Origin of the sequence: Pseudomonas lurida (assembly GCF_013522705.1) — a bacterium.
Lineage (GTDB): Bacteria > Pseudomonadota > Gammaproteobacteria > Pseudomonadales > Pseudomonadaceae > Aquipseudomonas > Aquipseudomonas quebecensis.
Window position 1 is genome coordinate 1 of the sequence record NZ_JAAMRE010000011.1, and the last position, 56,853, is coordinate 56,853.

The window sequence follows — 56,853 nt, forward strand, 5'->3', positions numbered from 1 at the left end:
GCGTTGGGCTGCGAAGCAGCCCCAAAACATAGTCCCGGAGCTGCCTCGCATACTGCGACGCTCCTATTGGGGCTGCTGCGCAGCCCAACGCGGGGCAAGCCCGCTCACCACAGTTACAGTGTTCCTCCTTAACTGACTGGCATTGCCCTGACCCGGTGGGTTTTTTTACGCCTCGCGATGGGGAAAAGGCTGTAGGTATTTGTTACCCAAGTATTTTTTTAAGTGAATACTCTAAAAAAATCCCACGCGCTGCGAGATTGTTTCTACGCTTACGGTAAGCCTGATTTCTGGCCCGGGAAGTCAGTCGGCTTGCCGTCGGGGCGTTGCGCTTCACGGGACGCAGGTGATGGGCGCAAGGAGTAGTTGTTCGATATCAGGAGAAGCAGTCCATGGCCAAGTCCTATGGTGTAGCGGGTGTGGTGACGTCATTTCTGACGCGCAGGGTGTCTTTGCGGGGGCGAAGGTTGAGTTCGGACGAAGTGGAACTGCTGGCGCAGTATCGCGCATTGACGGAGGACGATCAGGTGGCCATGCGCTATTTGATTGGCGCGATGAAAAGCGTGTCGCGGTTCTGATCCGCCCTCCAGTCAGGGGGGAGCGGGTGCTCCCCCCTTGTTATCACGTGTACTTGCGCTGCTCCGGTGCCGGCGGAAAGTACTGGTACAGCCAGGTTTCGCTCAAGGTGCGGTCCTGGGTGCGAATGAACAGGCGCAATTCCACCGGCTCCACGCTGTCGCTGGTCGGGTACCAGTCAAACAGAATGCGGTAGCCCTTGATGTTGTCGAGCACCAGCACGCTGAAATCCTTTACCTCGCCGTGGGAGCAGGTGACCACCGGTTCGATCCCGGTGCCGGCCGGCAGGCGGTCCAGGCCGCCGCCTTTGAAGTCCACGGCAAAACGCCGTGCCCATACCTCCGGATAATGCTCGCCCGGTGCCCAGCCCTCGGTAAAACCGCCCATGCCGGAGCGGGTGGCATCCACCTGCGCCAGCGGCGTGCTTACCGGCGGCAGGGCGCTCCAGTACAGTTTGTAGCCGTAGTTGAGCGAATCGCCGGCGGCCACCGGTTTTTTCGGGGTCCAGAAGGCCACGATGTTGTCCAGGGTTTCGCCGGTGGTGGGAATTTCCAGCAAGTCGATCGAGCCTTCACCCCAGGCTGTCGTGGGTTCTACCCACAGGCTTGGGCGTTTGCTATACCAGTCCACGGTGTCCTGGTAGCTGGCGAACTCATGGTCGGTCTGCACCAGGCCGAAGCCTTTCGGGTCGGTGTCGGCGAATGCGTTGAATTGCAACTTGGCCGGGTTGTTCAACGGACGGCAGACCCACTCGCCGTTGCCGCGCCACATGGCCAGGCGGTCCGAATCGTGGATCTGCGGGTGGATGGTGTCGCACATGCGGCGCTCGTGGGTGCCGCAACTGAACATGCTGGTCATCGCCGCGATGCCCAGTTGCTCGATTGCGGTGCGCGCATTGATATGCGCGTCGATGGCCATCACGACCTGGTTGGCCTGGCAGTCGATATCGAAGCGATAGGCACCCGTGGCGCTCGGCGAATCGAGCAGGGCGTAGACCACAAAGCGGGTGGCGTTCTTGTCCGGGGTCTCGAACCAGAACTGCGTGAAATCGGGAAACTCTTCACGCTTTTTCGCGTAGGTGTCGATCGCCAGACCGCGGGCGGATAACCCGTACTGACCGGTGGAATCGACCGCGCGGAAGTAACTGGCGCCGAGAAACGACAGCACGTCATGACGGTCCAGCTCCGGCGCCTTGAACAGTTTGAAGCCGGAGAAACCCAGGTCGCCGGTCAGCTGTTTGGTGTCGACCGTGGTTTTTTCATAGTTGAACAGTGAAGGGCGGAAATGCACCTCACGCGCTTCACGCGTCTTGGGGTCGACGCTGTGCATGCGCACCGGCGTCTTGAAACCCATGCCGACGTGGAAGAATTGCACGTCGAGCTGGCCATTGAGTTCTTTCCACAGCGAATGGTTGCCGTCGTAGCCGATCGCGTTGAAGTTCTGCGGAGTCATGGTCGCCAGCGTCGGCGGCAGTACTTGTTTGGTGTCTTTGTAGGCGGTTGCGGCCAGTTGTTTGGCCTGGGCCTTGAGCGTTTCGAAGTCGAACGCCACGGCTTTGCCATCGGCGGCGCGGTTCCCGGCCCAGGCCTGGGCAGCGAGCAGGCCACTGGCCGACAGACCGGTATAAGCCGCAATGGCCATGGACGCTTTGAGCAAATTCCTGCGATGCATAGAGACAACCTGTCGTGAGCAAATCCCGCGCCGTTCCTGGCACGTGCTGGATCAGAAAATACGGTTCGGACATGCCTTCGGCCAAACGCTACGGACATTAAACAGACGCCGGATAGCTTAAGCGGTTCGGTGGAGGAGGAAAATTGATTGATGGCGGGGTGATGGCATTGCAAATGCGACAAGACATTTCCGGGGCTGTGGACGAACACATTACTCAAGAATTATGAAAATCCAATGTGGGAGCAGGCTTGCCCCCCGATAGCGGTGTATCAGCCAACTATTTCAGTGCTGACCCACTGCTATCGGGGGCAAGCCCCCTCCCACAAAGAGTTTTGTATTGTCGGTCAGAGGTGTGTTTCAGGCCACTTCGCCCACGGCTCGGTACGCCTCGTCGATCGCCGCATGGGCGTACGCACTCCACGCCGCGTCCGAGTTGGCGATGCTCACATGCCCCAGGGGTTTGCGCGCCAGGTTCATCAGCGCTTCGCTTTCGTCGGCGTCATCGAACAGGCTGTTGGAAAAATACGCATAGCCGTGGGACCAGCGATTCACTGTGATCGCCAGAATATCCGTCTCATGATTGAACCCGCCCGGGCCGAGCATGCGTTGCAGTTGGTCACGCAACTGCGCTTCCAGTTGCTCGAATGTCTGCCCATACAAGCGGCCACGTCCGGCGCGGGCCTGATCGCGGGCGTTCATGCCGCTGTTGGGGCTGGTGGGCACGTAGACCATGTGCAGGCCGATCGGTTGCGTGGGGTCGCGCGGGTGGTCGTAACCGCCCATGCTCACCGGGTAGTCCAGTTTGATGCGGCTGTACGGCTGGGTGGCCGCGTAGATTTCATGCACCCCCAGCTTCTGAAACGCTTGCCAATTTCGGATCACTACCTTGGTGTACACCAGCGGGAATTTCACGTTCTGGCTCAAGGCGTGGGCCTGAGGCGCGGGCAGGCCTTTGAGCAGGTAAGGAATCATCATGTTGTAGCAGGCCAGGATGCAGCGTTTGCCGCGCACCTGTGCGAGTTGTCCGCCTCGGCTGTAGCCGATATGCACGCCATCGCCGACATTGCGCACGCTCACCACCGTGCTGTTCAAACGCAGGCGCACCGGTGCCTTGGGTTGATCGAGCCTGGCGTAGTCGAAGGCCGCCAGCACGATATCGTCCATGCTGTGCCCTGGCGCCACCCCGGGAATCAGGCTGCGCACCAGGAGGCGTGCGAGCGACGCATTGCCGTCCGGGAAATGATAGATGTAGGGCTCTTCCATTTCTGCGGCGGCTTCTTCGCTGATAGGCGCCAGATTCATTCCGCCAAAACCTGGGAAACCCACATTGTAGGCATCGGAAGCAGCCACGGCATCGATGCTCAAGGCCATGAAGTCGTTGGTACGGCTCTGAAAATACTTCACCGCGCCTTCCGACAATCCCACGTTCTTGAGCAGGAAATCCCGGTAGCTGGTGGCTGCCAGGTAGTCAGCCTTTTCCTTGGCGTTCTTGCCGGGCAGGTAGTCCCTGGGGGCGGTGTGCAGCTCGATCAGCGCCTGGCGGTCGGCGGTCGGCAGTGGGAAGTCATTGATGAAGTCACCGAGGGCACGCGCATGCAACTGGTCCGGGGCGATGTCGTCAGCCACCATCGGCGTCGGGTCGCCGGTCACCAGTTTGTCTTCGCCGAAATTCTCCTTGTCGAAGAACACCCCGCGCGACAGCCCCAGGTTTGGGTAGAACTGGCGGTCGAAGGCCGTTTCGAAGCGCTTGATAGTCACCCCGAGTTTTTTCAGCAGGCCGTTCACCGGTTTGCTGAACAGGTGGTTGGGCGACTGGAAGGCCTCACTGCCGCCGTAGCCGATGATCATGCGGCCGCCGGCCTGGAACTCATTGCGCTTGGCGTGGCCGCCGAAGTCGTCGTGGTTCTCCAGGATCAGGATTTTCGCATTCGGATGTTTCTCGCGGTAGAACCACGCCGCCGACAAGCCGCTCAGGCCACCGCCGACCACCACCAGGTCATAGTGCTCGGTGATGGGCAATTTATCGGTGTCGAAGACTTTCTTTTCCCAACCCATCTGGTGCGCCACTTCGAAGGCGCCGACATGGCTGCCGCGCAGGCCGGTGAGGGCGGGTGGGTAATAGCGACCGTCGGGCGCGGCCCGAAGGATCTGCAGCGGCGTCATGCCGGCAGCGACGGTGATGGCGACGCCGTTGAGGAAGTCGCGGCGGGTGATGTCCATGGGCATTCCTGAAAATTATTGTTATGAGCCCCCTGCAAGCGCCTGCGTGCAGGGGGTGGCGGCGAATCAGTGCTTGAACATCACATGCCGGACCGTGGTGTAGTCCTCCAGGCCATACATGGACATGTCCTTGCCATACCCCGACAGTTTCTGACCGCCGTGAGGCATTTCGCTGACGAGCATAAAGTGGGTATTTACCCAGGTGCAGCCGTACTGCAGGCGCGCGGCCAGGCGATGGGCGCGGCCTACGTCGGCTGTCCATACCGACGAGGCGAGGCCGTAGTCCGAATCGTTGGCCCAACCCAGCACCTGGGCTTCGTCGTTGAACTTGGTCACTGACACCACTGGCCCGAACACCTCGCGGCGCACGATTTCGTCGTCCTGCTGGGCGTCGGCCAGCACGGTCGGTTCAAAGAAGAACCCATTGCCTTCCACGGCCTTGCCGCCGGTGATCAAACGGATATGCGGTTGTGCCACGGCACGTTCGACAAACCCGGCCACGCGGTCGCGGTGTTGCGCGGTGATCAATGGCCCCAGCTCGGTGCTCGGGTCATCCTGCAAACCGTACTTGATGCTGGCGACCGCCGCGCCGAGCTTCTCGACAAACGCGTCGTAAATGTCCGCCTGGGCATAGATGCGGCACGCCGCCGTGCAGTCCTGGCCGGCGTTGTAGAAGCCGAAGGTGCGGATGCCTTCAACGGCGGCGTCGATGTCCGCATCGTTGAAGATAATCACCGGTGCCTTGCCGCCCAGCTCCATGTGCATGCGTTTCACGCTGTCGGCAGTGTTGGCGATGATGTTCGCGCCGGTGGCGATGGAACCGGTCAGTGACACCATGCGTACTTTCGGGTGCTGCACCAGTGGGCTGCCCACGGTCGGGCCACGGCCGAACACCAGATTGAGCACGCCGGCCGGGAAGATCTCCGACGCCAGTTCCACCATGCGCAACGCCGTCAGTGGGGTTTGCTCCGACGGTTTGAGCACCACGGTATTACCGGCGGCCAGGGCCGGGGCGATTTTCCACGCGACCATCATCAGCGGGTAGTTCCACGGCGCGATGGACGCGATCACGCCTACCGGATCGCGGCGGATCATCGAGGTATGGCCGGGCAAGTATTCGCCGCTGGCCGAACCGCTCATGCAGCGGCTGGCGCCGGCAAAAAAGCGGAACACGTCGGCAATCGCCGGGATCTCGTCGTTGAGCGCGGCGCTGTAGGGTTTGCCGCAATTGTCCGACTCCAGCTTGGCCAGTTCTTCACCGTGGGCTTCGATGGCGTCGGCCAATTTGAGCAACAGCAGCGAGCGGTCCTTGGGCGCGGTCTGCGACCAGTTCTCAAACGCGGCATCGGCGGCCCGCACGGCGGCGTCGACCTGGGCTTCGCTGGCTTCGTTGATTTCCACCAGCACACGGCCCAGGGCCGGGTTGAACACCGCTTGTGCCGGGCCTTCGCCTTGTACCAGTTGGCCGTTGATCAGCAGTTTGGTTTGCATGATTGAGTCCTCCAAAAAACGCGTGTTATTTCCCTGAAGAAACCGGATTTAAATGTGGGAGGGGGCTTGCCCCCGATGCCAGTGGTTCAGTGACAGCTGTGTTGGCTGTCACACCGCTATCGGGGGTAAGCCCCCTCCCACATTTGAACCGCGTTCCTTCAGTGGCCAAGTTATTTACCGCCACTCCCCGCCACGCTTTCACCGCCGCGGGTCAAGTAATAAGCGCCCAGGATCGGGAACATCGTCACCAGCATCACCAGCATCGCCACCACGTTGGTCACCGGCACATCCCGTGGCCGGCTCAACTGGTTGAGCAACCACAGCGGCAAGGTGCGTTCATGCCCGGCGGTGAAGGTGGTGACGATGATTTCGTCGAACGACAGCGCAAACGCGAGCATGCCGCCGGCCAGCAACGCCGAGCCCAGGTTGGGCATGATGATGTAGCGGAACGTCTGCCAGCCGTCGGCGCCCAGGTCCATCGACGCCTCGATCAGGCTGTGGGAGGTGCGGCGCAGGCGCGCGATGACGTTGTTGTAGACAATCACCACGCAAAAGGTCGCGTGGCCGACGATGATGGTGAACATCCCCGGCTCGATGCCCAGGGTCTTGAACGTCGCCAGCAGAGCGATACCGGTGATGATCCCCGGCAGCGCAATCGGCAGGATCAGCATCAGCGACACGCCCTGTTTGCCGAAGAACTCCCGTCGATACAAGGCCGCCGAGGCCAGCGTGCCGAGCACCATGGCGATCAGGGTGGCGATGGCAGCGATCTGCAGCGACAACTTGATCGCTTCCAGCACGTCGGGCCGTGCGAACGCCACGCTGAACCACTTCAGGGTAAAGCCCTGGGGCGGAAAGCTGAACGCGGCTTCTTCGGTGTTGAAGGCGTAGAGGAAGATGATCAGGATCGGAAAGTGCAGGAACAACAGGCCGCCCCAGGCGGCCATGCGCAAACCGAGAGTGGCTTTTTCAGAGTGCATCGAAGGCCCCCAGGCGTTTGACGATGGACAGGTAAATCGCGATCAGCACGATCGGCACCAGGGTGAACGCCGCCGCCATGGGCATATTGCCGATGGCACCTTGCTGCGCGTACACCATGCCGCCGACGAAGTAGCCCGGCGGGCCCACCAGTTGCGGCACGATAAAGTCGCCCAGGGTCAGCGAGAACGTGAAGATCGACCCGGCGGCGATCCCCGGCACCGACAGCGGCAGAATCACCTGCATAAAGGTCTGGCGCGGCTTGGCCCCCAGGTCGGCCGAGGCTTGCAGCAACGACGGCGGCAAACGCTCCAGGGACGCCTGAATCGGCAGAATCATGAACGGCAGCCAGATATAGACGAACACCATGAACCGTCCCAGGTGCGAGGTGCTCAAGGTGCTGCCGCCCACGCCGGGGATGCCCAGCACGAAATGCAGCAGCGGCTCCAGCCCCAGGTGCTGCACAAACCACTGCGCCACGCCGCCCTTGGCCAGCAGCAGGGTCCAGGCGTAGGCCTTGACGATGTAACTGGCCCACATCGGCATCATCACGGCGATGTAGAAAAACGCCTTGGTCTTGCCGGTGGTGTAGCGCGCCATGTAGTACGCAATCGGGAAGGCGACAATGGCGCTGGCGATCGACACCACGATCGCCATGCTCAGGGTGCGCAGGATGATGTCGAAGTTCGACGGCTGGAACAGCGCGGCGAAGTTGGCCAAGGTGAGGTCTGGAGTGACCGCCATGGTGAAGTCATCGAAGGTGTAGAAGCCTTGCCACAGCAGGGTCAGCAACGACCCCAGGTAGATCGCGCCGAACCAGATCAGCGGCGGCACCAGCAGCATTGCCAGGTACAGGTTGGGCTTGCGGTACAGCAGGTTGGAAAACCTGCGCATCGGCGCGTGTTGGGGAAGGGCCAGGCTCATGTCACACCTCGCCTGCGCTGTCAGTCAGCGGCGTCATGGCTTCCCGCGCCCAACGCGCGGTGAGGGGCTGGCCGACCTGATGGGCGCCGCTGGTGTCCAGCCACTGGTTGTTGGCCTGGCTGATGTTCAGGGTCTGGCCGTTGTCCAATTTCAGCTCAAAGCGGGTGGCGCTGCCCTGGTACTGGATGTCATGCAGCACGCCGCTGATCTCCACATCACCGGCGCCCAGCGGGCCTTCGGCAAACCGCACGTGCTCCGGGCGGATCGAAAACGGCTGGGCGCTGCCGCCCAGGCGCCGGGCCAGTTCGCCGCGGATCACGTTGGAGGTACCGACGAATTCGGCGACGAACGCCGTGGCCGGTTTCATGTACAGGTTGCGTGGAGTATCGACCTGTTCGATACGGCCCTTGTTGAACACCGCCACGCGGTCGGACATCGACAGCGCTTCGGTCTGGTCGTGGGTCACGAAGATAAAAGTGATGCCGAGCTGGCGTTGCAGCTTTTTCAGCTCGCTTTGCATTTGTTCGCGCAGCTTGAGGTCGAGGGCGCCCAATGGCTCGTCGAGCAACAGCACGCGCGGACGATTGACCAGCGCCCGGGCCAGGGCTACCCGTTGGCGTTGGCCGCCGGAGAGCTGCACGGGTTTGCGCTCACCGTAGCCGCCCAGCGCCACCATGCCCAAGGCTTCCTCGGCGCGGTTGAGGCGTTCGGCCTTGCCTACGCCCTTTACCTTCATACCGTAGGCCACGTTGTCGCGCACATTCATATGGGGGAACAGTGCGTAATCCTGAAACACGGTGTTTACGTCGCGCTGATACGGCGGCAGGCCGGCGGCTTCCTCGCCATGAATGCGGATCGAGCCGGCGCTCGGTTGCTCGAAACCGGCAATCAGGCGCAGGCAAGTGGTCTTGCCCGAGCCGGAGGGGCCGAGCATGGAAAAGAACTCGCCGTCCTGGATATCGATGGACACCCGGTCAACGGCCTTCACTTCGCCGAATTGACGGGAAACGTGGGTGAATTGGACTGCAAGCGTCATGGTGCGGTGCTCCAAAAAGGCGCGGGTCGTCGCAGCGGCCCGGCCTGGACTTCTGAAAAAACAAAACATCTGTGAGTGCGGTCAATGTGGGAGGGGGCTTGCCCCCTCCCACAGGAGACCTTCAAATAACCTGAAGGTCGTTACCGGCCGCCCATGATCGCGATGTAATCCTGGGTCCAGCGGCTATACGGCACGAACTTGCCACCCTCGGCCTGCGGGGTTTTCCAGAAGGCGATTTTGTCGAATTGGTCGAAGCCATTGGTCTTGCAACCCTCGGCGCCGAGCAGTTCGCTCTCCTTGCACGCGGCCGGCACCGCCGGCAGCGAGCCGAACCATGCGGCGACATCGCCCTGGACCTTCGGCTGCAGCGACCAGTCCATCCACTTGTAGGCGCAGTTGGGGTGTTTGGCCTCGCTGTGCAGCATGGTGGTGTCGGCCCAGCCGGTGGCGCCTTCCTTGGGAATAGTCGAGGCGATCGGTTGTTTCTCGTTGACCAGCCCGTTGACCTGATATGGCCAGGCGCTGGAGGCCACCACGCCCTCGTTCTTGAAGTCACTCATCTGCACGGTGGTGTCGTGCCAATAGCGGTGAATCAACGGTTGCTGGGCACGCAGCAGGTCAAGCACGGCCTTGTACTGGGCTTCGGTCAGTTCGTAGGGGCTCTGGATGCCCAGCTCCGGCTGGGTGGCCTTGAGGTACAGCGCCGCATCGGCAATGTAGATCGGGCCGTCATACGCCTGCACGCGGCCCTTGTTCGGCTTGCCGTCCGGCAGGTTCTGCGGGGCGAACAGCACGCTCCAACTGGTGGGTGCGGTCTTGAACACGGTGGTGTTGTACATCAGCACATTCGGCCCCCACTGGTACGGGGTGCCGTAGGTCTGCTGGCCGACCACGTACCACGGCGCATCCTTGAGACGCGGGTCGATGTTTTTCCAGTTGGGAATCAGCGCCGTATTGATCGGCTGCACACGCTTGCCGACGATCAACCGCAGCGACGCATCGCCGGAGGCGGTCACCAGGTCATAGCCGCCTTTGGCCATCAGGCTGACCATTTCGTCAGAGGTGGCGGCGGTTTTCACATTGACCTTGCAGCCGGTTTCCTTCTCGAAACCGCTGACCCAATCGTAGGCTTTGTCGCTTTCGCCACGTTCGATATAGCCGGGCCAGGCGACGATATCCAATTGGCCTTCGCCGGCGCCGAGTGCTTTGAGCGGTTCGGCGGCCTGCAGGCTGGCGCTGGCCAGCAGCGCGGTGGTCAAGGCACTGAGCAGTGCGGTCTTGTGCGCGGACATGGGGGTTCCCTCTTCTTTAATTATGGTCGGGGCAGTGTGTGAAGCCGTGACGCATGAGCTTAGTTGTTGTTTTTTAAAGGTGCTGACCGTGACGCGCCATGATGTGGCGCACCACGCTGTAGTCTTGTAGTGAGTCGCTCGACAGATCTTTCCCATACCCCGAACGCTTCAAACCGCCATGGGGCATTTCGCTGACCAGCATGAAATGGCTGTTGATCCAGGTGCAGCCGTATTGCAGGCGCGCGGCCACTTGCATGGCTTTGTCCAGGTTCTGGGTCCACACCGACGAAGCCAGGCCGTATTCGGAGTCGTTGGCCCAGTCCACCGCTTGCTCCAATTCATCGAAGCGGGTCACGGTGACCACCGGGCCGAACACTTCGCGCTGGACGATTTCATCGCCCTGCTTGCAACCGGCCAGCAGCGTGGGTTGGTAGTAGAAACCGGCACCGGAATGCACCGCGGCGCCGGTGACCCGTTCGATATGGGGCTGGCCGAGGGCGCGCTCGACGAAACTGGCGACGCGGTCGCGCTGGCGTGTGCTGATCAGCGGGCCGAGTTCGTTATCGGCATCGCGTTTGCCGGCAAAGCGCAGGCTGCTGACAGCGGCGCCCAGTTCGGCGACCAATTTGTCGTGAATCCCGGCCTGGGCGTAGATGCGGCACGCGGCAGTGCAGTCCTGCCCGGCGTTGTAATAGCCATAGGCGCGCACACCCTCGACCACGGCCTGCAGGTCGGCGTCGTTGCACACGATCACCGGTGCCTTGCCGCCCAGTTCCAGGTGCGTGCGTTTCAGGGTCTTGGACGCGGCTTGCAGAATCTTCTGGCCAGTGACGATATCGCCGGTCAGCGACACCATGCGCACCTTGGGGTGGCTGACCAGATGGCTGCCAACGCCTTCGCCGCCGCCGCACAGAATGTTGATCACCCCGCGTGGCAACAGCGCTTTAAGCACGGGCGCCAGGGCCAGGATCGACAACGGCGTGTGTTCCGACGGCTTGAACACCAGGGTATTGCCGGCGGCCAGGGCCGGGGCGATCTTCCACGCGGCCATCATCAGCGGGTAGTTCCACGGCGCAATCGAGGCCACCACGCCAATCGGGTCGCGCCGCACCATGCTGGTGTAGCCCGGCAGGTATTCGCCGCTCAGTTGGCCGGTCTGGCAACGCACCGCGCCGGCGAAGAAACGGAACACGTCCACCGTCGCGCTCAAATCATCCTGGCGCGCCAGATGCAACGGCTTGCCGCAGTTCAGCGATTCCAGGCGGGCCAGGTAGTCGGCTTGTTTTTCGATGGCATCGGCGATGCCCAGCAGCAGGTTGGAGCGTTGCTGCGGCGTGGTGCGCGACCAACCGGCAAATGCACGATGGGCGGCGAGGATGGCGCTTTCGACTTGCTCGGTGCTGGCTTCGGCGATGTGAGTCAGCACGTCACCGGTGGCCGGGTTGAGGATCGGCTCGACAAATCCTTGGCCCTGAACCAATTCGCCGTCGATCAGCAACGCAGTGAGCAGCGGGGTGGGCGCGCCGGACATTTTTCGCGATCTCTTTTCTTGTGTGGCCATGGGCGTTCTCTTACAAGGCGCCCGGCTTTCTCTTATGGATGAGCCGAGAGTAGAGCGCGGGCGCGAGGTCAACAAATACTAAATACTGAATGCAGCATTCGATTAAATAGATGGCTTGCGTGGGTGTGGCTGTTCGCGCGCCACGGTGAGGAACGGGTCCACCAGGGTTGGCCGTGCGGTGCCACGGCGCCAGGCCAGGCCCACGTCGAGGGTCTGGCTGAGGTCGGCAATCGACCGCGCTTCGATGATGTCGCCTTCCAGCGACCATGGGCGGTAGGTCATGTCCGGCTGGATCGACACCCCCAGGCCCGCCGCCACCAGGCTGCGCACCGCTTCGGTGGAGGCCGTGCGCAGGGTCACGCGCGGTTGCAGGCCGGCGCCGGCCCACAGGCGCTGGGCGTTATGGTCCATTTCGTCGACGTTCAGTTGAATCAACGGTTCGCGCGCCACGTCGGCGAGGTTGATGCTGTCGTGTTCCAGCAATGGATGCTGCGCCGGCAGCCACAGGCGATGGGGTGAATGGGTCAGGACTTCGGTCTGCAGGGCGTGACGATCTTCAAGGTTGGAGAGGATCAGGACACCCACGTCGATTTCGCCGCTGACCAGTAAGTGCTCGATATACGGCCGCTCGTCTTCCATCACGCGGATTTCCACATTGGGGTAGGCGCGTTGGAAGCGGGTCAGCAGGTCGGCCAGATAATAGCCGGCCACCAGGCTGGTCACGCCGATGATCAATTGCCCGGCTACCTGGTCGGTGCTCTGTTGCAGGCTGCGCTTGGCGTTGTCGACGGTGGCGAGAATCAGGTGCGCCTGACGCAGGAACTGATGGCCCTGGTGAGTCAGGGTCATGCCCTTGGCGTGGCGATTGAACAGGTTGACGCCAATCTCCTGCTCCAGTTGCTGGATCGCCAGGGTCAGAGTCGACTGGGAAATGAACGCAGTCTGCGCTGCGGCGGAGATCGAGCCGGTCTCGGCCACCGCAATGAAGTGGCGAATTTGACGCAAGGTCATCATGCGGGAATTACCAGAAGGCTGTTTTTATAGATGTGCGCGAGTGTATATCGGTTTTAGCGAAGGGCAGCTGCGTTACATCTGGAAGCACTCTAGATCCAGGCTTTTTGGCACTTAGTTTTACGCTGGCGGCCTATTGGTCCTATGAACTCAAGTATCTGGAGGCTGTTATGAACACCCGTGGATTGCTCGATCAGTTGCTCAAGTCCGGCCAGGACATGTTGCAGAACAAGGCCGGCGGCCAGCGCAAACAGGAAGACAAGGGCGCCTTGGGCGGTCTGCTCGGCGGTGGCGGCCTGGGCAGTCTGCTCGGTGGCTCCGGTGGCGGGGCCCTGGCTGCCGGTGCCATGGGGCTGTTGCTGGGCAACAAGAAAGCCCGCAAATTCGGCGGCAAGGCGCTGACCTACGGCGGGCTGGCCGCCTTGGGCGTCATCGCCTACAAAGCCTACGGTAACTGGCAGGCGCAACAGGCCAGCGCGCCCCAGGGCGAGCCGCAGACCATCGACCGTCTGCCACCGGCCCAGGCCGAGCAGCACAGTCAGGGCATCCTCAAGGCATTGGTCGCGGCCGCCAAGGCCGACGGGCATGTGGATGAGCGCGAGCGCGCACTGATCGAAGGCGAATTCACCAAGCTGGACAACGACCGCGAATTGCAGCATTGGCTGCACGCCGAACTGAACAAGCCCCTGGACCCTGCCGATGTCGCCCGCGCCGCCGGCACCCCGGAAATGGCCGCCGAGATGTACATCGCCAGTGTGATGCTGGTGGATGAGGAAAATTTTATGGAAAAGGCCTATCTGGATGAATTGGCGCGCCAGCTCAAACTGGAGCCGGGCTTGAAGCTGGAACTGGAAAAGCAGGTACGCCTTAACCCATAACCACCGGTTTCAAACAAAGTATGGGAGGGGCTTGCCCCTCCCACCGACGTTTTAGTGTTTATGTCGGTACCCCACCAAAACCCATTCATAAATGAGCGCTGCTGCTCAGCTATACTCCCCCCCATTTGAATGGGCCTTCGAGGAATTACTGTGAAGAACTGGACCTTGCGCCAACGGATCCTGGCAAGTTTTGCGGTCGTTATCGCCATCATGCTGTTAATGGTCGTGGTCTCTTATTCACGGTTAATGAAAATCGAAGCCGGGCAAGAGGCCGTGCGCGATGACGCGGTGCCGGGGGTGTATCTCAGTTCCATGATCCGCAGCGCGTGGGTCGACAGTTATCTGCTGACCCTCGATATCATCGGCATGCGTGAAGACAAGACCCTCACCAGCGCCGACAAGAGCGATTATCAGAGTTTTGAAAAGCGCATCGAACAGCAGATGGCCAACTACGAGAAAACCATCGGCAACCAGGCCGACCGCATGGAGTTCGATAACTTCAAGGCTGCGCACATCAATTACAACAAGGTTCTGGCTCAGGTGATCGAGCGCATCCAGGCCAATGATTTACCGGCCGCGCACGACCTGCTCGAAGAGCAACTGACGCCTGTCTGGACCGAAGGCCGTATGAAGCTCAATGACATCATCACCGAAAACAAAGGCGTGTCCGACAACGCCACCTCCGCTATCGATGAAGCCGTAGCTGCCGCCAAAGTCAGCATGTTCGTGTCCCTGGCCGTGGCGATCCTCGCCGCCGGCCTGTGCGGCCTGCTGCTGATGCGCGCGATCATGTCGCCGATGCAGCGTATCGTCGAAATCCTCGAAACCATGCGCACCGGCGATCTGAGCAAACGCCTGAACCTGTCGCGCAAGGACGAATTCAACGCGGTGGAAACCGGCTTCAACGACATGATGACCGAGCTGACCGCCCTGGTGTCCCAGGCCCAGCGCTCGTCTGTGCAGGTGACCACTTCGGTTACCGAGATCGCCGCCACCTCCAAGCAGCAACAGGCCACCGCCACCGAAACCGCCGCGACCACCACCGAGATCGGCGCCACGTCCCGCGAAATCGCCGCCACCTCCAAGGACCTGGTGCGCACCATGACCGAAGTCTCCACCGCCGCCGACCAGGCATCGGTGGCCGCAGGTTCCGGCCAGCAGGGCCTGGCGCGCATGGAAGAAACCATGCACTCGGTGATGGGCGCCGCCGACCTGGTCAACGCCAAGTTGGCGATCCTCAACGAGAAGGCCGGCAACATCAACCAGGTGGTGGTCACCATCGTCAAGGTCGCCGACCAGACCAACCTGCTGTCGCTCAATGCCGCCATCGAAGCCGAGAAGGCCGGTGAGTACGGGCGCGGCTTTGCCGTGGTGGCCACCGAGGTGCGGCGCCTGGCCGACCAGACCGCCGTGGCGACTTACGATATCGAGCAGATGGTGCGTGAGATCCAGTCGGCGGTGTCGGCCGGGGTGATGGGCATGGACAAATTCTCCGAGGAAGTGCGTCGAGGCATGTTCGAAGTGCAGCAGGTGGGCGAGCAGCTGTCGCAGATCATTCATCAGGTCCAGGCGCTGGCGCCGCGGGTGCTGATGGTCAACGAAGGCATGCAGGCCCAGGCCACCGGTGCCGAGCAGATCAACCATGCGCTGGTGCAACTGGGCGACGCCAGCAGCCAGACCGTGGAGTCTCTGCGTCAGGCCAGCTTCGCCATCGATGAACTGAGCCAGGTTGCGGTGGGTCTGCGCAGCGGCGTGTCGCGTTTCAAAGTCTGATGAGCGACCTCGCGGCTAAACGCGGCGCCGTCCCGGCAGCGAAAAAAGCGTTGTTCCTGGTATTTCATATCGGCAGCGAACGCTATGCCCTGCGGGCCACCGAAGTGGCCGAAGTGCTGCCGCGCCTGCCGCTCAAGCCCATCGCTCACGCGCCTGCGTGGGTGGCGGGGATTTTTGCCCATCGGGGCGCGCTGGTGCCGGTGATCGACCTCAGCGCCCTGGCTTTCGGCACACCGGCCCAGGCCCGCACCAGCACGCGGCTGGTACTGGTGCACTACCAGCCGCAGCCCTGGGTTGCGGCGCGCCGGCTGGGGCTGATTCTGGAGCAGGCCACCGACACCCTGCGTTGCGGCCTTGAAGAGTTCCAAGCGTATGGCCTGGACAACCGCGAGGCGCCGTACCTGGGGCTGGTGCGTGAGGATGCACAGGGCTTGATGCAGTGGATCGGCGTCAACGATCTGCTCACCGACGACGTGCGTGCCCTGTTGTTCGCCGACGAGCAAAGCCTATGATTAACGACCCGCGCTTTTTCGCTTTTCTCAAGGAGCGCATAGGCCTGGACGTGGCGTCGGTGGGCGAGGCCATCATCGAGCGCGCGGTGCGCCAGCGCAGCAAAGCTGTCGAGGCGCGCACGCCGGATGATTACTGGCAGCACCTGCAGCGCTCCCACGACGAGCAGCAGGCGCTGATCGAAGCGGTGATCGTCCCTGAAACCTGGTTTTTCCGTTACCCCGAATCCTTTGCAACCCTGGCGCGCCTGGCCTGCACGCGCCTGGCCGAGATCAACCAGATGCGTGCGCTGCGCATCCTGAGCCTGCCGTGTTCCACCGGCGAAGAACCTTACTCGATCGCCATGGCCTTGCTTGATGCCGGCCTGGCGCCGCATCAGTTCAAGGTGCAGGGCGTCGACGTCAGCCCACTGTCGGTGGAGCGCGCCCGGCGCGGCGTGTACGGCAAAAATTCGTTTCGCGGCGGCGACCTGGCGTTTCGCGAACGCCACTTCACCGAGCATGGCGACGGTTACCACATCGCCGAGCGCGTGCGTGAGCAGGTGCGCCTGCAAGTGGGCAACCTGCTCGACCCGGCGCTGCTGGCCAGTGAGGCCAGTTATGACTTCGTGTTCTGCCGCAACCTGTTGATCTACTTCGACCAACCGACCCAACAGCAAGTGTTCGACGTGCTCAAGCGCTTGACCCACGTTGACGGCGTGCTGTTCATCGGCCCGGCCGAGGGCAGTCTGCTTGGGCGTCATGGCATGCGTTCGATTGGCGTGCCGCAGTCCTTTGCCTTCAGCCGACATGTCGAGCCGACCAAGCCGGCGCCGACCTTTGTACCGACGCCTAGGCCGCAACGCAGCGCGGCACCGATTCCCGCCAAGCCTCGGCCGTTCAGCACGGTGAGTGCCCAGGTGATGCCGATCCAGGTGCCGCCGTCCGAGGCGGGCACCTTGCTCAGCCGTATCGCGACCCTGGCCAACGAAGGCAAAAGTGCCGAAGCGCGTGCTGCGTGCGAACAATATTTGAGCAACCACCCGCCGGCCGCCCAGGTGTTCTATTGGCTGGGGCTGCTCAGCGATGTGGAAGGTAGCGCCCTGCAGGCGCAGGGGTATTATCGAAAAGCCTTGTACCTGGAACCCCAGCATCCGCAGGCCCTGATGCAGTTGGCCGCGTTGCTGGAGTCCCAGGGCGACCGTGCGGGGGCGCGTCGTTTGCAGGCGCGGGCCGTGCGCAGCGAGCGAGCTGACAGTGAGTCCAAACCATGAGTAGTGACGCGCTCGACACCACCGGCCTGGACCTGACCCTGGCCGACACCCAAGCCATCGACGATTGCTGGAATCGCATCGGCATCCATGGCGACAAATCCTGCCCGCTGCTGGTGGAGCATATCCACTGCCGGAACTGCTCGGTGTATTCCGCCGCCGCCACGCGCCTGCTGGACCGCTATGCGTTGCAGCAGGGCGATCATCGCGCCCACGTCGCCGAGACAGTCGACGAGGACGTGGTCACCCGTTCACTGCTCATGTTCCGCCTTGGCGAGGAGTGGCTCGGTATCGCTACCCGTTGCCTGGTGGAAGTGGCACCGCTGCAACCGATTCACTCCTTGCCCCACCAGCGCTCACGCGCCCTGCTCGGCGTGGCCAATGTGCGCGGTGCGCTGGTGGCGTGCCTCTCGCTGGTGGAACTGCTTGGCCTGGACGCCGCCGGCGCTGGCCCCGTTGGCGGGCGCAGCATGCCGCGCATGTTGATCATTTCCGCCCAGGATGGCCCGGTGGTGGTGCCGGTGGATGAAGTGGACGGTATCCACGCCATCGACGAGCGCATGCTGAGCGCGGCGTCGGTGTCCGGCACCCAGGCCAGCGCGCGCTACACCCAGGGCGTGCTGCAGTGGAAAGGCCGCAGTCTGCGTTGGCTGGACGAGGCACAATTGCTGTCTGCCGTGACCCGGAGCCTTACATGACCCCCGACCAGATGCGCGATGCCTCGCTGCTGGAGCTGTTCAGCCTGGAAGCCGATGCGCAGACCCAGGTGCTGAGCGCGGGGCTGCTGGCGCTGGAGCGTAACCCGACCCAGGCCGACCAGCTTGAGGCCTGCATGCGCGCGGCCCACTCCCTCAAGGGCGCGGCGCGCATCGTGGGGGTGGATGCCGGGGTCAGCGTGGCCCACGTCATGGAGGACTGCCTGGTCAGCGCCCAGGAAAGCCGTCTGTACCTGCAACCTGAACATATCGATGCGTTGCTGCAAGGCACCGACCTGCTGATGCGCATCGCCACGCCTGGTAATAACGTAGGGCCGGCGGATATCGAGGCATACGTGGCGTCGATGGAGCGCTTGCTGGACCCCGCGCAACCGAGCGCCGCAATCGCGCCGCCGACGGTACCCGAGCCGGCGCCCGAAGCACTGGCGCGGGAAGCCGAGCCGGCACCGCCCGTCGCCAGCGACCCGCCGCGCCAAGGCAAGCGCATGACCGAGGGCGGCGAGCGCGTGCTGCGCGTGACCGCCGAGCGCTTGAACAGCCTGCTGGACCTGTCGAGCAAGTCCCTGGTGGAAACCCAGCGACTCAAGCCGTACCTGGTCAGCCTGCAGCGCCTCAAGCGTATTCAAAGCCAGAGCGTGCGCGCCCTCGACACCCTGGACGGTCAGCTCAAGACCCAGCACTTGAACCTCGAAGCCCAGGAGGCCCTGACCGATGCACGCCGCCTGTTGGCAGAAGCCCAGGCGCTGCTCGCGGAAAAAACCGCCGAGCTCGATGAGTTCGGCTGGCAGGCCGGGCAGCGCGCCCAGGTGCTTTATGACACCGCGCTGGCCTGTCGCATGCGTCCATTTGCCGACGTACTCGGTGGGCAAGTGCGCATGGTGCGCGACCTTGGCCGCAGCCTGGGTAAGCAGGTGCGTCTGGAGATCGAAGGCGAGAAAACCCAGGTCGATCGCGACGTGCTGGAAAAGCTCGAAGCGCCACTCACGCATTTATTGCGCAATGCCGTCGATCACGGCATCGAAATGCCCGAGCAGCGCAGACTGGCGGGCAAGCCGGCCGAAGGGCTGATCCGCCTGCGCGCCTCCCACCAGGCGGGGTTGCTGGTGCTGGAACTGAGCGACGACGGCAATGGGGTGGACCTGGAGCGCCTGCGCGGCACTATCGTCGAGCGCAAGCTGTCGCCGCTGGAAACCGCGTTGCGCTTGAGCGAGGAGGAGTTGCTGACGTTCCTGTTCCTTCCGGGGTTCAGCCTGCGCGACAAAGTCACCGAGGTCTCCGGGCGCGGCGTCGGGTTGGACGCGGTGCAGCATATGGTGCGCCAGTTGCGCGGCGCGGTGGTGCTGGAGCAGACGGCGGGGCAGGGCAGCCGCTTCCATCTGGAGGTGCCGCTGACCCTGTCGGTGGTGCGCAGCCTGGTGGTGGAGGTGGGCGAAGAGGCGTATGCGTTCCCGCTGGCGCATATCGAGCGCATGTGCGACCTGGCGCCCGAGGACATTGTGCAATTGGAAGGGCGCCAGCATTTCTGGCACGAAGGCCGGCATGTCGGCCTGGTCGCCGCCAGCCAGCTGCTGCAGCGCCCGGCGGGGCAGAGCCCTTCAGAAACGCTGAAAGTGGTGGTGATCCGCGAGCGTGACGCGGTGTACGGTATCGCGGTGGAGCGTTTCATCGGCGAGCGCACGCTCGTGGTGTTGCCGCTGGACGATCGCCTGGGCAAGGTTCAGGACATTTCCGCCGGTGCGTTGCTCGACGACGGCTCGGTGGTGTTGATCGTCGATGTCGAAGACATGCTGCGCTCGGTGGACAAGTTGCTCAATACCGGCCGCCTGGAGCGCATTGCCCGCCGCAGCCAGCAGACCACCGAAGCACCGCGCAAACGCGTGCTGGTGGTCGATGACTCGCTCACGGTGCGTGAACTGCAACGCAAATTGTTGCTTAATCGTGGCTACGAAGTGGCCGTGGCCGTCGATGGCATGGACGGCTGGAACGCCTTGCGTTCCGAGGACTTCGACCTGCTGATCACTGACATTGATATGCCCCGCATGGACGGTATCGAATTGGTCACACTCTTGCGCCGTGACAGTCGCCTGCAATCGTTGCCGGTGATGGTGGTGTCTTACAAAGACCGCGAAGAAGACCGCCGGCGCGGGCTCGACGCCGGGGCCGACTATTATCTGGCCAAGGCCAGTTTCCACGACGACGCCTTGCTTGATGCGGTGATGGAACTGATCGGAGGCGCGCGGGCATGAGGATCGCCATCGTCAACGACATGCCCCTGGCGGTCGAGGCCTTGCGCCGTGCGTTGAGTTTCGAGCCGACGCATGAGGTGGTGTGGGTCGCCAACAATGGCCTGGACGCGGTGCAGCGCTGCGCCGAGCTGACCCCGGACCTGATCCTGATGGACATGATCATGCCGGTGATGGACGGCGTGGAGGCCACGCGCCAGATCATGGCCGAGACCCCGTGTGCGATCCTGATCGTGACCGTCGACCGCCAGGCCAACGTGAGTCGTGTGTTCGAAGCCATGGGGCATGGCGCCCTCGATGTGGTGGATACACCGGCGCTGGGCGTGGGCAACCCCAGGGATGCGGCCGCGCCGTTGCTGCGCAAGATCCTCAATATCGGTTGGCTGATCGGCCAGCGCGGCAGCCGTGTGCGCGCTGAAGTCGCGCCCCCGCGCCATGAGGGTAAACGCCAGCGCCTGGTGGCCATCGGCTCATCGGCGGGTGGTCCTGCGGCCCTGGAAACCCTGCTCAAGGGCTTGCCCCGGGATTTCCCTGCCGCCATTGTGCTGGTCCAGCACGTCGATCAGGTATTCGCCGCCGGCATGGCCGAATGGCTCGGCAGCGCTTGCGGCCTGCCGGTGCGCCTGGCCCGTGAAGGTGAGCCGCCCCAGAGCGGGGTGGTGTTGCTGGCCGGCACCAATCATCACATTCGTTTATTGAAGAACGGTACGCTGGCCTATACCGCCGAGCCGGTGAACGAGATCTATCGCCCTTCGATCGACGTGTTTTTCGAGAGCGTCGCCAGCCACTGGAATGGCGATGCCGTCGGCGTATTGCTGACCGGCATGGGCCGTGACGGGGCCCAGGGCCTCAAGTTGCTGCGTGAACAAGGTTATTTGACCATCGCCCAGGATCAGCAGAGCTCGGCGGTGTATGGCATGCCCAAAGCGGCGGCGGCAATCGATGCCGCTGTTGAAATTCGCCCACTGGATAGAATTGCGCCTCGTCTGCTGGAGGTCTTTGCACAATGAGCAAGGCCTTGCGCGGTGCTGGTTTGCAGGTGGTAATTCAGGTGACTGCAGATGAATGACTTACAGATCGACGACATCAAGACCGACGAAAACGCCGCCATGGTGTTGCTGGTCGACGACCAGGCCATGATCGGCGAAGCCGTCCGGCGTGGCCTGGCCCAGGAAGAAAACATCGACTTCCATTTCTGCGCCGACCCGCACCAGGCGATTGCCCAGGCCATCCGCATCAAGCCGACGGTAATCCTGCAGGACCTGGTGATGCCCGGCCTCGACGGCCTGACCCTGGTGCGTGAGTACCGCAATCACCCGGCCACGGCGAACATCCCGATCATCGTGCTCTCCACCAAGGAAGACCCGCTGATCAAGAGCGCGGCCTTTGCAGCCGGCGCCAACGATTACCTGGTCAAACTGCCGGACAATATCGAGCTGGTGGCGCGCATCCGCTATCACTCGCGTTCCTACATGACCCTGTTGCAGCGTGATGCGGCGTACCGTGCGTTGCGGGTCAGCCAGCAACAGTTGCTGGACACCAACCTGGTGCTGCAACGGTTGATGAACTCCGATGGCTTGACCGGGTTGTCCAACCGCCGCCACTTCGACGAATACCTGGAGCTGGAATGGCGCCGCGCCATGCGCGACCAGACCCAGTTGTCGCTGCTGATGATCGACGTGGATTTCTTCAAGACCTACAACGACAGCTTCGGCCACGTCGAAGGCGACGAAGCCCTGCGCAAGGTGGCCGACACCATCCGCGAAGCCAGCAGCCGCCCGTCGGACCTGCCGGCGCGCTACGGCGGCGAAGAGTTCGCCCTGGTGCTGCCCAACACTTCGCCGGGTGGCGCGCGTTTGGTGGCGGAGAAACTGCGCATGGCCGTCGCCGCGTTGAACATCCCGCACAACGCCCCGACCGAGGGTTCGTGCCTGACCGTCAGCATCGGCCTGTCGACCATGACGCCGCAGCAGGGCTCCAGTTGCCGGCAGGTGATCATGGCCGCGGACAAGGGGCTGTACACGGCCAAGCACAATGGGCGCAATCAGGTCGGTATCGAGTGACCTGAGGCTATGCTCAACTCACTGTGGGAGAGGGCAAGCCCGCTCTTACAGTGGATTTTCATGGGAGTTGAAACCGCCTTTTCGGCTCAGCGGGCTGCCGTTTCCAGCTGTTTGCCGTTATACTCGCCGGCTTTCAAAAGTTCGCCAACGAGTGCTGCCCGCCATGGAAATCAACCCGATCCTTAACACCATCAAGGACCTGTCCGAGCGCTCCGAAACTATTCGGGGGTATCTTTGACTACGATCAAAAGCATGAGCGTCTGACCGAGGTCAATCGCGAGCTTGAAGATCCGAGTGTCTGGAACAAACCTGAATACGCCCAGGAGCTGGGTCGCGAGCGCGCTGCGCTGGCGCAGATCGTCGACACCCTCGATGAGCTGAACACCGGCCTGGCCGATTGCCGTGATCTGCTGGACATGGCCGTTGAAGAAAACGACGAAGGCGCAGTGGGCGATGTGGTCGCCGAGCTGGCCCGTCTCGAGGAAAACCTCGCCAAGCTCGAATTCCGCCGCATGTTCAGCCACGAAATGGACCCGAACAACGCCTACCTGGACATCCAGGCCGGTTCCGGCGGCACCGAGGCCCAGGACTGGGCCAACATCCTGCTGCGCATGTACCTGCGCTGGGCCGACAAACGCGGCTTCGACGCGACCATCATGGAGCTGTCGGCCGGTGAAGTCGCCGGCATCAAGGGCGCGACCGTGCACATCAAGGGCGAGTACGCCTTTGGCTGGCTGCGTACCGAGATCGGCGTGCACCGCCTGGTGCGCAAGAGCCCGTTCGACTCCGGCAACCGTCGTCACACCTCATTCTGCGCAGTGTTCGTCTCGCCCGAGATCGATGACAAAGTGGAAATCGAGATCAACCCGGCGGACCTGCGGATCGATACCTATCGTTCCTCCGGTGCCGGTGGTCAGCACGTTAACACCACCGACTCGGCCGTGCGGATTACCCACGTACCGACCAACACCGTGGTCAGCTGCCAGAACGAACGCTCCCAGCACGCCAACAAGGACACCGCCATGAAAATGCTGCGGGCCAAGTTGTACGAGCAGGAAATGCAAAAGCGCAACGCCGCGTCCCAGGCGCTGGAAGACACCAAGTCGGACATCGGCTGGGGTCACCAGATCCGCTCCTATGTGCTTGATGCCTCGCGGATCAAGGATCTGCGCACTAACATCGAACGCAGCGACTGCGACAAGGTGCTCGACGGCGATATCGACGAGTACCTGGAAGCCAGCCTGAAGTCCGGCCTGTAACACCCTCTGTGGGAGCGGGCTTGCCCGCGATCCCCAGGCCGAAGGCCTGGGGGCAACGAACCTGTGATGGAAAATCTAAAGACATGAGCGACCAACAACTCGACCCGCAAGCCCTGCAACAGGAAGAAAACTCCCTGATCGCCCTGCGCAAGGAAAAGCTTGCTGCCGAGCGCGCCAAGGGCAACGCCTTCCCCAACGACTTCCGCCGCGACAACTACTGCGATGCCTTGCAGAAACAGTACGCGGACAAGACCAAGGAAGAGCTGGCTGAAGCGGCGATCCCGGTCAAGGTGGCAGGTCGCATCATGCTCAACCGTGGCTCGTTCATGGTGATCCAGGACATGACCGGGCGTATCCAGGTCTACGTCAACCGCAAGACCCTGTCCGAAGAAACCCTGGCCTCGGTGAAAACCTGGGACATGGGTGACATCATCGCCGCCGAAGGCACCCTGGCCCGTTCCGGCAAGGGCGACCTGTACGTGGAAATGACCAACGTGCGCCTGCTGACCAAGTCCTTGCGCCCGCTGCCGGACAAGCACCACGGCCTGACCGACACCGAGCAGCGCTATCGCCAGCGCTACGTCGACCTGATCGTCAACGAAGACGTACGCCACACCTTTCGCGTCCGCTCGCAGATCATCGCCCACATCCGCAGTTTCCTGATGCAGCGTGACTTCCTGGAAGTGGAAACGCCGATGCTGCAAACCATCCCCGGCGGTGCCGCAGCCAAACCGTTCGAAACCCACCACAACGCGCTGGACATGGAAATGTTCCTGCGTATCGCGCCTGAGCTGTACCTCAAGCGCCTGGTGGTCGGTGGCTTCGAAAAGGTCTTCGAGATCAACCGCAACTTCCGCAACGAAGGCGTCTCGACCCGTCACAACCCTGAATTCACCATGTTGGAGTTCTACCAGGCGTACGCCGACTATGAAGACAACATGGACCTGACCGAAGAACTGTTCCGCGAGCTGGCGCAGCTGGTCCTGGGCAGCACCGACGTGCCGTACGGCGACAAGGTGTTCCACTTCGGCGAGCCGTTCGTGCGCCTCTCGGTGTTCGATTCGATCCTCAAGTACAACCCCGAGCTGACCGCCGATGACCTGAACGACATCGACAAGGCTCGCGCCATCGCCAAGAAAGCTGGCGCCAAGGTGCTGGGCTTCGAAGGCCTGGGCAAACTGCAGGTGATGATTTTCGAAGAGCTGGTGGAGCACAAGCTGGAGCAGCCGCACTTCATTACCCAGTACCCGTTCGAAGTGTCGCCGCTGGCCCGTCGCAACGATGACAACCCGAACGTCACCGACCGTTTCGAGCTGTTCATCGGCGGCCGCGAAATCGCCAACGCCTACTCCGAGTTGAACGACGCGGAAGACCAGGCCGAGCGCTTTATGGCCCAGGTGGCCGACAAAGACGCTGGCGATGACGAAGCCATGCACTACGACGCCGACTTCGTCCGCGCCCTGGAATACGGCATGCCGCCGACCGCCGGTGAAGGGATCGGCATCGATCGCCTGGTGATGTTGTTGACCAACTCGCCGTCGATCCGCGATGTGATCCTGTTCCCGCACATGCGGCCACAAGCGTAACCGTCGCGAAATCCAGAGCCGCCTTTTATAAGGCGGCTTTTTTATGTGGCGTCTATAAGCGTCAAGCAAACAGCGCCAGGTTTTGATCTGTTCAAGGATGTAAGTCGTGAACCGCGTAACCCCACAAGAAGGCGCCGCCGGCATTGCTGCTGCCGTGGTTGAAAGCGTCCAGTACCAGGGCCGCAAGGCCAGTCGCCAAGGCAGCGAGCAGCGCCGGCAAGATATTCTGGATGCCGCCATGCGCATCGTGGTGCGCGATGGCGTGCGGGCCGTGCGCCATCGCGCGGTGGCGGCCGAGGCGGGGGTGCCGCTGTCGGCGACCACCTATTACTTCAAAGACATTGACGACCTGCTCACCGACACCTTCGCCCAGTACGTGGAGCGCAGCGCCGCGTTCATGGGCAAGCTGTGGGTGCGTAACGAAGGTTTGCTGCGCGAGATGGTTGCCTATGGCGATGGCAGCCCGCAGTCGCGTTCGCAGTTGGCGGACGACATCGCGCGCTTGACCGCCGATTACGTCATGCGCCAATTGACCAACCGCCGTGAGCACTTGATGGCCGAACAGGCGTTCCGTCAGGAAGCCTTGCTCAACCCGCGCCTGGCGCAACTGGTGCGTTCCCATCAACAGATCCTGCTGCAGGGCACCGGGCAGTTTTTCCAGGTACTGGGTTCCCGCGAGCCGCAACAGGATGCCAAGGTGTTGACGGCGATTATCGGTCGGATGGAATATCAGGGCCTGCTGGGCGGCCCGGAGCCTCTGACCGCTGACGAGATGCTTGAGATTCTCAAGCGTTATATGCATTTGGTGTTGGCCTCGGTCTGACACCGGGGGAGTCCGATGAAAACCTGGCGTGTGGCGGTAATCGCCGTGTGGTTCCTGTTGCTCGGGGGTTGCCTGGTAACGTTCAAGGACCCGTTGCCCGCCCATGAGGCGGCGCCGGATGAATTGCTGGGCCATTGGACCAGCAGGAATGCCTGGGGCGAACCGCTCAATCTGCAAATCAGCCGCGCCGGTGAGCACCGTTACAAGGCGGTGAGCTACCCTAAAGCCTCGCCGACGCAGCGCGATGAGTACCTGTTTACCGTGACGCGTCATGGCAGCCGCTGGTACCTGTCGGCACCGTTGCCGGCCAGGTTCGGAGGGCACTATTTTCTGGCGGGATTCGAGTTCGACGATAAGCACGAATTGGTGGTCTATAACCTGGACCTCGAGCAGATTCGCCAGGCCATCGGGCAACAGCTACTGCAGGGCAGCCCCGTGGACACCGTCGAAGGCGCCGGTGTACGGGTCGACAGTGCCATGAACCAGGTGTTTGCCTACCTGGATGATCCGGCCAATGCCGATGTGTTCGTTGAAGCCGTGCGCTACCGGCGCGCGGGTCAATAACGTTTAAAGAGGAAATACCGGGTGGACGATTACCAGCAGACGATACGCACCTTGTCCGATCGCATTGTGCTGGCGCAAACCCCGATCCGCGTCCTCGACGCCGTGAAGTGGGACGAGAACATCCGTCAGGGGTTTCTCAAGGCCAAGGGCAAAGCCATGCCGGCCGTGGATCGCGACTATTACCTGAACCGGCCGCTGTCCTTCGACTCCAGCGCGGTGAAGCTGGAATTTCAGAATATCGAGCGTGACATCACCCGCCGTCTCGGCCAATTCAGCCCGGTCGGGCAAATCATGCGCCGCATGTGCAAGGAATACCGCATGGTGGTGCGCATGCTGGAGGCCCGGGGCACCGAGGATTTCGGCCTGATCTCCCAGGAACTGTACGGCGCTGCTTCCGATGCGTTCCACGCCGGCGACCCGACCCTGGCGGACCTGGGCCTGATGCTCTCCGATTACTTGAACAATATCGATGGCCGTGGCGACCTCAAGGACGAAGCCAAGACCCTGACCGCCAAGGACGCCGTGGCCCTGCTGCAGACCCGCCTGAACAAGGTGTTTGGCGAGGCCGAGGAAACCATCCGCGTGTTCGAGTCCGACGGTATCGTCGCCGACGCGGCGGCGGGAGCCGACTACATCAAGATCCGCGCCGACGCGATGTTCAACGACCGCGATGTGCGCGCCTTGGAAGTGCATGAAGGCCTGGTGCATGTGGGCACCACGCTCAACGGCCAGAACCAGCCGATCTGCACGTTCCTGTCCAAGGGCCCGCCGTCGTCGACCGTGACCCAGGAAGGGTTGGCGATCCTGATGGAGATCATCACCTTTGCCTCCTACCCCAGCCGCTTGCGCAAATTGACCAACCGCACGCGCGCCATCCATATGGTGGAGGAGGGCGCCGACTTCCTGCAGGTGTTCGAATTCTTCCGTGAGCAAGGCTTTGAAATGGCTGAAAGCTACGGCAACGCCAGCCGCGTGTTTCGTGGCTCGGTGCCGACCGGTCTGCCGTTTACCAAGGACCTGTCTTACCTCAAAGGCTTTATCATGGTCTACAACTACATCCAGTTGGCCGTGCGCAAAGGCAAGCTGGAACAGGTGCCGCTGCTGTTCTGCGGCAAGACCACCCTGGAAGACATGCGCACCCTGCGCCAACTGGTAGACGAAGGCCTGGTGGTGCCGCCCAAATACCTGCCCGATCAATTCCGTGACATGAACGCCCTGGCGGCATGGATGTGTTTCTCCAACTTCCTTAACCACCTGAGCCTGGATCGGATCGAGGCGGACTACTCCAATATCCTTTAAATGCTGTTATTCACGAGGCTTCAACGGATGAGAATCCTCGGCATTCTGTGCCTGCTACTCACATTGAACGGCTGCAGCTCGCTCTTGTTCTATCCCGAACCCGGCCTGCCGTTCACGCCGGAAAAAGCGCGCCTGGACTACCGCGACATCACCCTGACCACCGCCGACGGCGTCCAGCTGCACGCTTGGTGGTTGCCGGCCAAACCCGGCGTGCCGCTCAAGGGCACGGTGCTGCATCTGCACGGCAACGGTGGCAACCTGGCCTGGCACTTGGGCGGCAGTTGGTGGTTGCCGGAGCAGGGTTACCAAGTGCTGCTGCTGGACTACCGTGGTTATGGGTTATCGCAGGGCAAACCGTCGCTACCGGCGGTTTATCAAGACGTGGACGCGGCGTTCCGCTGGATCGATAAGGCCCCTGAAACCCAAGGCCAGCCCTTGATAGTCCTGGGTCAAAGCCTGGGCGGCGCGCTGGCCGTGCATTACCTGGCGGCGCACCCGCAGCGTCAGGCCCAGCTCAAGGCGCTGGTGCTGGACGGCGTGCCCGCCAGTTATCGTGACGTAGGACAATTCGCGCTGAGCACCTCCTGGCTAACATGGCCGTTGCAAGTGCCCTTATCCTGGCTCGTGCCCGACGCGGACAGTGCGATCAATGCCATGCCCCAGTTGAGCGGCGTGCCGAAACTATTGTTTCACAGCCTCGATGACCCGATCGTGCCCGTGGCCAATGGCATCCGCCTGTACCAGGCCGCACCGCCGCCCAGAGTCTTGCAATTGACCCGGGGCGGGCATGTGCAGACCTTTGCCGATAAAACCTGGCAAACCGTGATGCTGCGCTATCTGGACGACCCGCAACATTTCAATGGCCTGCGGCGCCTGGGCGAAATTCCGAACTATCCGACTCCTAACGTTGATCCATCAGAGAGCCCGCAATGAGCGAAGAACGCAACATGATCCCGCTGATCCTCACCGGCATCGGCACCATCATCGGTACCGTCGGTTGCCTGTGGTATTACGGCTACCTGCACTTCGCCAAACCGGAAGACGCGCTGTTGCTCAGCGATTTCACCATGCTCAAGACCGTGCCGGGCGAAGACTACAAGATCTCCCTGACCCCGGCCGCCCAAGTGGCACAGTGCGTGGATGGTGTGCTGGTCATGTTCGATACCGAGCAGAAAGGCCTGAGCGGCGTGCTGGTGAATAATAAAAAACAGGCGGTGCGTTGCATGGGCCAGGAAACCCCCCAGTTGCAGCAATAGTTGGCTCGATGCCCACGCTTTGCAAATAGCTGGAACCCTTGCGCCTCAGTCGCCACTCACGGGGCAGTCAGCCTGGCTGACCAACCCTTTGGAAACAGCGAGCGCAGGAGAGTCGCGATGCAGATTGGTGCGATCGTTAAATGGCTGGAAATGGCAAGGGCGCAGGCGAGCCTGGACCTGTACCAGGAATGCGATGAGGAGCGGTCGCAACGGCAGCCTGAAAAGTTGCAGCAATCGACGGAGCCTGAGCCGGTGGGCTACGAAGAGAGCAAAGGGCCGATCCCGTTCTGAGGGCAAAAAAAACCACCGTTTCCGGTGGTTTTTTTGGGTGCATCAATCCATCAGTTAGCCATGGACGAACGTGGCTTGACCGGCTGGTTATCGTTGGAGATGGTCACTTCAACGCGACGGTTCATGGCACGGCCCGAAGCGCTGCCGTTGTCGGCAACCGGGTATTCCTTGCCGTAACCCTGGGTCACGATGCGCGAGATATCCACGCCTTGCTGGGCCAGTGCACGTTGCACGGAAGCGGCACGGCGCTCCGACAGGCTCTGGTTGTACGAGTCCGAACCGGTGCTGTCGGTGTAGCCTTCGACGATCACTTTACGGTCCGGGTTGTCGCGCAGGAACTGAGCCAGCTTGGTGATATTAACCAGGCCGCTGGATTTCAGGTCGGACTTGTTGGTGGCGAACAGCACGTCACCGAACGTGACCAGTGTGCCGCGATCGGTCTGCTTGGCGTTCAGGCTGTCCTGCAGCTGCTTGATCTGCGCATCGCGAGCATCCAGCAGGGCGCGGGCACGTTCGTCGCCGGCGTTCTTCAGCTTCGCTTCGGATTCGCGCAGCACGATGGTGTCTTTGGCCACTTCAACGCGCTGGTTGGTCAGGTAGGCCAACTGGTCGACCTTCTTCTGGTCTTCCTTGTCGCGATAGGCTTTATCGGCTTTGTCCAGCCACTCCTGAGCATCTTTGGTTTCCAGCGCCGCAAGCTTGGTGGCCTGTGGGTTGGTCTGCAGAGAGGAGAAGTTGGTGCGGGCGTTTTCCAGGTTCGCGTTCGGCGGGGTGGAGCAGGCCGCCAGGGCAACGCTCATTGCCAACAGGGCAGGGATCATCAGTTGTTTACGCATAATCGTGTCGTCCTTTCAATTCGATATCGGGTGCGGTGCAGTCAAGGGGCTCGGATTACTTCTGCTGGATAGCAGCCGGGCGCATGCCTTCTTTACGCAACTCGTCAACGGCCTTCTGGGAATCCTTCACCGCTTGCTCAGCTTTGGCAGCCTGGGCTTTACGTTCTGCGACACGGGCGTCCCACTCGGCTTGTTCAGCCAACATACGAGCCTTGTCGTAGTTTTTGTCGTGCATCGCGATTTCAGCTTCTTTGAGCTTGTCCTGGGCCGACTTCATTTCCACGGCTGCGAACTCGGTGCCGCCGGCGCTGACAGCGCTGTTGACCGCAGACTGGGTCACCGCATATTGCTCAGTCGGCGGGTTGCCGGCGCAGCCAGCCAGTACGAAGCTGGTGCCGATTGCCAGCGCGGCCAATTTGAGCCCGCGCAGGTGGTTAAACGAGGATTTGGCAGTGCTGGTCTTCATCGTCTTCAACTCCATTGGATAACTCCTGAAAAAATCAAAATCCATCTCAGTCAGTGAACGGCTGCGAGCCCGGTAATAAAGCGCCTGGTGCCCTTTCAAACGGCCGTTCCAAGTGATGGCTTACTGGCTGTGACCGGAGGCTTTTTTCAAAAGTTCAGTAGAGATGGCGATTTGCCTAAAAAAATAATTGACTGACTGGTCAGGGAAAAAAATTGGAACTTTTGCAGTGCCGGATAGTATTTCGGGCCTGCGTCAGGCCCGAAATACATAAGAAGGAGTGGATTAAACGACAGTACCTCAGTGCTGGGATTCGTCCGCACTGGTAGATAAATCATGCAGATAGCGACGCGACAGCGACAAAAAGCGTGGGGTGGGGCCGACGTCTTCGTACAGCGGGTCGCCCTCCTCATCGGTCGCAATCACGTGCTGACCCTTGATGTAGGGAAAGCTGGCTTCAAGCTCTTCAAGCGCGGCGCCGATCAGCTCGCCCAATAACTCTTCGGTGTTGCGCTTGGGGTACATCTCGGCGATGGCCGCCAGCCGGGCGGCGGCTTCTACATCCAGGTGAATCGCGTATTCGGTCTTGGTCAGGCGACCCTTGGCATTCTCTTCCCAGTGCTGGGCCAATTCTCGGATTTTCATGGCAACCTCAATAAAGCCCACGGTGGGCGGGCGGTGATGAGTGACCAGCCGTTCGCGTATCGCGAGGGCTTAACGTTGAGACTAGCTGCAACCCACAAGGTTTAAAGTCTTGTCATAAAACAATGCGGGCGGCACTCTGGCAGGTCTGCGCGTCCCGGATTTCTGGCTGGAGAGTGGCTGATGAGTGATATCGATGCACGCTTGCGAGAGGATGTTCACCTGCTGGGTGAGCTGTTGGGCAACACGATTCGAGAGCAGTATGGCGACGATTTTCTCGACAAGATCGAGCAGATCCGCAAAGGCGCCAAGGCCGACCGCCGTGGCACCGACTCGGAGAAAACCGCTGGCGATGAACTGAGCGCCAGCCTCAACCAGTTGCAGGAAAATGAACTGCTGCCGGTGGCCAGGGCTTTCAACCAGTTCCTCAACCTGGCCAACATCGCCGAGCAGTATCAGTTGATTCATCGGCGCGATGAATCGCAGCCCGCCCCCTTCGAAGCCCGTGTGTTACCCGAGTTGCTGGCGCGCCTGCAAAGCGAAGGCCACAGCGATGAGTCCCTGGCCCGCCAATTGGCGAGCCTTGAGATCGAACTGGTGCTCACCGCCCACCCGACCGAAGTGGCGCGCCGTACGCTGATCCAGAAATACGACGCCATTGCCGCGCAGTTGGCCCTGCAGGACCACCGCGACCTCACCAGCGCCGAGCGCGAGCAGATCCGCGAGCGCCTGCAACGTCTGATCGCCGAAGCCTGGCACACCGAAGAGATCCGTCGCACCCGGCCCACCCCGGTGGACGAGGCCAAATGGGGCTTCGCGGTGATTGAACATTCGCTGTGGCACGCCATCCCCAATTATCTGCGCAAGGCCGACCAGGCCTTGCATGCCGCCACCGGCCTGCGTCTGCCCCTGGAGGCCGCGCCGATTCGCTTTGCATCGTGGATGGGCGGCGACCGTGACGGCAACCCGAACGTGACCGCGCCGGTCACCCGAGAAGTCCTGCTGCTGGCGCGCTGGATGGCCGCCGACCTGTACCTGCGCGATATCGATCACCTGGCCTCCGAGCTGTCGATGCAACAGGCCAGCCCGGCGCTGCAGGCCAGGGTCGGCGACAGTGTCGAACCCTATCGCGCCTTGCTCAAGCAGTTGCGCGAACGCTTGCGCGCCACGCGCCAGTGGGCCCACACCGCATTGAGCAGCAGCACGCCGGCGCCCGCCGAGGTGTTGCAGGACAACCATGACCTGCTCGAACCGCTGCAGTTGTGCTACCAGTCGCTGCATGCATGCGGCATGGGCGTGATCGCCGATGGACCGCTGCTCGATTGCCTGCGCCGCGCGGTGACGTTCGGCCTGTTCCTGGTGCGCCTGGATGTGCGTCAGGATTCCACCCGCCATTGCGCGGCCATGACCGAAATCACCGACTACCTCGGCCTTGGGCGCTACGAAGAGTGGGACGAGGAGACCCGTATCCGTTTCCTGATGCAGGAACTGGACAACCGTCGACCGTTGCTGCCGGGTTATTTCCAGCCGTCGGACGACACGGCCGAAGTGCTCAACACGTGCAGGGAAGTGGCGGCAGCCCCAGCGGCATCGCTGGGTTCCTATGTTATTTCCATGGCCGGCGCGGCCTCGGATGTGCTGGCGGTGCAGTTGCTGCTCAAAGAGTCGGGCGTGCAGCGACCGATGCGCGTAGTGCCGCTGTTCGAAACCCTGGCCGACCTGGATAACGCCGGCCCGGTGATTGAACGATTGCTGCAGTTGCCGGGCTATCGGGCCCGGTTGCAAGGTCCGCAGGAAGTGATGATCGGCTACTCCGACTCGGCCAAGGACGCCGGTACCACCGCCGCCGCCTGGGCGCAGTACCGCGCGCAGGAGCGTTTGGTGGACATCTGTCGTGAACAGCAAGTGGAGTTGCTGTTGTTCCACGGCCGCGGCGGCACCGTCGGCCGTGGCGGCGGCCCGGCGCACGCGGCGATCCTGTCCCAGCCTCCGGGCTCGGTAGCGGGGCGCTTTCGCACCACCGAGCAGGGCGAAATGATCCGCTTCAAGTTCGGCCTGCCGGACATCGCCGAGCAGAACCTTAACCTTTACCTGGCCGCCGTCCTGGAGGCGACGCTCTTGCCGCCACCGCCGCCTGCACCGGCCTGGCGCCATTTGATGGATGAATTGGCGGCGGACGGTGTAAGGGCCTACCGCGCCGTGGTGCGGGAAAATCCGCAGTTCGTTGAATATTTTCGCCAGTCCACCCCCGAGCAGGAGCTGGGGCGCCTGCCCTTGGGCAGCCGACCGGCCAAGCGCCGCGCGGGTGGTATCGAGAGCCTGCGCGCCATCCCGTGGATCTTCGGCTGGACCCAGACCCGCCTGATGCTGCCGGCCTGGCTTGGCTGGGAGGCCGCGTTGAGCAAGGCCCTGGAACGGGGTGAAGGCGACTTGCTGGGGCAGATGCGCGAGCAGTGGCCGTTCTTCCGCACCCGTATCGACATGCTGGAAATGGTTCTGGCCAAGGCGGATGCGGATATTGCGCGGCTGTATGACGAGCGCCTGGTGGAGCCCGATCTGTTGCCATTGGGTGCGCACTTACGCGACCTATTGTCGCAGGCGTGCTCGGTGGTGCTCGGGCTGACCGGCCAGTCGCAACTGCTGGCCCACAGCCCCGATACCCTGGAGTTCATCCGCCTGCGCAACACTTACCTCGACCCTTTGCACCTGCTGCAGGCCGAACTACTGGCGCGCTCGCGTCGCCAGCAAGCCGCGCAGGACAGCCCTCTGGAACAGGCGCTGCTGGTGTCCGTGGCCGGTATCGCGGCAGGCCTGCGCAACACCGGCTGAGGTTTTTCGCGTGTTCTCAATAGCTTGCGGGTAAACCTCGACGACCGCCCCGAATGGGGCGGTCGCTGTTCAAGGGCCAGGGTTGCACGTTGGCATACCCTACCTATGACGCATGCGCGGCGCGGGTTCCTCCGACTTTCGGCGGCTTGTGTGGGCAGGGCCTGCTGTGTATCTTGATCAGCCTTTGGCCGTTTGGTCGGCCCGAATCACATTTTTACGAGATTGGCCCCATGCGGCGAATCCGAGCGTCATCTCTATAAAAAATTGAGGAGCACATCGATGCGCGTCATTCTGCTGGGAGCTCCCGGGGCCGGTAAAGGTACTCAGGCAAAGTTCATCACTGAAAAATTCGGCATTCCACAAATCTCTACCGGTGACATGCTGCGCGCCGCGGTAAAAGCAGGCACCGACCTGGGCATCCAGGCCAAGAGCATCATGGACGCCGGCGGCCTGGTTTCCGATGACCTGATCATCGCCCTGGTCAAGGACCGTATCGCGCAGCCTGACTGTGCCAACGGCTTCCTGTTCGACGGTTTCCCTCGCACCATTCCCCAGGCCGAGGCGCTGGTAACGGCCGGTGTCGAACTGGATGCGGTGGTGGAAATCGCGGTTGATGATGAAGAGATCGTCCAGCGTATCGCCGGTCGTCGCGTTCACGAAGCCTCGGGCCGCGTGTACCACACCGTCTACAACCCGCCGAAAGTTGAAGGCAAGGACGACATCACGGGCGACGACCTGGTACAGCGTAAGGACGACACCGAAGAAACCGTGCGTCATCGCCTGTCGGTCTACCATTCCCAGACCAAGCCGCTGGTGGATTTCTACCAGAAGCTGTCCGCTGCCAACGGCAAGCCCAAGTGCAGCCACATCCCGGGCGTTGGTTCGGTGGAAGCCATCACCGCCAAGGTCATGGAAGCCCTGAGCTGATCACCCGCTCGGCGTTACACACAACGGCCCGCTTGCGGGCCGTTGTTGTTTATACTGGCGCACTTTTTTCCGACTTGGACACCGACACCGATGAGCACCCTGCTGGCCCTGGACACCGCAACCGAAGCTTGCTCCGTTGCCTTGCTGCACGACGGCAAAGTAACCAGCCACTACGAGGTGATCCCACGCCTGCACGCGCAGAAGCTGTTGCCGATGATCAAGCAACTGCTCGAAGACGCCGGCACCACGTTGGCGTCGGTGGACGCTATCGCCTTTGGTCGCGGCCCCGGCGCATTCACCGGTGTGCGCATCGCCATCGGCGTGGTACAGGGCCTGGCCTTTGCGCTGGAACGCCCGGTGCTGCCGGTCTCCAACCTTGCCGTGCTGGCCCAGCGCGCCTTGCGTGAACACGGCGCCGTGCAGGTGGCCGCCGCCATCGACGCGCGGATGGATGAAGTCTACTGGGGCTGTTATCGCGCAGCCGAAGGCGAAATGCGCCTGGTCGGCACGGAGGCCGTGCAGCCTCCCGAAGCGTCGGCGCTGCCGCAGGACGCCAGCGGCGACTGGTTCGGCGCGGGCACCGGCTGGGGCTACGGCGAGCGCATCGCGGTCAAGCTGGCTGGCCAGGATGCGGCCATGCTGCCCCATGCCGAAGACCTGCTGACCCTGGCGCGTTATGCCTTCGAGCGCGGCGAGGCGATCCCCGCCGATCAGGCGGCACCGGTGTACCTGCGCGATAAAGTCGCGCAAACCAAAGCCGAACGCGGGCTGATTTGACGCCAAAGTGATGGCAATCTGCGCCAATCGTCAGAATTTGCCCCAGGATTTAAACCTTTTTCAAATTATGTGTTCTAGTTATCACCAGAGCATTTGCGCGCAACGGAAGTCGCCACTAAAATGCCATCACTGATAGCGAGTTCGCATCGATGCGTATAGACGGATTTTCCTCACAGTCCTACCCCCTCAAACGTAAGCCGCGCAAGGCGAACGTCACGGTAGACGATTCGGTCGAAGATTCGCCGGACTTCATCGAAGTCCAGTCCGAAGCAGCGTCGTCGGCCCAAAGCGCCGGCAGTGCGCGTATCAGCGGCCTGCCTGCCCGTCAGCAGGATATGGTGTTCCCACGTTCCATGAGCAAAAGCGTTGCCACGGCCCTGGCCAGTTACCTGACTACCGCCGGCTTTGTCGAATGGGATATGGAAGTGCTGGGCCTCGACGTTCACATCTGATGCGTCGGCCTTACTACCTCGGTTGCCCGTCCTGGAGTGAAAACGCCTGGCGTGAGTATCTTTACCCAGCCGACGCCCGCGCCAGCGATTACCTCGCCCTTTATTCCCAAGTTTTCAACGCCGTTGAAGGCAACACCACTTTCTACGCTCGCCCCTCGGCCGCCACGGTGCAGCGCTGGGCCGAAATCATGCCCGAGGATTTTCGTTTCACCGCCAAATTCCCCAGGGATATCAGCCACGATGGCGATCTGCGCGAGCAACTGCCGGCGGCAGAGAGCTTTGTGGGCCTGATGAGCCCGTTGGGTGAGCGCGTCACGCCGCTATGGCTGCAGTTGTCGACCTCGTTCTCACCGCAGCGCCTGGCGGAACTGGCCGGTTTTATCGACGGGCTTGAGCGTCCGATGGCGGTGGAAGTCCGTCATCCCGAGTTCTTCGCCAAAGGCGATGCCGAGCGCAGGCTTAATCGCCTGTTGCGTGACCGGGGTGTCGAGCGCATCTGCCTGGACCCGCGTGCGTTGTTCAGTTGCACCTCGACATCGCCGGCGGTGCTGCACGCGCAATCGAAAAAGCCCAAAGTGCCGCCGCGGCCGGCTGCGCTGACTCAGTTTCCGCAGGTGCGCTTCATTGGCCATCCGGAGCTGGAGGCCAACGACCCGTTTCTAGTGCCTTGGATTGAAAAAGTCGCCGGTTGGATCGAAGAGGGCCGCACTCCCTACGTGTTTCTGCATACCTCGGACAATCGCCTCGCCGCCCAATTGGCCATGCGCTTTCATACCCAACTGATGGCACGCTTGCCCGGCCTTGCGCCGTTGCCCATGTTGGATCGCGAGCCCGAAGCGGAGCAACTGGGGTTACTCTAAGGTTCCTTTTCCCGCCTGGAGCCTGCCATGGATGCTCAAACCCTTCGCGCCGAAACCTTCAAGCTCCTGCATGAACGCGACCGCGCGTTCGTGATGCCCAACCCGTGGGACGCCGGTTCCGCCGTGATGCTTGCCAGCCTGGGGTTCGAAGCCTTGGCCACCACCAGTGCGGGTCATGCCTTCAGCCTTGGTCGGCCGGATGCGGAGGGCGCTTTGTCTCTGGACGACACCTTGCTCAACGCGCACCAGATCGCCCAGGCCACGACACTGCCGGTGGCGGCCGACCTGGAAAACGGCTTCAGCGACAGCCCGGATGGCTGCGCCCAGACCATCCTGCGTGCGGCGGCCACGGGGATTGTCGGCGGTTCCATCGAAGACGCCACCGGACACTCTGGCGATCCCATTTATGCCTTCGACCTGTCTGTGGAGCGAGTACAAGCGGCGGTAGTCGCGGCCCGCAGTTTGCCGTTTGCGTTCACGCTCACCGCCCGCGCGGAAAACCTTCTGCATGGTCGTCTGGATCTGCCCGACACCCTCCGCCGTCTGCAGGCCTATGCCGAGGCCGGTGCCGATGTGCTTTACGCGCCGGGCCTGCGAACTGCCGATGAGGTGTTGGCGGTGGTCAAGGCGGTCGCGCCCAAACCGGTGAATGTGTTGATGTCCGGTGCGCTGAAACTCAGCGTCGCGCAATTGAGCACCATGGGCGTCAAGCGCATCAGCGTCGGCTCGGCGATGGCGCTGGCCGCTTACGGCGAGTTCTATCGCGCGGCTCAGGAAATCCGCGAACTGGGCACCTTTACCTTTACTGATCGCTCGATGCCGTTCAGCACGGCCAATCAGTTTTTCAAGGTCTGACCCATGCGGTTTATCAAGGCGATGGGCGTGCTGCTGGTGCTGGGCGGCGCGGTGGTTGTTGGTGTGTGGCGTGGCTGGGTGCCGTTGGCACCAGAGTGGAACCCATGGGCGCCGCTGGATGTGCGCGCCAGCCCGAACCTGTTGACGCGTTTTAAGCTGGGACGTCTGCAGGACGACCCGGCGCTGTGCGACCAGGTGCTGAAGACTTCAGGCTTGCGCGTGAGCCATCAAGCCGATTCACCCGCCGATGCCGCCTGTCCATTGCGCAACACCTTGCGCGTGCAGGGTGCAGAGGTGGGATTGAGCAGCAGCTTTCTCGCCAGTTGCCCGCTGGCCGTGGCGTTCGCGCTGTTCGAGCGCCACAGCCTGCAACCGGCGGCGCAGGCGGCGTTTGGCCAAGCCGTGACGCGGGTCGATCACCTGGGCAGTTTTGCCTGCCGCACGATGTATAACCGTGCCGGCGGGCGAATGAGCCAGCATGCATCGGCCAATGCGCTGGATATCGCCGGCTTTCGCTTGGCCGACGGACGCAGCATCAGCGTGCTCCGGGATTGGCCGGGGGAGGGCGCCAATGCGCGGTTCCTTCGCCAGGTGCGCGACAGTGCCTGTGATGATTTCAATGTGGTATTAAGCCCGGACTACAACGCCGCGCACCGTAATCACTTTCACCTGGATATGGGGCGCTGGTGGGTGTGTCGCTGAGGATCAGGCGGCCAGGCGCAGGTTATGGGTGATCAATGGGCGCGCCCAGTAGTAGTCGAAGTCCAGGGCTTTTTGCTGCTCCACCAACGCTTCTTCGGGGTAAGGCGTAGGCGGCGGTGGCAACAGGTCCAGTTCGAACTCAGCGATCGGCAAGTGCAGGGCGCGCGGTTCCGGCGCGGGGGCTGGCTCCGGCAATGGCTGCCCGGCGCTCAGTACGATGGGGCGTACCCAGCCGCTTTCGAAATTCTGCTGGCGTTGCTGGGCGACGATTTCCTCTTCCGGGAATGGCGTGGCAGCCGGTGGCAACAACTCGGTTTCGAATTCAGCGATGGGCAGGAACAACGGTTCTGGCGGTGCGATTTCGGTGTCTTTGACGTCGCACTCGCGCTGGGTGAGGATCTGCGACAGCAGGTCGGCGCCGGCGCTGGGTTCTACCGCCGGGTCCATCGGTGCCGGCGCCTGGGCCGCCAGCGCGTCCGGCGTGTCGCCGAGCTGCTCGGCCAATGCCCGGGCGAAGAAGTCCTGCCACACATGACTCACGCCGGCCAGCGCTTGTGTATTGCGCAGGCCGTAGTGGTTGTGGGTCGGCAGTACACCGATGGTTAGGGGGAGAATGTCTGACATTTTCTTCGGTCGACGCTCAGCTCTGGCAAAATACCTGACTGTTGGTTTTATCGGCCGGTATTGGCCGATCCTTAATATTTTTGAGCGTAGCGATTGATGAGCGAACAACCAGCGGCCAGCCGCATCCGGGTCGAGGCCTTGGCCGACGCTTTCCAGGCCCGCGCCGAGCAGTGGGCTGCCCAGCTTGGCTTGCCGCTAATGCTGGCGGATGCGGATTTTTCCTTGCAGGTCGGCGAACACGGCCTGCAATTGCAGCAACTGAGCCCTGACGCGCCGGGGCCGGTGCGTGTGGACTTTGTTGAGGGTGGCGCGGCGCACCGACGGTTATATGGCGGAGGCAGCGGGCAGATGATTGCCAAGGCCGTGGGCATCGCCCAGGGCGTACGCCCGCGAGTGCTGGATGCCACGGCCGGTTTGGGCAAGGATGCCTTCGTGCTGGCCAGCCTGGGTTGCGATATGAGCCTGATCGAACGCCAACCGTTGATTGGCGCTTTGCTTGAAGACGGCCTGGCGCGTGGCGCGGATGATTTCGAGGTGGCGCCGATCGTGGCGCGCATGCAGTTGCTGAAGGGCAACTCCATCGAGGTGATGCGCAACTGGGAAGGCGAGCCGCCTCAGGTCATCTACCTCGATCCGATGTTTCCGCATCGTGAGAAAACGGCCCTGGTGAAGAAGGAAATGCGCCTGTTCCGTCCACTGGTGGGCGATGACCCGGATGCTCAGGCCCTGCTCGCCGCAGCATTAGCCCTGGCCAGCCACCGCGTGGTGGTCAAGCGCCCGCGCAAGGCGCCGTGCATCGAAGGGCCCAAGCCAAGCCATGCGCTGGAGGGTAAATCCAGTCGCTATGACATTTACCCCAAAAAAGCACTCAAGCCCTGAAATCCTTTAAGGCTTATAGGCCCGCATAAACAATCCCACCACATCCTGCACATGGGCTTCGGCGGCGTCTTCACTCAATTGGCCGCCGCAGCCATACAGCAGGCAGAAGTTCGCCGTGCCTTTGAGCAGGCAGAAGAAATGCTCGGCCGCCTTGAACGGCTCGTCGATGCTCAGGGCGCCACTCCGGTTGATTGTGCTGAGCAGACGCTCCATGCCCTGCAGCATGCGCATCGGGCCGGCCTCGAAAAAGATCTGTGAGAGTTTCACGTCCTGGCTGCCGGTGGTCATCATCAACCGGTGCAGGTTCACCGATTCTTCGCTGTTGATCAGCCGATGGAAACCCCGGGCGATGGTCAGCAGTACCGTTTCCACCGGCACGCCTTCGGGCATCTCGAAATACATCACCGGCAATTGTTCCTCGCACTTGGCCACGACGGCTGCGGTGAACAAGGTTTCTTTGTCGGTGAAGTGGTTGTAGACCGTAAGTTTCGACACGCCGGCCTCCAAGGCCACCGCGTCCATGCTGGTGCTGGCGTAACCATTGCTCAAGAACAGGAATTTAGCTGCTTCGAGGATTGCCTGGCGTTTTGCCATGTCCTTGGGACGCCCGGGGCTATTGGTGTTGAGAGGATTGTCGGACATTTTCACCTTTAATACTGGACTGGTGAGTTTGGTATTAATAACATACTGGCCAGTATAATTATTCCTAGCATCATTTGCGAAAGGTCCTTCAGCATGCGCAGCATTTTCCTGCCCCTTGCGTTGCCTGCGTGTCTGGCCCTCCTGGTGGCCGCCTGCGGCCATGAAGAGACGGCCCAGACCACCCTCCGCCCGGCCATGGTGGTGCAGCCGCAGCCGTCGGCGCAGTCGATGGACAGCTACCCCGGTGAAGTGCGCGCCCGCTATGAACCGGACCTGGCCTTTCGCATCGGCGGCAAAGTCAGTAAGCGCCTGGTGGACGAAGGCGAGCGGGTCAAGGCCAACCAGGCCCTGGCTGAACTCGATCCCCAGGATGTGCGTTTGCAACTGGAGGCCAGCCGCGCCCAGGTCGCCGCCGCCGAGGCCAATCTGAGCCTGGTGCGCGCCGAGCGTGACCGCTACAAGACGCTGCTGGAGCGTCAGATGGTCAGTCGTTCCCAATACGACAATGCCGAAAACCTCTACCGCTCAGGTGAAGCCCGCCTCAAGCAGATCAAAGCCGAATTCGATGTGGCCAGTAACCAGGCTGCCTACGCGGTCCTGCGCGCGCCGCAGGATGGCGTGGTGGCCAAACGTGCCGTGGAGGTCGGTCAAGTGGTGGCAGCAGGACAAACCGTATTCACCCTGGCCACCGATGGCGAGCGCGAAGTGCTGATCAGCCTGCCCGAACAGGGTTTCGGTCGCTTCAAGATCGGGCAGCCGGTGTCCGTGGAGTTGTGGAGCCAGCCGGACCAACGCTTCGCCGGGCGCATCCGTGAGTTGTCGCCCGCTGCCGACCCGAAGTCGCGCACCTTCGCGGCACGCGTGGCGTTTACCGGGGGCAAAGTCCCGGCTGAGTTGGGGCAGAGCGCTCGCGTGTTCATCCAAGTTGATGGTGATATTCCGCTGTCCGTTCCGCTGTCTGCCCTCAGCGCGGAGAACGGTGCGTCCTACGTCTGGCGTGTGGAGCCGGACTACACCCTCAAGCGCACGCCTGTGCGTATCGGCGCCTTCGGCGAAAAAACCGTGCCGGTGCTGGAAGGCTTGAGCGCCAGTGATTGGGTGGTGGCGGCGGGTGTGCATGTGCTCCACGAGGGGCAGCAGGTGCGCCCGGTGGACCGCTCCAACCGTGTGGTGAATCTGGCGGCCAAGGAGTAGTCCCGATGGGTTTCAATCTTTCCGAATGGGCGTTGCGTAATCGCCAGATCGTGCTGTTCCTGATGATCCTGCTGGCCGTGGTGGGCACGTTGTCCTACACCAAGCTGGGACAAAGCGAAGACCCGCCCTTCACCTTCAAAGCCATGGTGATCAAAACCAATTGGCCGGGCGCCACGGCCCAGGAAGTCTCGCGGCAGGTAACCGAGCGCATCGAGAAGAAACTCATGGAGACCGGTGACTACGAGCGCATCGTCTCGTTTTCCCGGCCCGGCGAGTCACAGGTGACCTTCATCGCCCGCGACGCAATGCACTCGGCGCAGATTCCCGAACTGTGGTACCAGGTGCGCAAGAAAATCAGCGATATCCGCCAGACGCTGCCGCCGGATATCCAGGGGCCGTTTTTCAACGACGAATTCGGCACCACCTTCGGCAATATCTACGCCCTGACCGGCGACGGTTTCGACTATGCAGTGCTCAAGGACTACGCCGACCGCATCCAGATACAACTGCAGCGGGTGGCCGATGTGGGCAAGGTCGACCTGCTCGGGCTGCAGGACGAAAAAATCTGGATTGAACTGTCCAACCTCAAGCTCGCCACCCTCGGCTTGCCGCTGGCCGCCGTGCAGCAGGCTTTGCAGGAACAGAACGCGGTGTCCACCGCCGGTTTCTTCGAAACCCCGAGCGAGCGTGTGCAGTTGCGCGTCTCGGGCAACTTCAAGACGGTCGAGGAGATCCGCAATTTCCCCATTCGCGTGGGTGACCGCACCTTCAGGATCGGCGATGTGGCCGATATCCATCGCGGTTTCAACGATCCACCCGCACCGCGCATGCGCTACATGGGTGAAGACGCCATCGGGCTGGCCGTGGCGATGCGCGAGGGCGGCGATATTCTGGTATTGGGCAAGGCGCTTGAAGGCGAATTCGCACGCCTGCAAAAGAACCTTCCGGCGGGCATGCAACTGCGCAAGGTGTCGGACCAGCCCGCCGCAGTAAAAACCGGTGTCGGCGAATTCGTCCAAGTGCTGGCCGAGGCATTGGCCATTGTGCTGCTGGTGAGTTTTTTCTCCCTCGGCCTGCGCACCGGCATGGTGGTGGCGCTGGCGATCCCGCTGGTGTTGGCAATGACCTTTGCCACCATGTATTACCTCGGCATCGGTCTGCACAAGATCTCTCTCGGCGCTTTGGTATTGGCCCTCGGCCTGCTGGTCGATGACGCCATCATTGCCGTGGAAATGATGGCAATCAAAATGGAGCAAGGCTACGACCGGCTCAAGGCCGCCAGCTTCGCCTGGACCAGTACCGCCTTCCCGATGCTCACCGGCACGCTGATCACTGCGGCGGGCTTCCTGCCGATTGCAACCGCGCAGTCGAGTACCGGCGAATATACCCGTTCGATCTTTCAGGTGGTGACCATTGCGTTGCTCGCTTCCTGGGTCGCCGCCGTGGTGTTCGTGCCCTACCTGGGGGAAAAACTCCTGCCGGACCTGGCGAAAATTCATGCCGCCAAGCACGGTCACGATGGCCCGGATCCCTACGGTACGCCGTTTTATCAACGTGTAAGGCGGGTGGTGGAGTGGTGTGTGAAACGGCGCAAAACCGTGATCGTGCTGACACTTATGTTATTCGTCGGCTCGGTGGCGTTGTTTCGCTTCGTGCCGCAGCAGTTCTTCCCCGCGTCCGGTCGCCTGGAGCTGATGGTCGACCTGAAACTGGCCGAAGGCGCGTCCCTGAGCAACACCGCCGACCAGGTCAAACGCCTGGAAACGCTGCTCAAGGAACATGCCGGTATCGACAACTATGTGGCCTATATCGGCACCGGTTCGCCGCGCTTTTACCTGCCCTTGGATCAGCAATTGCCGGCCACCAGTTTCGCCCAGTTCGTGGTACTGGCTAACAGCATCGAAGAGCGCGAAACCCTGCGCACCTGGCTGATTGGCACGCTCAACGAACAGTTTCCCGACCTGCGCTCGCGTGTCACTCGCCTGGAGAACGGTCCTCCCGTGGGCTACCCGGTGCAGTTTCGCGTAACCGGCGAGCACATCGAGCAAGTCCGCGCCCTGGCACGCAAGGTCGCTGCGAAGGTTCGCGAAAACACCCACGTGGTCAACGTACACCTGGACTGGGAAGAACCGAGCAAAATCGTCTCCCTCAATATCGACCAGGACCGCGCTCGGGCCTTGGGCGTGAGCACCGCCAACCTGTCGAAATTCCTGCAGAGCTCGTTGACCGGTTCCAGCGTCAGCCAGTACCGCGAGGACAACGAGTTGATCGAAATCCTCCTGCGCGGCACTCGCCATGAACGCACCGAACTGTCGCGGTTACCCAGCCTGGCAGTGCCCACCGACAATGGCAAAAGCGTTGCGCTGTCGCAGATCGCCACCCTCGAATACGGTTTTGAGGAAGGCGTGATCTGGCACCGCAACCGCTTGCCCACCGTGACGGTCCGCGCGGATATCTACGGCAAGGAACAACCTGCGACGCTGGTGCAGCAGATCCTGCCGACCCTCGCCGACGTGCGCGCTGAACTGCCCGACGGTTACCTGCTGGAAGTCGGCGGCACCGTTGAAGATTCCGCGCGCGGCCAGAATTCGGTGAAGGCCGGGGTACCGCTGTTTATCGTGGTGGTGCTGACGTTGCTGATGTTGCAGCTGCGCAGTTTCTCACGCATGGCGATGGTTTTTCTGACGGCGCCGTTGGGTCTGATCGGCGTGACCTTGTTCCTGCTGGCGTTCCGTCAGCCTTTTGGCTTCGTCGCCATGCTCGGCACCATTGCCCTGTCCGGGATGATCATGCGCAACTCAGTGATCCTGGTGGACCAGATCGAGCAGGACATCAAGGCCGGCCTGGCCCCCTGGCAGGCAATCATCGAGGCCACCGTGCGCCGCTTCCGGCCGATTGTGCTGACGGCACTCGCGGCGGTGCTGGCGATGATCCCGCTGTCGCGCAGCGTATTTTTCGGGCCGATGGCGGTGGCAATCATGGGCGGGTTGATCGTGGCCACGGCATTGACCCTATTGTTCCTGCCGGCCCTGTATGCTGCGTGGTTCCGAGTGAGGAAGGACGTCGCGTAATCATGCTGGCCACCGTTTCAGCCCTGATGTTGTTGTTGCTTGCCCCTGGCCCGACTAACACGCTGTTGTTCCGCGCCGGTGTGTTGTTCGGCCTGCGGGCGTCGTGGAAGCTGGCCTTTATCGAATGCCTGGCGTACCTGCTGCAAGTGTCGGTGTGGGGAGTGGCGCTGCTCTACCTGGCGGCTTACTCCCCTTGGGCCGTCAAGCTGATCCAGTTGGCGGCGGGCACCTACCTGCTAGTGCTGTCCTGGCGCTTATGGCGCAGCGTAAAAGCTCTGGAAGACGTGAACCAGGACCGCTTCACCGGTGGGTATTTTTTCTGGATGACGGTGATGAACCCTAAAGGGCTGTTGATCGCCTCGTTGATCGCGCCACCCGATACGTTTATCCACTGGACCGGTTACCTCGCCTTCATGGGCACGCTGGCATTGGTCGTGATACCGGTCGGGGCGGCCTGGATCGTATTCGGCGCCGGCGTCGTCGGGCGCGGGCGGCACTGGCTGACGCCGCGTGTCATCAACCGGACCGCCGCGCTCGCCATTGGTTGTTTTGCGACGGTGCTGCTTGGCCGCCTGGCGACCTCGATTCTCACCTGACACATTATCGAATCGTCCCGCCTGGCTTTGTGCGCGGTGAAAAACAAAAAAGCCCTGAGGAGATCAGGGCTTTTTTGTGGTTCATCGGTACTGTTCTGTGCTTCGTTTAAAGGGTGCCGAACACTTTCTTCGCCAAACTGGTGGCAGCCGCCGCAGGGTTCTGGCGAATCGTCTCTTCCTGCTGCGCGATCATCTTGAACAAACCATCCAGTGCCTGTTCAGTCACGTAGTTTTCGACGTTGGCGCTCTTGGCGTCCAGGGCGCCGAAGGCTGCGGCCTTGCCGGCCAGGGCGTTGTATTGCTGCGCGACGCCGACCTTGTCGGTCGCGGCCTTGACGATGGGCAGGAACTTGGCGCGAATTTGTTCGCGGCTGCTTTTATCCAGGTATTGGGTGGCCGAATCCTGGCCGCCGCTGAGGATGCCTTTGGCGTCGGTGACGCTCATGTTTTTCACGGCATTCACCAGAATCGGCTGGGCCTGGGTCACGGCCGTTTCGGCGGCTTTGTTCATGCTGGTTTCCAGCTGGGTGACCTGGTCGCCCATGCCGAACATTTTCAGTTTGTCGGCGACTTTGCCCAACTTGCCCGGCAGGCCGATCTTCACTTCGGGGTTATTGCTGAAACCACCGGGCACGCCCAGCTGCTTGACGGCGACCTGAGCGCCTTGGGTCAGGGCATCCTTCAGGCCGCCGGCGGCGTCGCTCTGGGACAGGCTGCCCAGATCCAGGGCCAAGGCGTTGGCGCCGAGCAGCAGGCCGGCACACAGGGCAGTGAGGCGAAGGGAGTTGCGGAGCATGAGGGCTTCCTTATGTTCGAATTCAGGGGGCTGCTTCAGGGGGCCACGGCATTGACGCGCAGGCGCAGCGGCTGTGGATCCTGGCCGTCGAGTCGCACTGTGTGGCGTTCAGTCGTGGTAAACAGTAGCTTGCCCTCCAGCTCGATGCGAGCACTCACCGCATAACTGTGGCCAGGCTTGACCTGCGCCGGGTCGTAGCTCAAGTGAAATGCCAGCGGTACCTGACCTTTGACCGGGCCTTTCTGCTCGGCCAGGACCGCTGCGGGCGCGTCCGCCAGGGACACGTCCTGCAGGCTCACGCTCAAGGTCGCCGTCGGCGGCAGGGCGATACGTTGCAGGTAGAACACTTCGCCGTCGAGGCTGGCCTTGGGCGCGGGACTCATGGATTGGCAGGCTCCGAGCAGGGCGGTGAGGCCCAGAAGAATGATCTTTTTCATGGTGCAGCTCCTTTTCAACGGGGCCGGAGGCTCTCCGGCGCGTTATTCAATCTAGTGGCTTTCTTGCGCTTGCACCGGCGCATCCCCGGCACCGTCCACACGGTGCAAGGCCACCTGGCGGATCGACAGGCGAATCTCGGCCGGCAGTACGCGTTTGGCCGCGCCTTCGGCCAGCTCGCCGAGCAGGTCGTGATAGCTCAACTTGCCGGCGTCATCGCGGCGCAGCACATCTTGCTCCAGCAACGTCTGAATGAAATGTCGGAAAAGACTCTTGTCGAAGAACTCCGGCGCGTTGAGACCATGCAGGATCGACAGGCGCTGGGCCATGATCGTGCACAGGTCTTCCAATTCTTCGGCGCTGATGCTGTTCTGGCCGCTGTTGAGCAGCAGCGAGATCGCCATGTAGAAGCGCTGCAGGGTCTGGGCGATGCTTTTGGACAGCAGCGTCAACAGCACAAAGTGTCGCGAACTCGGGGCCGGGCGCAGGTACACGTCGTTTTCGAAACGCAGCAGGCCTTGTTCGACGAACGCTTCCAGCCATTGATCGATGACGGCGTCCAGCTCGTCCAGGGACCAGCGGATAAACAGCTCCGATTGCAGGTACGGGTACAGCGCGTGGGTGTACCGCAGGATCTGTTCGCGGCTCATGCGCGAGCTGCTCTGGAAGAAGCTCGCCAGCAGCGCCGGCAGAGCGAAGATGTGCAGCACGTTGTTGCGGTAGTAGGTCATCAAGACCGCGTTCTGCTCGTCCAGGTACAGAATCTTGCCCAGAGCGTCACTTTGTTCCGACAGCAGCTTCATGTCTTTGACGTGCCGGATCAGCGCCATGCCATCGCCTTCCGGCACGGTGGTATGGGGCGAGTACGGCACGCGGCGCAACAGCGTCAAGTACAGATCCAGCTGACGGGCCATGGCCTGTTCATCCAGGGCCAGGCGCGTGGTGGACAGCAGCGCCAGGGCCACCAGGTTCACCGGGTTCACGGCGGCGGCTTCGTTCAAGTGGCGCGCCACCTGTTCGCCCAGGCGATGGGTGGTTTCGTTGAGCCATGCCGGCTTGTAGTTCGGCCCCAAATCCTGGGCGCGCCAGTCCGGTTGCTCGGCGTCGAGAAATTCCGCCAGCTTGATCGGCTCGCCGAAGTTGACCGCGACCTGGCCGAAGCGCTGCTTGAGCGCACCGACCACCTTGAAAATATCGAAGATCGACTCTTTCTTCTTGCTCGCCCCGCGCAATTCTCCGAGGTAAGTGCGGCCTTCGAGCACGCGCTCATAACCGATGTACACCGGCACGAACACAATCGGCATGCGCGATGAGCGCAGGAAGCTGCGCAATGTGATCGCCAGCATGCCGGTCTTCGGCTGCAGCATGCGCCCGGTGCGCGAGCGTCCGCCTTCGACGAAGTACTCCACCGGGAAGCCCTTGGTGAACAGCGTATGCAGGTATTCGTTGAACACGGCGGTGTAGAGCGGATTGCCCTTGAAGGTGCGGCGCATGAAAAACGCACCGCCACGGCGCAGCAGGCTGCCGATCACCGGCATGTTGAGGTTGATGCCGGCGGCAATGTGCGGCGGGGTCAGGCCGTTCTTGAACAGCAGGTAGGACAGCAGCAGGTAGTCGATATGACTGCGATGGCACGGGACGTAGATCACCTCGTAGCCCTGGGCGACCTGTTGCACACCCTCGATGTTATTGACCTTGATGCCGTCGTAGATCTTGTTCCAGAACCAGCTCAGCACCACTTCCAGAAAGCGGATCGCGGTGTAGGTGTAGTCCGAAGCGATTTCGTTGCCATACCGCAGGGCCTGGGCTTTGGCTTTTTCCGGCGAGATCTTTTCGCGTTCGGCTTCGTCGGCGATGGCCTGGCGCACCAGCGGCATATTGACCAGACCCTTCACCAGATTGCGCCGATGCGACAGGTCGGGGCCGATCACCGCAGTCTTCAGGTTACGAAAGTGCACACGCAGGATGCGCTGGGCCATGCGCACGGTGCGTTCGTGACCTTTATTGTGCTCGATCAATTCACGCAGGTTGATAGGCGCGGAGAATTGCACACGGGTCTTGCGTCCCAGAATCAGAATGCTCAACAGCCGACGCAGACGCCCGGTGACCGCCCAACTGTCGGCGAAAAGCAGCTTCCACGGGCTGGACTCGCTCTCGGGGGACTGGCCCCAGAACACGCTGACCGGAATGATTTGTGCATTCTCTTCGGCATGGTCGCTGAGGGTGTTGACCAGGCGGGTCAGGGTCGGTGGCGCGCCGCGCTTGTCCTGGCGACCCAGCCAGTCCGGTTCCGGCGTGAGGTAGAAGAACGCCGCCGGCTCCATCAGCGGGCCTACCGACACCGGCAACACCGGGCGTGGCAGGCCGGCCTTGGTGCACTCGGCGTCGACCACGGCCAGTTCGGTGAGGGAGGGCGATTGCAGGACGTAGAACACCGGCCGGCTGCGGTCCAGGTTAAGGGTAAGGGACGACTGGTTGATCGTCTCCGAGCGAACCCAGAGGTACAACAGTCGGCGCAAGGTGCCAAACACCAGACGGCGGAACGGGGAGCGGGTCATAGGCGAGCTGCTTCAAGTGAGAAAAACCGAGCAGGCGCTCGGGCGGGTAGTGTGCCGTATTCGCCGAAAATCGGCAAAAAAGCAGCGATGTAAACTTGAGTTGAAGGCTTTGAACCTGCCATATACTCGGCAGTTCAACGCGAACCGGCTCAATAATAAAAACCGAAGTGGGAGTAAAACAGATGGCAACGCGTGAAACCGGCAATGTGAAGTGGTTCAACGATGCAAAGGGCTATGGCTTCATTCAGCGTGAGGACGGCCAGGATGTGTTTGTGCACTACCGCGCCATTCGCGGTGAAGGCCACCGCTCCCTGGCCGAGGGCCAGCAGGTGGAATACGCCGTGGTGAGCGGCGAGAAGGGTTTGCAGGCCGAGGATGTGGTCGGCCTGTAGGCTGAGTGGCAGGTTTTAAGCTGCAAGCTGCAAGCTGCAAGCTGCAAGCTACAAGCTACAAGCTACAAGCTACAAGCGCTTTGGCTTACAGCTTGCAGCTTGCCGCTTGAAGCTGCTTTTTCAACCCGTCCTCCAAGTAATCTGCTCTTCACCGTCTGCACTGATGCGAATCCAGGTGTCGGCGCTTTCTTCACCTTCTTCCTCGACCCACGAGCCCGGCGCGCAGCGCACTTCAACGTTCAGCGCGGCAAACGCGGCGCGGGCGCAGGCGATGTCGTCGTCCCATGGGGTCTGGTCGCTTTCCAGGTACAGGCTGTTCCATTTGCCGACGGCCTTTGGCAGCCAGGTGACAGGCACGTTGCCGGCCGTGCACTTGTAGGTCTGGCCTTTCTGGACCCAGTCGCTGCACGTCCCCAGGGCGGTGCCGAGCCAGGCAGCAATGGCCTTGTGGTCGACGTCGGCGTCCTTGAGGTAAATCTCGATATCGGGTTGGCGCATGGATGTTCCTCGTTGCGGGATTCGAAAATCCATTCGCGAAAATAAAGTCGGTTATTGAAGCACGAAATAATCGTAGCGCATCGACACCGTGACCTTAAGCGGCTCAACCGCTTCGATCACTTCGGCGCGGCGTTCGGCGCTGGCCCGCCAGCCGTGGGGCGTCATGGCCAGCAGGTTGGCGCGGTCCCGGGGATCGGCCAGGCTCAGTGTGAATTCGAGGATTTCACTGTGTGCCAGGCTCATGCCCGATGGCACCAGGGCCAGGTGCTTGTCGTCGGTGTATTCGCGCACTTCGTCATACAGACGTTCGCGCAGCTCCATCAGGTGGCCGCGGGTAGGGCCGACCTTCATCAAGCCGCCGCCGGGGCTGAGCAGGCGCTTGGCTTCCTGCCAGTCCAACGGGCTGAACACGCTGGCCAGGAACTGGCAACTGGCGTCGGCCAACGGCACGCGAGCCATGCTGGCGATCAACCAGGTCAGCGCCGGGTTGCGCCTGCACGCGCGTTTGACCGCTTCCTTGGAAATATCCAGCGCGTAGCCGTCGGCATGGGGCAGCGCCTCGGCGATCTGCGCAGTGTAATAGCCCTCGCCACAGCCGATATCCACCCAGCGCTGCGGTGCACGTTCAGCGGCCAGTTCAGCCAGGCGCCTGGCCACCGGGGCGTAGTGCCCGGCATTGAGGAAGTCGCGACGGGCCTCGACCATGGCCAGATTGTCGCCGGGGTCGCGGCTGTTCTTGTGCTGCACCGGCAACAGGTTCAGGTAACCCTGGCGCGCACGATCGAATCGATGCCCGGCCGGGCACGCCACGCCATTGTCCACTGCGTTGAGCGGAGCGCTGCAAATGGGGCAGGCGAGCATCAGGCGAGCAACTTGATCAGGGTCTGGTAATAGATTTCGGTCAGTACATCGAGGTCGCTGGCCAGAATGCGTTCATTGACCTGGTGGATGGTCGCGTTGACCGGCCCCAGTTCGACCACTTGGGTGCCAAGGGTCGCAATGAAGCGGCCATCGGACGTGCCGCCACTGGTGGACGCCTGGGTCTCGCGACCGGTGATCGCCTTGATGCTGGCCGACACCGCGTCCAGCAACGCTCCCGGTTCGGTCAGGAACGGCAGCCCCGACAGCGCCCATTCCACGTGCCAGTCCAGGCCGTGCTTGTCGAGAATCTGCGCAACTCGTTGCTGCAGACCTTCCACGGTGGACTCGGTGGAAAAGCGGAAATTGAACACTGCCGTCAGCTCGCCGGGAATCACGTTGGTGGCGCCGGTGCCGGAGTTGAGGTTGGAAATCTGGAAACTGGTAGGCGGGAAGAACGCGTTGCCGTCGTCCCAATGCTCGGCGGCCAGCTCGGCCAGTGCCGGCGCGGCCAGGTGGATGGGGTTCTTCGCCAGGTGCGGGTAGGCCACGTGGCCTTGCACGCCGCGCACGGTCAACGTGGCGCCGAGTGAGCCACGGCGCCCGTTCTTGACCACATCGCCGACCAGGGTGGTGCTCGACGGTTCGCCGACGATGCACCAGTCCAGGCGCTCCTTGCGCGCGGCCAGGCGCTCGATCACGGCCTTGGTGCCATGGTGCGCCGGGCCTTCTTCATCGCTGGTGATCAGGAAGGCCACCGAGCCCTTGTGGTCCGGGTAGTCGGCGACGAAGCGCTCGGACGCTACCAGCATGGCCGCCAGGCTGCCTTTCATGTCGGCTGCGCCACGCCCGCAGAGCATGCCGTTCTCGTCGATCAAGGCGTCGAATGGGTCGTTCTGCCAGGCCTGCACGGGGCCGGTAGGGACCACATCGGTGTGACCGGCGAAGCACAACACCGGGCCGTCGTGCTTGCCATGGGTGGCCCAGAAGTTGTCCACGTCCTCGATGCGCATCGGCTCCAGCGCAAAACCGGCGTCGCCCAGGCGCTGCATCATCAGCTTCTGGCAATCGGCGTCGATCGGCGTGACCGAGGGACGACGGATCAGGTCGATGGCAAGTTGAAGGGTCGGCGAAAGGTCGGCATGGGCCGTCATGGGGAAAACTCCGGAAAGCGTGTTTGGAAGAGCAGGGCGGGCGGACAAAACGGCCGTTATCTTATAGCAAAACGGCGGCCAGAGGCCGCCGTTTAGTGCATTGCGCAAGTTTTTACGCGGCCGGCGCGGGCTCCACCGCCGGCGCCGGTTTGGGCAGCGACGACAGGAACGCCATGATCAGCGCCGCCACGTACGGCAGCGACTGCACCAGCAGCATCACCACCCAGAAGCGCATGTCATTGCTCGGCAGGCCCTGCACCAGGTAGATCCCCAGCGCCGCGCCCCACAACAGCAGCATGATGAACATTTCTTCGCGGGCTTCGGAAATCGCCACCCAGAAACCGTGGTTATCCGCGTTTTTCGGTGTACGAAAGAACGGAATACTGGTGGTGAAGAAGCCATACAGCACCGCCTTGGCGATGGTGTGGGACAACGCCAACCCGGCCAGGGCTGCGCAGAACGCATCCTTGAGGTTCACGCCCACCGCACGGCGGTACAGGAAGATGATCTTGCCCACCTTGAACACGAACAACGCCAATGGCGGAATCGCGAAAATCAGTAATGGCGGGTCGACCCGCGTCGGTACGATGATCATCGCCGCCGACCACAACAGCGCGCCGACGGTGAAGAAGATGTTCATGCCGTCCGCCACCCACGGCAGCCAGCCCGCCAGGAAGTGGTAACGCTGGCCACGGGTCAGCTCGGTGTCCTTGCCGCGCAGCAGGCTGGCGGTGTGGCGCTTGATGATCTGGATCGCACCGTAGGCCCAGCGGAAACGCTGTTTCTTGAAGTCGATGAAGGTATCGGGCATCAAACCTTTGCCGTAGCTGTCGTGGTAATACGCCGCCGACAGACCTTTCTCGAATACCCGCAGGCCCAGTTCGGCGTCTTCACAGATGCACCAGTCGGCCCAGCCCAGCTCTTCGAGCACCGAGCGGCGGGTCATGGTCATGGTGCCGTGCTGGATGATCGCATCGCGGTCGTTGCGGGTGACCATGCCGATATGGAAGAAGCCTTTGTATTCCGCGTAGCAGAGCTTCTTGAAGGTGCTCTCGTTCTGGTCGCGATAATCCTGCGGCGATTGCACCACGGCGATTTTCGGGTCGGCGAAGTGCGGCACCATGTGCTTGAGCCAGTTGGGCGATACGCAGTAGTCGGAGTCGATCACCGCGATCACTTCGGCGTCCTTGGCGGTGTGCGGGATCAGGTAGTTCAGCGCGCCGCCCTTGAAGCCGGCCAGTGGCGCGACGTGGAAGAACTTGAAACGCGGACCGAGGGTCTCGCAGTAATCGCGCACCGGCTCCCAGACGGCCGGGTCCTTGGTGTTGTTGTCGATGATCAGGACTTCGTAGTCCGGGTAGTCGAGGGCGGCCAGGGCGTCCAGGGTCTGTTTGACCATCTCCGGCGGCTCGTTGTAGCACGGCACGTGGATCGATACTTTCGGGCGGTAGTCCGAATCGCCGAGCACCGGCAGGAATTCACGCCGACGCTTGTGGGTCCACACCGCTTCGGCCAGTTCGTGGGCTTCGGTCAGCAACACGATGAACACGCCCAGTGCACCGAGCGCCAGCAAAAAGCCGACGGTCAGGCTGAACCAGGTGCTGTATTGCTGGCTGTAGTCGTAGCCGATCCATACCAGCACCGAACCGCACAGGAACGCGATAAAGGTCAGGAACGTCCGGCCGCGCTGGCGCAAGGCCGAGCCGTCGATCATCAGCAGGGTCAGGGACAGCAGTGCCAGCACCACCGAGCCGATGGCCAGCACGCGCCATTGCGGAATCGCCACGACCGGCCCTTCGAAGTTGAATTTCTGTTGGCGCGCGGCGTTGAACACGCCCCAATAAGCGCCGACCGAGCCTTCATCACTGGCCTTCCACGGCTGGTCGAACGCCTCGATCACAAAGTAGTTGTAGCCCTGGCGATTGAGCTTGTTCACCAGCGTACGCAGGTAAATCGCCTGGTCAGCGGGCGATGCGTCAGCCCCGCCGCGCATGCGGCCGTTGCTCGGCCAGCCGACTTCCGACAGCAGCAGCGGTTTTTTCGGGAAGGTTTTCTTCAGGTCCCTGGCGCGGTCGAGTACGAATTGGCCGGCTTTATCCACCGGAATATGTTCCCAGTACGGCAGGATGTGCGCGGCGATCAGGTCAACGTGCTTGGCCAGTTGTGGGTTGTGTTCCCAGATGTGCCATTGCTCGGAAGTGGTCACCGGAACTTTGACGGCACCGCGCACGCGGTCCAGCAGCACGATCAGGGCCTCAGGGGTGATTTCCTCGCGGAACAACGCTTCGTTGCCCACCACCACGCGCACAACGCTGCGCGAGCTGTTGGCGATCTCGATGGCGCGCTGGATTTCGCGTTCGTTGCGCTCCAGGTCCGGGCTGATCCAGATCCCCAGGGTTACTCGCAGGCCGAACTCTTCGGCCAGTTTGGGAATATCCCCCAAGGTGCCGTCGACCGAGTAAGTACGGATGTTGTCCGTCAGCTTGCTCATGATCGCAAGGTCCTGACGCATCTGTTCATCGGTGGGGTATTGGTCTTTTTGCGGGTACTGGCCTTGCTGGAACGGCGAGTAGGAAAACCCGGAGATTTGTTCAGGCCAGTTGGGTGCGGAGACCGGGCGGTTGATCAGCGCCCAGAAGCCGGTGAACAGCGCGGCAATTGCCAGCACCACCACCAGGTTGAGTCCAAATTTACGCGATGCCATGGTTATGCGGGTTCCAAAGGGTGTGGAACGAAATGAGGTGCCGGCCTGCGCCGAACGGCGCGCATCCTACACCGGCCTTTCCCTGACCGTACAGCAAGCCGAGAAAAACCGGACATTGGGCAGCGAAAGTACATCTAAGTTCTTAACTTGTAGCTTGTAGCTTAAAACTTGTCGCTGCGTAGCCCTATAATGCGCGCCGGTTTTTGAGGTGGTGGTCATGAGTACAGAAGATCCGCGGTTTGCAGGCGTTGCCCGTTTGTATGGCATTGAGGGCCTGGAACGCTTGAAAGCGGCCCATGTGGCGATCGTCGGCATCGGCGGCGTGGGCTCGTGGGCGGCTGAGGCCATGGCCCGCTGCGGTGTCGGCGAGATTTCGCTGTTTGACCTGGACGACGTCTGCGTCAGCAACAGCAACCGCCAGTTGCACGCCCTCGACAGCACCGTGGGCAAGCCCAAGGTCGAGGTCATGGCCGAACGCCTGCGCGGCATCAACCCGGAGTGCACGGTGCATGCGGTGGCGGATTTCGTGACCCGCGACACCATGGCCGAGTACATCACGCCGAACATCGATTGCGTGATCGACTGCATCGACGCCGTCAACGCCAAGGCCGCGCTGATTGCCTGGTGCAAGCGCCGCAAGATCCAGATCATCACCACCGGCGGCGCGGGTGGGCAGATCGACCCGACACTGATTCAGGTCTGCGACCTGAACCGTACTTTCAACGACCCACTGGCCTCGAAAGTGCGCTCCACGTTACGCCGCGACTATGGTTTCTCCCGCACCGTGACCCGTCACTACAGCGTGCCGTGCGTGTTTTCCACCGAACAACTGCGCTATCCCAAGCCGGATGGCAGCATCTGTTTGCAGAAAAGCTTCGTGGGCGATGGGGTGAAACTGGACTGCGCCGGTGGGTTTGGCGCGGTGATGATGGTCACCGCGACCTTCGGCATGGTGGCGGCGACCAAGGCGGTGGACAAAATTGTGGCCGGGGTGCGCCGGCCGTCGGAGCGCGTCAAGCCCACCTGAGTCTCGCCGCGCCTCCCACATTCAGTTCTGCGTTTGGCTTAGTGTTCGCATGCGCTGCAGGACTGCATTCAAGCCATTGCTGCGCGACGGCGACAGTTGGCGGGAAAGCCCGAGTTGATTGAACCAGTCGGGCAAGTCGACCACCTGCAACTGCGCGCTCGATAATCCGTTGACCCGCGCCAGCAGCAATGCCACCAACCCACGAATCATCCGCGCATCGCTGCTGGCGGCGAACTGCCAGTGGTCGCTCTCCAACCGGCCAACCAACCACACCAGGCTCTCGCAGCCCTGCACCAGGTTGGCGTCGACCTTGTCTTCATCCGCCAAGGCGGGCAGGCGTTCGCCCCACTGCATCAGCATTCGGGCGCGTTGTTCCCAGCTGCCGACGGCTTGAAACGCTTCAAGCGCACTCGCGGCCTGCGTGGGCAAGTTCATCGCAACATCTCCAGCGCCTGATCCAGCGCGCCGAAGAAGCGTTCCAGGTCATCGGAATCGTTGTACAGCGCCAGGGATACACGGACCGCCCCCGACAAGTGCATCGCCTTGAGCAGCGGCATTGCACAGTGATGGCCGGCGCGTACGGCAATCCCTTGCTCGGTGAGCAGGTGCGCGAGGTCGGCGTTATGGATGCCGTCAACCACAAAGCTGACCAACGCGGCCTGCGGCGAGCCCAGCACGCGCACGCCGTTGCGGGCTTTCAGGCCGCGCAGCAGGTAATCATGCAGCGCGGCTTCATGGGCGAGAACCGCCTGAGGGTCCAGCGAGCTGAGGTAATCCAGGGTCGCGCCCAGGCCGATCACGCCGGCGATCGGCGG

General features: G+C 62.1%; 53 protein-coding genes (1 of these 53 only partly in view). 30 read left to right on the top strand and 23 right to left on the bottom strand.

Annotated elements, in window-relative coordinates; all coding sequences use genetic code 11:
- Positions 1 to 389: 389 nt before the first annotated feature.
- On the top strand, positions 390 to 575 hold the full coding sequence (locus G7025_RS11360; protein ID WP_181079101.1) for a hypothetical protein: 186 nt from the start codon (positions 390 to 392) through the stop codon (positions 573 to 575).
- Positions 576 to 618: 43 nt separating this feature from the next.
- Here the strand turns inward: G7025_RS11360 and G7025_RS11365 are convergent, their stop codons facing one another.
- The 9 genes from G7025_RS11365 to G7025_RS11405 form a co-directional block, all read right to left on the bottom strand.
- Positions 619 to 2,244, bottom strand: coding sequence for a glucan biosynthesis protein D (locus G7025_RS11365; protein WP_181079104.1), 1,626 nt, complete (start codon positions 2,242 to 2,244; stop codon positions 619 to 621).
- Between the two features lie 357 nt (positions 2,245 to 2,601).
- Positions 2,602 to 4,464, bottom strand: a complete 1,863-nt coding sequence (locus G7025_RS11370; RefSeq protein WP_181079107.1) for an NAD(P)-binding protein — start codon at positions 4,462 to 4,464, stop codon at positions 2,602 to 2,604.
- 66 nt (positions 4,465 to 4,530) lie between these two features.
- Positions 4,531 to 5,955 (bottom strand): gamma-aminobutyraldehyde dehydrogenase, encoded by a 1,425-nt coding sequence (locus G7025_RS11375; RefSeq protein WP_181079110.1) that lies wholly within the window; start codon positions 5,953 to 5,955, stop codon positions 4,531 to 4,533.
- A gap of 170 nt (positions 5,956 to 6,125) precedes the next feature.
- On the bottom strand, positions 6,126 to 6,935 hold the full coding sequence (locus G7025_RS11380) for an ABC transporter permease (protein ID WP_181079113.1): 810 nt from the start codon (positions 6,933 to 6,935) through the stop codon (positions 6,126 to 6,128).
- Positions 6,925 to 7,857 carry an ABC transporter permease gene (locus G7025_RS11385; protein ID WP_181079116.1) on the bottom strand — a complete coding sequence of 311 codons (933 nt, stop codon included), beginning with the start codon at positions 7,855 to 7,857 and terminating at the stop codon, positions 6,925 to 6,927. Before G7025_RS11385 ends, G7025_RS11380 begins: the two co-directional genes overlap by 11 nt.
- Before the next feature lies 1 nt (position 7,858).
- Positions 7,859 to 8,893 (bottom strand): ABC transporter ATP-binding protein, encoded by a 1,035-nt coding sequence (locus G7025_RS11390; RefSeq protein WP_181079118.1) that lies wholly within the window; start codon positions 8,891 to 8,893, stop codon positions 7,859 to 7,861.
- Positions 8,894 to 9,033: 140 nt separating this feature from the next.
- Positions 9,034 to 10,185, bottom strand: coding sequence for a putative ABC transporter substrate-binding protein YdcS (gene ydcS, locus G7025_RS11395; protein ID WP_181079121.1), 1,152 nt, complete (start codon positions 10,183 to 10,185; stop codon positions 9,034 to 9,036).
- Between the two features lie 73 nt (positions 10,186 to 10,258).
- Complete coding sequence (locus tag G7025_RS11400) at positions 10,259 to 11,716, bottom strand: gamma-aminobutyraldehyde dehydrogenase (protein WP_181079124.1); 1,458 nt, start codon at positions 11,714 to 11,716, stop codon at positions 10,259 to 10,261.
- Positions 11,717 to 11,848: 132 nt separating this feature from the next.
- Complete coding sequence (locus G7025_RS11405) at positions 11,849 to 12,760, bottom strand: LysR family transcriptional regulator (RefSeq protein WP_181079127.1); 912 nt, start codon at positions 12,758 to 12,760, stop codon at positions 11,849 to 11,851.
- A 167-nt stretch (positions 12,761 to 12,927) separates the two neighbouring features.
- Here G7025_RS11405 and G7025_RS11410 point away from each other — a divergent pair, with 167 nt between their 5' ends.
- From G7025_RS11410 to G7025_RS11485, 16 genes are all read left to right on the top strand, one after another.
- Positions 12,928 to 13,635, top strand: a complete 708-nt coding sequence (locus G7025_RS11410; RefSeq protein WP_181079130.1) for a tellurite resistance TerB family protein — start codon at positions 12,928 to 12,930, stop codon at positions 13,633 to 13,635.
- A 150-nt stretch (positions 13,636 to 13,785) separates the two neighbouring features.
- Positions 13,786 to 15,408, top strand: a complete 1,623-nt coding sequence (locus tag G7025_RS11415; protein ID WP_181079133.1) for a methyl-accepting chemotaxis protein — start codon at positions 13,786 to 13,788, stop codon at positions 15,406 to 15,408.
- A complete protein-coding gene (locus G7025_RS11420) occupies positions 15,408 to 15,920 on the top strand; it encodes a chemotaxis protein CheW (protein WP_181079136.1) in 513 nt (170 codons plus the stop codon). The genes G7025_RS11415 and G7025_RS11420 overlap by 1 nt, the downstream gene beginning before the upstream one ends.
- Positions 15,917 to 17,170 carry a CheR family methyltransferase gene (locus tag G7025_RS11425; RefSeq protein ID WP_181079139.1) on the top strand — a complete coding sequence of 418 codons (1,254 nt, stop codon included), beginning with the start codon at positions 15,917 to 15,919 and terminating at the stop codon, positions 17,168 to 17,170. Before G7025_RS11420 ends, G7025_RS11425 begins: the two co-directional genes overlap by 4 nt.
- A complete protein-coding gene (locus G7025_RS11430; protein WP_181079141.1) occupies positions 17,167 to 17,865 on the top strand; it encodes a chemotaxis protein CheW in 699 nt (232 codons plus the stop codon). Before G7025_RS11425 ends, G7025_RS11430 begins: the two co-directional genes overlap by 4 nt.
- Positions 17,862 to 20,129 carry a hybrid sensor histidine kinase/response regulator gene (locus G7025_RS11435; RefSeq protein ID WP_181079144.1) on the top strand — a complete coding sequence of 756 codons (2,268 nt, stop codon included), beginning with the start codon at positions 17,862 to 17,864 and terminating at the stop codon, positions 20,127 to 20,129. The genes G7025_RS11430 and G7025_RS11435 overlap by 4 nt, the downstream gene beginning before the upstream one ends.
- On the top strand, positions 20,126 to 21,136 hold the full coding sequence (locus tag G7025_RS11440) for a chemotaxis response regulator protein-glutamate methylesterase (protein WP_181079147.1): 1,011 nt from the start codon (positions 20,126 to 20,128) through the stop codon (positions 21,134 to 21,136). The genes G7025_RS11435 and G7025_RS11440 overlap by 4 nt, the downstream gene beginning before the upstream one ends.
- A 51-nt stretch (positions 21,137 to 21,187) precedes the next feature.
- Complete coding sequence (locus G7025_RS11445; RefSeq protein ID WP_181079150.1) at positions 21,188 to 22,189, top strand: response regulator; 1,002 nt, start codon at positions 21,188 to 21,190, stop codon at positions 22,187 to 22,189.
- A 163-nt stretch (positions 22,190 to 22,352) separates the two neighbouring features.
- Positions 22,353 to 23,448, top strand: a protein-coding gene (prfB, locus tag G7025_RS11450; protein WP_098100956.1) for a peptide chain release factor 2 whose coding sequence is annotated in 2 segments (ribosomal slippage) — positions 22,353 to 22,424 and positions 22,426 to 23,448 — 1,095 coding nt in all. Because the reading frame shifts where the segments join, the coding sequence is not laid out codon by codon here.
- 83 nt (positions 23,449 to 23,531) lie between these two features.
- On the top strand, positions 23,532 to 25,034 hold the full coding sequence (gene lysS / locus G7025_RS11455; protein WP_181079152.1) for a lysine--tRNA ligase: 1,503 nt from the start codon (positions 23,532 to 23,534) through the stop codon (positions 25,032 to 25,034).
- Between the two features lie 106 nt (positions 25,035 to 25,140).
- Positions 25,141 to 25,857, top strand: a complete 717-nt coding sequence (locus G7025_RS11460) for a TetR/AcrR family transcriptional regulator (protein ID WP_181079154.1) — start codon at positions 25,141 to 25,143, stop codon at positions 25,855 to 25,857.
- A 15-nt stretch (positions 25,858 to 25,872) separates the two neighbouring features.
- Entirely contained in the window at positions 25,873 to 26,421 is a 549-nt protein-coding gene (locus tag G7025_RS11465) for a hypothetical protein (RefSeq protein WP_181079157.1), read from the top strand.
- 21 nt (positions 26,422 to 26,442) lie between these two features.
- Positions 26,443 to 27,720 (top strand): flavohemoglobin expression-modulating QEGLA motif protein, encoded by a 1,278-nt coding sequence (locus G7025_RS11470; RefSeq protein ID WP_181079161.1) that lies wholly within the window; start codon positions 26,443 to 26,445, stop codon positions 27,718 to 27,720.
- A gap of 27 nt (positions 27,721 to 27,747) precedes the next feature.
- Entirely contained in the window at positions 27,748 to 28,653 is a 906-nt protein-coding gene (locus G7025_RS11475; RefSeq protein ID WP_181079164.1) for an alpha/beta hydrolase, read from the top strand.
- Positions 28,650 to 28,976: a hypothetical protein gene (locus tag G7025_RS11480; RefSeq protein ID WP_003172217.1), complete on the top strand. Its 327-nt coding sequence runs from the start codon at positions 28,650 to 28,652 to the stop codon at positions 28,974 to 28,976. The genes G7025_RS11475 and G7025_RS11480 overlap by 4 nt, the downstream gene beginning before the upstream one ends.
- 117 nt (positions 28,977 to 29,093) lie before the next feature.
- Positions 29,094 to 29,267: a hypothetical protein gene (locus tag G7025_RS11485; protein ID WP_181079167.1), complete on the top strand. Its 174-nt coding sequence runs from the start codon at positions 29,094 to 29,096 to the stop codon at positions 29,265 to 29,267.
- Between the two features lie 50 nt (positions 29,268 to 29,317).
- On the opposite strand, the gene G7025_RS11490 is transcribed toward G7025_RS11485, so the two are convergent.
- From G7025_RS11490 to G7025_RS11500, 3 genes are all read right to left on the bottom strand, one after another.
- Positions 29,318 to 30,103, bottom strand: coding sequence for an OmpA family protein (locus tag G7025_RS11490; RefSeq protein ID WP_181079170.1), 786 nt, complete (start codon positions 30,101 to 30,103; stop codon positions 29,318 to 29,320).
- 55 nt (positions 30,104 to 30,158) lie between these two features.
- Complete coding sequence (locus tag G7025_RS11495; RefSeq protein ID WP_065886057.1) at positions 30,159 to 30,584, bottom strand: DUF4398 domain-containing protein; 426 nt, start codon at positions 30,582 to 30,584, stop codon at positions 30,159 to 30,161.
- Positions 30,585 to 30,866: 282 nt separating this feature from the next.
- Complete coding sequence (locus G7025_RS11500; protein ID WP_181079173.1) at positions 30,867 to 31,211, bottom strand: pilin assembly protein; 345 nt, start codon at positions 31,209 to 31,211, stop codon at positions 30,867 to 30,869.
- A gap of 180 nt (positions 31,212 to 31,391) precedes the next feature.
- On the opposite strand from G7025_RS11500, the gene ppc reads away from it, so the two are divergent.
- From ppc to G7025_RS11535, 7 genes are all read left to right on the top strand, one after another.
- Positions 31,392 to 34,037 carry a phosphoenolpyruvate carboxylase gene (gene ppc / locus G7025_RS11505; RefSeq protein ID WP_181079176.1) on the top strand — a complete coding sequence of 882 codons (2,646 nt, stop codon included), beginning with the start codon at positions 31,392 to 31,394 and terminating at the stop codon, positions 34,035 to 34,037.
- Positions 34,038 to 34,316: 279 nt separating this feature from the next.
- Positions 34,317 to 34,964 (top strand): adenylate kinase, encoded by a 648-nt coding sequence (gene adk, locus G7025_RS11510; RefSeq protein WP_181079179.1) that lies wholly within the window; start codon positions 34,317 to 34,319, stop codon positions 34,962 to 34,964.
- Between the two features lie 90 nt (positions 34,965 to 35,054).
- On the top strand, positions 35,055 to 35,741 hold the full coding sequence (gene tsaB / locus G7025_RS11515) for a tRNA (adenosine(37)-N6)-threonylcarbamoyltransferase complex dimerization subunit type 1 TsaB (protein ID WP_181079182.1): 687 nt from the start codon (positions 35,055 to 35,057) through the stop codon (positions 35,739 to 35,741).
- A 149-nt stretch (positions 35,742 to 35,890) separates the two neighbouring features.
- A complete protein-coding gene (locus tag G7025_RS11520) occupies positions 35,891 to 36,193 on the top strand; it encodes a hypothetical protein (RefSeq protein WP_181079185.1) in 303 nt (100 codons plus the stop codon).
- Entirely contained in the window at positions 36,193 to 37,053 is an 861-nt protein-coding gene (locus tag G7025_RS11525) for a DUF72 domain-containing protein (RefSeq protein WP_181079188.1), read from the top strand. The genes G7025_RS11520 and G7025_RS11525 overlap by 1 nt, the downstream gene beginning before the upstream one ends.
- 27 nt (positions 37,054 to 37,080) lie before the next feature.
- Positions 37,081 to 37,908 (top strand): isocitrate lyase/PEP mutase family protein, encoded by an 828-nt coding sequence (locus G7025_RS11530; protein ID WP_181079190.1) that lies wholly within the window; start codon positions 37,081 to 37,083, stop codon positions 37,906 to 37,908.
- A gap of 3 nt (positions 37,909 to 37,911) precedes the next feature.
- Positions 37,912 to 38,610, top strand: a complete 699-nt coding sequence (locus G7025_RS11535; protein ID WP_181079193.1) for an extensin-like domain-containing protein — start codon at positions 37,912 to 37,914, stop codon at positions 38,608 to 38,610.
- 3 nt (positions 38,611 to 38,613) lie between these two features.
- Here G7025_RS11535 and G7025_RS11540 read toward each other — a convergent pair whose 3' ends face one another.
- Positions 38,614 to 39,234 carry an energy transducer TonB gene (locus G7025_RS11540; protein ID WP_181079196.1) on the bottom strand — a complete coding sequence of 207 codons (621 nt, stop codon included), beginning with the start codon at positions 39,232 to 39,234 and terminating at the stop codon, positions 38,614 to 38,616.
- A 96-nt stretch (positions 39,235 to 39,330) separates the two neighbouring features.
- Between G7025_RS11540 and G7025_RS11545 the strand changes: the two genes are divergently transcribed.
- Positions 39,331 to 40,113: a class I SAM-dependent methyltransferase gene (locus G7025_RS11545; protein WP_181079199.1), complete on the top strand. Its 783-nt coding sequence runs from the start codon at positions 39,331 to 39,333 to the stop codon at positions 40,111 to 40,113.
- Positions 40,114 to 40,119: 6 nt separating this feature from the next.
- Here the strand turns inward: G7025_RS11545 and G7025_RS11550 are convergent, their stop codons facing one another.
- Positions 40,120 to 40,755, bottom strand: a complete 636-nt coding sequence (locus tag G7025_RS11550) for a TetR/AcrR family transcriptional regulator (RefSeq protein WP_181079202.1) — start codon at positions 40,753 to 40,755, stop codon at positions 40,120 to 40,122.
- A 93-nt stretch (positions 40,756 to 40,848) separates the two neighbouring features.
- Here G7025_RS11550 and G7025_RS11555 point away from each other — a divergent pair, with 93 nt between their 5' ends.
- From G7025_RS11555 to G7025_RS11565, 3 genes are read left to right on the top strand one after another with little or no spacing between them, the layout of a single operon-like run.
- Positions 40,849 to 41,949, top strand: coding sequence for an efflux RND transporter periplasmic adaptor subunit (locus G7025_RS11555; protein ID WP_181079205.1), 1,101 nt, complete (start codon positions 40,849 to 40,851; stop codon positions 41,947 to 41,949).
- Between the two features lie 5 nt (positions 41,950 to 41,954).
- Positions 41,955 to 45,020 carry an efflux RND transporter permease subunit gene (locus G7025_RS11560; protein WP_181079209.1) on the top strand — a complete coding sequence of 1,022 codons (3,066 nt, stop codon included), beginning with the start codon at positions 41,955 to 41,957 and terminating at the stop codon, positions 45,018 to 45,020.
- A 2-nt stretch (positions 45,021 to 45,022) separates the two neighbouring features.
- A complete protein-coding gene (locus tag G7025_RS11565) occupies positions 45,023 to 45,616 on the top strand; it encodes a LysE family translocator (protein ID WP_181079212.1) in 594 nt (197 codons plus the stop codon).
- Between the two features lie 106 nt (positions 45,617 to 45,722).
- On the opposite strand, the gene G7025_RS11570 is transcribed toward G7025_RS11565, so the two are convergent.
- The 3 genes from G7025_RS11570 to plsB are packed head-to-tail and all read right to left on the bottom strand — an operon-like array spanning position 45,723 to position 49,405.
- The gene (locus G7025_RS11570) at positions 45,723 to 46,412 is read right to left on the bottom strand and encodes a DUF4197 domain-containing protein (RefSeq protein WP_181079215.1); all 690 of its coding nucleotides are present in this window, start codon (positions 46,410 to 46,412) and stop codon (positions 45,723 to 45,725) included.
- 35 nt (positions 46,413 to 46,447) lie between these two features.
- Positions 46,448 to 46,849, bottom strand: coding sequence for a YbaY family lipoprotein (locus G7025_RS11575; protein WP_181079218.1), 402 nt, complete (start codon positions 46,847 to 46,849; stop codon positions 46,448 to 46,450).
- Positions 46,850 to 46,900: 51 nt separating this feature from the next.
- The gene (plsB, locus tag G7025_RS11580) at positions 46,901 to 49,405 is read right to left on the bottom strand and encodes a glycerol-3-phosphate 1-O-acyltransferase PlsB (RefSeq protein WP_181079220.1); all 2,505 of its coding nucleotides are present in this window, start codon (positions 49,403 to 49,405) and stop codon (positions 46,901 to 46,903) included.
- 182 nt (positions 49,406 to 49,587) lie between these two features.
- On the opposite strand from plsB, the gene G7025_RS11585 reads away from it, so the two are divergent.
- Positions 49,588 to 49,797, top strand: coding sequence for a cold-shock protein (locus tag G7025_RS11585; RefSeq protein WP_034096225.1), 210 nt, complete (start codon positions 49,588 to 49,590; stop codon positions 49,795 to 49,797).
- A gap of 120 nt (positions 49,798 to 49,917) precedes the next feature.
- Here G7025_RS11585 and G7025_RS11590 read toward each other — a convergent pair whose 3' ends face one another.
- The 4 genes from G7025_RS11590 to G7025_RS11605 all read right to left on the bottom strand — a co-directional run bounded on the left by G7025_RS11590 (position 49,918) and on the right by G7025_RS11605 (position 55,011).
- Entirely contained in the window at positions 49,918 to 50,295 is a 378-nt protein-coding gene (locus tag G7025_RS11590; RefSeq protein ID WP_181079223.1) for a hypothetical protein, read from the bottom strand.
- A 51-nt stretch (positions 50,296 to 50,346) separates the two neighbouring features.
- Positions 50,347 to 51,156: a putative RNA methyltransferase gene (locus tag G7025_RS11595; RefSeq protein WP_181079225.1), complete on the bottom strand. Its 810-nt coding sequence runs from the start codon at positions 51,154 to 51,156 to the stop codon at positions 50,347 to 50,349.
- Complete coding sequence (gene dapE, locus G7025_RS11600; RefSeq protein WP_181079228.1) at positions 51,156 to 52,307, bottom strand: succinyl-diaminopimelate desuccinylase; 1,152 nt, start codon at positions 52,305 to 52,307, stop codon at positions 51,156 to 51,158. The genes G7025_RS11595 and dapE overlap by 1 nt, the downstream gene beginning before the upstream one ends.
- 112 nt (positions 52,308 to 52,419) lie before the next feature.
- Positions 52,420 to 55,011 (bottom strand): glycosyltransferase, encoded by a 2,592-nt coding sequence (locus G7025_RS11605; protein ID WP_181079231.1) that lies wholly within the window; start codon positions 55,009 to 55,011, stop codon positions 52,420 to 52,422.
- Between the two features lie 217 nt (positions 55,012 to 55,228).
- Between G7025_RS11605 and tcdA the strand changes: the two genes are divergently transcribed.
- Positions 55,229 to 56,038, top strand: a complete 810-nt coding sequence (gene tcdA, locus G7025_RS11610) for a tRNA cyclic N6-threonylcarbamoyladenosine(37) synthase TcdA (protein ID WP_219855293.1) — start codon at positions 55,229 to 55,231, stop codon at positions 56,036 to 56,038.
- 21 nt (positions 56,039 to 56,059) lie between these two features.
- Here the strand turns inward: tcdA and G7025_RS11615 are convergent, their stop codons facing one another.
- Entirely contained in the window at positions 56,060 to 56,473 is a 414-nt protein-coding gene (locus tag G7025_RS11615; protein WP_181079236.1) for a SufE family protein, read from the bottom strand.
- Positions 56,470 to 56,853, bottom strand: partial view of an aminotransferase class V-fold PLP-dependent enzyme gene (locus G7025_RS11620; RefSeq protein ID WP_181079238.1) — the 3' portion only. Its footprint extends 822 nt past the window's final position; the window shows 384 of its 1,206 coding nt (coding positions 823-1,206); its start codon lies off the right edge, out of view; the stop codon is at positions 56,470 to 56,472. Before G7025_RS11620 ends, G7025_RS11615 begins: the two co-directional genes overlap by 4 nt.

Coding starts and splice junctions, on each gene's coding strand:
- G7025_RS11530 (WP_181079190.1), top strand. CDS start 37,081: ATGGATGCTCAAACCCTTCGCGCCGAAACCTTCAAGCTCCTGCATGAA.
- G7025_RS11490 (WP_181079170.1), bottom strand. CDS start 30,103: ATGCGTAAACAACTGATGATCCCTGCCCTGTTGGCAATGAGCGTTGCC.
- plsB (WP_181079220.1), bottom strand. CDS start 49,405: ATGACCCGCTCCCCGTTCCGCCGTCTGGTGTTTGGCACCTTGCGCCGA.
- G7025_RS11500 (WP_181079173.1), bottom strand. CDS start 31,211: ATGAAAATCCGAGAATTGGCCCAGCACTGGGAAGAGAATGCCAAGGGT.
- G7025_RS11420 (WP_181079136.1), top strand. CDS start 15,408: ATGAGCGACCTCGCGGCTAAACGCGGCGCCGTCCCGGCAGCGAAAAAA.
- G7025_RS11405 (WP_181079127.1), bottom strand. CDS start 12,760: ATGATGACCTTGCGTCAAATTCGCCACTTCATTGCGGTGGCCGAGACC.
- G7025_RS11560 (WP_181079209.1), top strand. CDS start 41,955: ATGGGTTTCAATCTTTCCGAATGGGCGTTGCGTAATCGCCAGATCGTG.
- G7025_RS11485 (WP_181079167.1), top strand. CDS start 29,094: ATGCAGATTGGTGCGATCGTTAAATGGCTGGAAATGGCAAGGGCGCAG.
- G7025_RS11535 (WP_181079193.1), top strand. CDS start 37,912: ATGCGGTTTATCAAGGCGATGGGCGTGCTGCTGGTGCTGGGCGGCGCG.
- G7025_RS11590 (WP_181079223.1), bottom strand. CDS start 50,295: ATGCGCCAACCCGATATCGAGATTTACCTCAAGGACGCCGACGTCGAC.
- G7025_RS11575 (WP_181079218.1), bottom strand. CDS start 46,849: ATGAAAAAGATCATTCTTCTGGGCCTCACCGCCCTGCTCGGAGCCTGC.
- G7025_RS11480 (WP_003172217.1), top strand. CDS start 28,650: ATGAGCGAAGAACGCAACATGATCCCGCTGATCCTCACCGGCATCGGC.
- ppc (WP_181079176.1), top strand. CDS start 31,392: ATGAGTGATATCGATGCACGCTTGCGAGAGGATGTTCACCTGCTGGGT.
- G7025_RS11390 (WP_181079118.1), bottom strand. CDS start 8,893: ATGACGCTTGCAGTCCAATTCACCCACGTTTCCCGTCAATTCGGCGAA.
- G7025_RS11360 (WP_181079101.1), top strand. CDS start 390: ATGGCCAAGTCCTATGGTGTAGCGGGTGTGGTGACGTCATTTCTGACG.
- G7025_RS11495 (WP_065886057.1), bottom strand. CDS start 30,584: ATGGAGTTGAAGACGATGAAGACCAGCACTGCCAAATCCTCGTTTAAC.
- G7025_RS11545 (WP_181079199.1), top strand. CDS start 39,331: ATGAGCGAACAACCAGCGGCCAGCCGCATCCGGGTCGAGGCCTTGGCC.
- G7025_RS11430 (WP_181079141.1), top strand. CDS start 17,167: ATGAGTAGTGACGCGCTCGACACCACCGGCCTGGACCTGACCCTGGCC.
- G7025_RS11445 (WP_181079150.1), top strand. CDS start 21,188: ATGAATGACTTACAGATCGACGACATCAAGACCGACGAAAACGCCGCC.
- G7025_RS11525 (WP_181079188.1), top strand. CDS start 36,193: ATGCGTCGGCCTTACTACCTCGGTTGCCCGTCCTGGAGTGAAAACGCC.
- ydcS (WP_181079121.1), bottom strand. CDS start 10,185: ATGTCCGCGCACAAGACCGCACTGCTCAGTGCCTTGACCACCGCGCTG.
- G7025_RS11425 (WP_181079139.1), top strand. CDS start 15,917: ATGATTAACGACCCGCGCTTTTTCGCTTTTCTCAAGGAGCGCATAGGC.
- G7025_RS11595 (WP_181079225.1), bottom strand. CDS start 51,156: ATGCTCGCCTGCCCCATTTGCAGCGCTCCGCTCAACGCAGTGGACAAT.
- dapE (WP_181079228.1), bottom strand. CDS start 52,307: ATGACGGCCCATGCCGACCTTTCGCCGACCCTTCAACTTGCCATCGAC.
- G7025_RS11570 (WP_181079215.1), bottom strand. CDS start 46,412: ATGCTCCGCAACTCCCTTCGCCTCACTGCCCTGTGTGCCGGCCTGCTG.
- tcdA (WP_219855293.1), top strand. CDS start 55,229: ATGAGTACAGAAGATCCGCGGTTTGCAGGCGTTGCCCGTTTGTATGGC.
- G7025_RS11520 (WP_181079185.1), top strand. CDS start 35,891: ATGCGTATAGACGGATTTTCCTCACAGTCCTACCCCCTCAAACGTAAG.
- G7025_RS11380 (WP_181079113.1), bottom strand. CDS start 6,935: ATGCACTCTGAAAAAGCCACTCTCGGTTTGCGCATGGCCGCCTGGGGC.
- G7025_RS11385 (WP_181079116.1), bottom strand. CDS start 7,857: ATGAGCCTGGCCCTTCCCCAACACGCGCCGATGCGCAGGTTTTCCAAC.
- G7025_RS11550 (WP_181079202.1), bottom strand. CDS start 40,755: ATGTCCGACAATCCTCTCAACACCAATAGCCCCGGGCGTCCCAAGGAC.
- G7025_RS11605 (WP_181079231.1), bottom strand. CDS start 55,011: ATGGCATCGCGTAAATTTGGACTCAACCTGGTGGTGGTGCTGGCAATT.
- G7025_RS11365 (WP_181079104.1), bottom strand. CDS start 2,244: ATGCATCGCAGGAATTTGCTCAAAGCGTCCATGGCCATTGCGGCTTAT.
- G7025_RS11440 (WP_181079147.1), top strand. CDS start 20,126: ATGAGGATCGCCATCGTCAACGACATGCCCCTGGCGGTCGAGGCCTTG.
- G7025_RS11375 (WP_181079110.1), bottom strand. CDS start 5,955: ATGCAAACCAAACTGCTGATCAACGGCCAACTGGTACAAGGCGAAGGC.
- G7025_RS11540 (WP_181079196.1), bottom strand. CDS start 39,234: ATGTCAGACATTCTCCCCCTAACCATCGGTGTACTGCCGACCCACAAC.
- G7025_RS11585 (WP_034096225.1), top strand. CDS start 49,588: ATGGCAACGCGTGAAACCGGCAATGTGAAGTGGTTCAACGATGCAAAG.
- G7025_RS11370 (WP_181079107.1), bottom strand. CDS start 4,464: ATGGACATCACCCGCCGCGACTTCCTCAACGGCGTCGCCATCACCGTC.
- G7025_RS11475 (WP_181079164.1), top strand. CDS start 27,748: ATGAGAATCCTCGGCATTCTGTGCCTGCTACTCACATTGAACGGCTGC.
- G7025_RS11565 (WP_181079212.1), top strand. CDS start 45,023: ATGCTGGCCACCGTTTCAGCCCTGATGTTGTTGTTGCTTGCCCCTGGC.
- tsaB (WP_181079182.1), top strand. CDS start 35,055: ATGAGCACCCTGCTGGCCCTGGACACCGCAACCGAAGCTTGCTCCGTT.
- G7025_RS11435 (WP_181079144.1), top strand. CDS start 17,862: ATGACCCCCGACCAGATGCGCGATGCCTCGCTGCTGGAGCTGTTCAGC.
- G7025_RS11615 (WP_181079236.1), bottom strand. CDS start 56,473: ATGAACTTGCCCACGCAGGCCGCGAGTGCGCTTGAAGCGTTTCAAGCC.
- adk (WP_181079179.1), top strand. CDS start 34,317: ATGCGCGTCATTCTGCTGGGAGCTCCCGGGGCCGGTAAAGGTACTCAG.
- G7025_RS11555 (WP_181079205.1), top strand. CDS start 40,849: ATGCGCAGCATTTTCCTGCCCCTTGCGTTGCCTGCGTGTCTGGCCCTC.
- G7025_RS11465 (WP_181079157.1), top strand. CDS start 25,873: ATGAAAACCTGGCGTGTGGCGGTAATCGCCGTGTGGTTCCTGTTGCTC.
- G7025_RS11410 (WP_181079130.1), top strand. CDS start 12,928: ATGAACACCCGTGGATTGCTCGATCAGTTGCTCAAGTCCGGCCAGGAC.
- lysS (WP_181079152.1), top strand. CDS start 23,532: ATGAGCGACCAACAACTCGACCCGCAAGCCCTGCAACAGGAAGAAAAC.
- G7025_RS11400 (WP_181079124.1), bottom strand. CDS start 11,716: ATGTCCGGCGCGCCCACCCCGCTGCTCACTGCGTTGCTGATCGACGGC.